This is a genomic window from Paenibacillus sp. PCH8, from assembly GCF_002968835.1.
Taxonomy (GTDB): Bacteria; Bacillota; Bacilli; order Paenibacillales; family Paenibacillaceae; genus Paenibacillus.
This window is the reverse complement of the sequence record NZ_PKQK01000003.1, coordinates 922,745-980,415: the sequence shown is the minus strand read 5'-3', so window position 1 is coordinate 980,415 and position 57,671 is coordinate 922,745. Positions and strand designations below refer to the sequence as shown.

At 45.1% G+C, this 57,671-nt stretch carries 39 protein-coding genes and 3 pseudogenes (2 of these 42 running past the window's edge); 32 read left to right on the top strand and 10 right to left on the bottom strand.

The window, feature by feature from the left end; all coding sequences use genetic code 11:
• From recG to glsA, 7 genes are all read left to right on the top strand, one after another.
• Positions 1–1,235, top strand: the 3' portion of a protein-coding gene (recG, locus tag C0Q44_RS21735) for an ATP-dependent DNA helicase RecG (RefSeq protein WP_105409288.1). 811 nt of this gene lie to the left of the window's left edge; 1,235 of the gene's 2,046 nt are visible here — the last part of the coding sequence; its start codon lies off the left edge, out of view; its stop codon occupies positions 1,233–1,235.
• A 114-nt stretch (positions 1,236–1,349) separates the two neighbouring features.
• Complete coding sequence (locus tag C0Q44_RS21730; protein ID WP_105409287.1) at positions 1,350–1,637, top strand: stage VI sporulation protein F; 288 nt, start codon at positions 1,350–1,352, stop codon at positions 1,635–1,637.
• A 995-nt stretch (positions 1,638–2,632) separates the two neighbouring features.
• Positions 2,633–4,300, top strand: coding sequence for a sensor histidine kinase (locus C0Q44_RS21725; RefSeq protein WP_105409339.1), 1,668 nt, complete (start codon positions 2,633–2,635; stop codon positions 4,298–4,300).
• Positions 4,297–5,112, top strand: a complete 816-nt coding sequence (locus C0Q44_RS21720) for a LytR/AlgR family response regulator transcription factor (RefSeq protein ID WP_105409286.1) — start codon at positions 4,297–4,299, stop codon at positions 5,110–5,112. The genes C0Q44_RS21725 and C0Q44_RS21720 overlap by 4 nt, the downstream gene beginning before the upstream one ends.
• Positions 5,113–5,292: 180 nt before the next feature.
• Positions 5,293–6,528, top strand: coding sequence for an L-lactate MFS transporter (locus C0Q44_RS21715; protein ID WP_105409338.1), 1,236 nt, complete (start codon positions 5,293–5,295; stop codon positions 6,526–6,528).
• A 315-nt stretch (positions 6,529–6,843) separates the two neighbouring features.
• Positions 6,844–7,326, top strand: a complete 483-nt coding sequence (locus C0Q44_RS21710) for a GNAT family N-acetyltransferase (protein ID WP_105409285.1) — start codon at positions 6,844–6,846, stop codon at positions 7,324–7,326.
• A gap of 135 nt (positions 7,327–7,461) precedes the next feature.
• Positions 7,462–8,403 carry a glutaminase A gene (gene glsA, locus C0Q44_RS21705; protein WP_105409284.1) on the top strand — a complete coding sequence of 314 codons (942 nt, stop codon included), beginning with the start codon at positions 7,462–7,464 and terminating at the stop codon, positions 8,401–8,403.
• Positions 8,404–8,645: 242 nt separating this feature from the next.
• Here the strand turns inward: glsA and C0Q44_RS21700 are convergent, their stop codons facing one another.
• Complete coding sequence (locus C0Q44_RS21700; RefSeq protein WP_105409283.1) at positions 8,646–8,987, bottom strand: YolD-like family protein; 342 nt, start codon at positions 8,985–8,987, stop codon at positions 8,646–8,648.
• Positions 8,984–10,228 carry a DNA polymerase IV gene (locus C0Q44_RS21695; protein ID WP_105409282.1) on the bottom strand — a complete coding sequence of 415 codons (1,245 nt, stop codon included), beginning with the start codon at positions 10,226–10,228 and terminating at the stop codon, positions 8,984–8,986. The genes C0Q44_RS21700 and C0Q44_RS21695 overlap by 4 nt, the downstream gene beginning before the upstream one ends.
• An 857-nt stretch (positions 10,229–11,085) precedes the next feature.
• On the opposite strand from C0Q44_RS21695, the gene C0Q44_RS21690 reads away from it, so the two are divergent.
• The 6 genes from C0Q44_RS21690 (at position 11,086) to C0Q44_RS21665 (ending at position 19,455) form a co-directional block, all read left to right on the top strand.
• A complete protein-coding gene (locus C0Q44_RS21690; protein ID WP_105409281.1) occupies positions 11,086–13,311 on the top strand; it encodes a hypothetical protein in 2,226 nt (741 codons plus the stop codon).
• 37 nt (positions 13,312–13,348) lie between these two features.
• The gene (locus tag C0Q44_RS21685; protein ID WP_105409280.1) at positions 13,349–14,557 is read left to right on the top strand and encodes a HEAT repeat domain-containing protein; all 1,209 of its coding nucleotides are present in this window, start codon (positions 13,349–13,351) and stop codon (positions 14,555–14,557) included.
• 22 nt (positions 14,558–14,579) lie between these two features.
• Entirely contained in the window at positions 14,580–15,980 is a 1,401-nt protein-coding gene (locus C0Q44_RS21680; RefSeq protein WP_181151110.1) for a glycosyltransferase family 2 protein, read from the top strand.
• Between the two features lie 290 nt (positions 15,981–16,270).
• Complete coding sequence (locus C0Q44_RS21675; protein ID WP_105409279.1) at positions 16,271–17,074, top strand: response regulator transcription factor; 804 nt, start codon at positions 16,271–16,273, stop codon at positions 17,072–17,074.
• 81 nt (positions 17,075–17,155) lie between these two features.
• Entirely contained in the window at positions 17,156–18,523 is a 1,368-nt protein-coding gene (locus C0Q44_RS21670) for a nucleotide sugar dehydrogenase (protein WP_105409278.1), read from the top strand.
• An 8-nt stretch (positions 18,524–18,531) separates the two neighbouring features.
• A complete protein-coding gene (locus C0Q44_RS21665) occupies positions 18,532–19,455 on the top strand; it encodes a hypothetical protein (protein WP_105409277.1) in 924 nt (307 codons plus the stop codon).
• A 261-nt stretch (positions 19,456–19,716) separates the two neighbouring features.
• Here the strand turns inward: C0Q44_RS21665 and C0Q44_RS21660 are convergent, their stop codons facing one another.
• The gene (locus C0Q44_RS21660; RefSeq protein ID WP_258166471.1) at positions 19,717–20,598 is read right to left on the bottom strand and encodes a helix-turn-helix transcriptional regulator; all 882 of its coding nucleotides are present in this window, start codon (positions 20,596–20,598) and stop codon (positions 19,717–19,719) included.
• 544 nt (positions 20,599–21,142) lie between these two features.
• On the opposite strand from C0Q44_RS21660, the gene C0Q44_RS21655 reads away from it, so the two are divergent.
• The 9 genes and pseudogenes from C0Q44_RS21655 (at position 21,143) to C0Q44_RS21620 (ending at position 31,288) form a co-directional block, all read left to right on the top strand.
• Positions 21,143–22,327, top strand: a complete 1,185-nt coding sequence (locus C0Q44_RS21655; RefSeq protein WP_105409336.1) for an LLM class flavin-dependent oxidoreductase — start codon at positions 21,143–21,145, stop codon at positions 22,325–22,327.
• A gap of 303 nt (positions 22,328–22,630) precedes the next feature.
• Positions 22,631–23,905, top strand: a complete 1,275-nt coding sequence (locus tag C0Q44_RS21650) for an ABC transporter substrate-binding protein (RefSeq protein ID WP_105409275.1) — start codon at positions 22,631–22,633, stop codon at positions 23,903–23,905.
• A 3-nt stretch (positions 23,906–23,908) separates the two neighbouring features.
• On the top strand, positions 23,909–24,781 hold the full coding sequence (locus C0Q44_RS21645) for a carbohydrate ABC transporter permease (protein WP_017687487.1): 873 nt from the start codon (positions 23,909–23,911) through the stop codon (positions 24,779–24,781).
• Positions 24,782–25,006: 225 nt separating this feature from the next.
• The gene (locus C0Q44_RS21640) at positions 25,007–25,822 is read left to right on the top strand and encodes a carbohydrate ABC transporter permease (RefSeq protein WP_105409274.1); all 816 of its coding nucleotides are present in this window, start codon (positions 25,007–25,009) and stop codon (positions 25,820–25,822) included.
• A 114-nt stretch (positions 25,823–25,936) separates the two neighbouring features.
• A complete protein-coding gene (locus C0Q44_RS21635) occupies positions 25,937–27,154 on the top strand; it encodes an MFS transporter (RefSeq protein WP_105409273.1) in 1,218 nt (405 codons plus the stop codon).
• Between the two features lie 672 nt (positions 27,155–27,826).
• Positions 27,827–28,453, top strand: a complete 627-nt coding sequence (locus C0Q44_RS31905; RefSeq protein WP_105409335.1) for a cell wall hydrolase — start codon at positions 27,827–27,829, stop codon at positions 28,451–28,453.
• 530 nt (positions 28,454–28,983) lie between these two features.
• A pseudogene (yaaA, locus tag C0Q44_RS31900) lies at positions 28,984–29,738 on the top strand (peroxide stress protein YaaA).
• A gap of 535 nt (positions 29,739–30,273) precedes the next feature.
• Positions 30,274–30,432 carry a hypothetical protein gene (locus C0Q44_RS30350; protein WP_181151109.1) on the top strand — a complete coding sequence of 53 codons (159 nt, stop codon included), beginning with the start codon at positions 30,274–30,276 and terminating at the stop codon, positions 30,430–30,432.
• Positions 30,410–31,288, top strand: coding sequence for a prohibitin family protein (locus C0Q44_RS21620; RefSeq protein WP_105409272.1), 879 nt, complete (start codon positions 30,410–30,412; stop codon positions 31,286–31,288). The genes C0Q44_RS30350 and C0Q44_RS21620 overlap by 23 nt, the downstream gene beginning before the upstream one ends.
• A gap of 350 nt (positions 31,289–31,638) precedes the next feature.
• Here the strand turns inward: C0Q44_RS21620 and C0Q44_RS21615 are convergent, their stop codons facing one another.
• Positions 31,639–32,025, bottom strand: a complete 387-nt coding sequence (locus C0Q44_RS21615) for a hypothetical protein (protein ID WP_105409271.1) — start codon at positions 32,023–32,025, stop codon at positions 31,639–31,641.
• A gap of 122 nt (positions 32,026–32,147) precedes the next feature.
• The gene (locus C0Q44_RS21610) at positions 32,148–32,711 is read right to left on the bottom strand and encodes a DUF4879 domain-containing protein (protein WP_105409270.1); all 564 of its coding nucleotides are present in this window, start codon (positions 32,709–32,711) and stop codon (positions 32,148–32,150) included.
• A gap of 1,586 nt (positions 32,712–34,297) precedes the next feature.
• Between C0Q44_RS21610 and C0Q44_RS21600 the strand changes: the two genes are divergently transcribed.
• From C0Q44_RS21600 to C0Q44_RS21565, 7 genes are all read left to right on the top strand, one after another.
• Positions 34,298–34,669 carry a hypothetical protein gene (locus C0Q44_RS21600; protein ID WP_105409268.1) on the top strand — a complete coding sequence of 124 codons (372 nt, stop codon included), beginning with the start codon at positions 34,298–34,300 and terminating at the stop codon, positions 34,667–34,669.
• A 498-nt stretch (positions 34,670–35,167) separates the two neighbouring features.
• On the top strand, positions 35,168–36,283 hold the full coding sequence (locus tag C0Q44_RS21595; RefSeq protein WP_105409267.1) for a WXG100 family type VII secretion target: 1,116 nt from the start codon (positions 35,168–35,170) through the stop codon (positions 36,281–36,283).
• Between the two features lie 21 nt (positions 36,284–36,304).
• On the top strand, positions 36,305–36,724 hold the full coding sequence (locus C0Q44_RS21590) for a hypothetical protein (protein ID WP_105409266.1): 420 nt from the start codon (positions 36,305–36,307) through the stop codon (positions 36,722–36,724).
• 1,267 nt (positions 36,725–37,991) lie between these two features.
• Complete coding sequence (locus tag C0Q44_RS21580) at positions 37,992–39,245, top strand: hypothetical protein (RefSeq protein ID WP_105409265.1); 1,254 nt, start codon at positions 37,992–37,994, stop codon at positions 39,243–39,245.
• Positions 39,242–39,817, top strand: coding sequence for a hypothetical protein (locus C0Q44_RS21575; RefSeq protein WP_105409264.1), 576 nt, complete (start codon positions 39,242–39,244; stop codon positions 39,815–39,817). The genes C0Q44_RS21580 and C0Q44_RS21575 overlap by 4 nt, the downstream gene beginning before the upstream one ends.
• 45 nt (positions 39,818–39,862) lie before the next feature.
• The gene (locus C0Q44_RS21570) at positions 39,863–42,742 is read left to right on the top strand and encodes an SMC family protein (protein WP_105409263.1); all 2,880 of its coding nucleotides are present in this window, start codon (positions 39,863–39,865) and stop codon (positions 42,740–42,742) included.
• Positions 42,743–42,744: 2 nt separating this feature from the next.
• The gene (locus tag C0Q44_RS21565; RefSeq protein WP_219845191.1) at positions 42,745–44,610 is read left to right on the top strand and encodes a serine/threonine-protein kinase; all 1,866 of its coding nucleotides are present in this window, start codon (positions 42,745–42,747) and stop codon (positions 44,608–44,610) included.
• A 277-nt stretch (positions 44,611–44,887) separates the two neighbouring features.
• On the opposite strand, the pseudogene C0Q44_RS32035 reads toward C0Q44_RS21565, so the two are convergent.
• Positions 44,888–45,792, bottom strand: a pseudogene (locus C0Q44_RS32035) (IS30 family transposase).
• A 267-nt stretch (positions 45,793–46,059) separates the two neighbouring features.
• On the opposite strand from C0Q44_RS32035, the gene C0Q44_RS21555 reads away from it, so the two are divergent.
• Entirely contained in the window at positions 46,060–46,344 is a 285-nt protein-coding gene (locus C0Q44_RS21555; RefSeq protein WP_258166467.1) for a DUF6809 family protein, read from the top strand.
• 138 nt (positions 46,345–46,482) lie between these two features.
• Here C0Q44_RS21555 and C0Q44_RS21550 read toward each other — a convergent pair whose 3' ends face one another.
• Both C0Q44_RS21550 and C0Q44_RS21545 read right to left on the bottom strand, forming a co-directional pair.
• Entirely contained in the window at positions 46,483–47,859 is a 1,377-nt protein-coding gene (locus C0Q44_RS21550; protein ID WP_105409262.1) for a right-handed parallel beta-helix repeat-containing protein, read from the bottom strand.
• A 652-nt stretch (positions 47,860–48,511) separates the two neighbouring features.
• Positions 48,512–50,102 (bottom strand): annotated as a pseudogene (locus tag C0Q44_RS21545) (catalase).
• Between the two features lie 256 nt (positions 50,103–50,358).
• Here C0Q44_RS21545 and C0Q44_RS21540 point away from each other — a divergent pair.
• Positions 50,359–52,323: an ATP-dependent DNA helicase gene (locus C0Q44_RS21540; protein ID WP_258166466.1), complete on the top strand. Its 1,965-nt coding sequence runs from the start codon at positions 50,359–50,361 to the stop codon at positions 52,321–52,323.
• A gap of 260 nt (positions 52,324–52,583) precedes the next feature.
• Here C0Q44_RS21540 and cysK read toward each other — a convergent pair whose 3' ends face one another.
• The gene (gene cysK / locus C0Q44_RS21535; RefSeq protein WP_105409332.1) at positions 52,584–53,549 is read right to left on the bottom strand and encodes a cysteine synthase A; all 966 of its coding nucleotides are present in this window, start codon (positions 53,547–53,549) and stop codon (positions 52,584–52,586) included.
• Positions 53,550–53,762: 213 nt separating this feature from the next.
• Entirely contained in the window at positions 53,763–54,149 is a 387-nt protein-coding gene (locus C0Q44_RS21530; RefSeq protein ID WP_105409260.1) for a YhjD family protein, read from the bottom strand.
• A gap of 458 nt (positions 54,150–54,607) precedes the next feature.
• Here C0Q44_RS21530 and C0Q44_RS21525 point away from each other — a divergent pair, with 458 nt between their 5' ends.
• Positions 54,608–57,671, top strand: partial view of an S-layer homology domain-containing protein gene (locus tag C0Q44_RS21525; RefSeq protein WP_181151108.1) — the 5' portion only. Its footprint extends 521 nt past the window's final position; only the first 3,064 of its 3,585 coding nucleotides appear in the window; it begins with the start codon at positions 54,608–54,610; the stop codon falls past the right edge of the window.

Genomic DNA, 57,671 nt, shown 5'->3' with positions numbered 1-57,671 from the left:
ATATGCGTTCGCCCTATGCAATGAACCGGTTATTGCAGGGCGATGTAGGCTCGGGTAAAACCGTTATTGCGGCGATTGCACTGTATACGACAGTTCGTTCCGGTTATCAGGGGGCTCTGATGGTGCCTACGGAGATTCTGGCGGAGCAGCATATGCGTTCACTGCAAAAGCTGTTTGAACCGTTTGGGGTAACCGTAGGGCTGTTAACGGGCAGTGTAAATGGCCGCAAACGCAAAGATCTGATTGCATCGCTGCAAATGGGCATGATTGATATTGTAGTAGGTACGCACGCTCTGATTCAGGAAGATGTATTTTTCCGTGATCTGGGTCTTGTGGTGACCGATGAGCAGCATCGATTTGGTGTGAACCAGCGCAGCGTTTTGCGTCGCAAAGGATATAATCCCGATGTATTAACCATGACAGCTACCCCCATTCCACGGACGCTTGCCATTACAGCATTTGGAGATATTGAGGTATCCACGATCTCGGAACGTCCGAAGGGTCGAATTCCTATCTCCACGTATTGGGTGAAGCACGATATGATGGAGCGGGTACTTGGTTTTATCTCCAGAGAAGTGGATCAGGGACGTCAGGCCTATCTGATCTGTCCGCTCATTGAAGAGTCGGAGAAGCTGGATGTCCAGAATGCCATTGATCTGCATGTGCAGATGCAACAGAACTTTCCGAAGTATCGTGTGGGTCTGTTACATGGACGGATGACAGCTGCTGAGAAAGAAGAGATGATGCGGGACTTCTACAGCAATGATATTCAGCTTCTCGTCTCCACCACCGTTGTGGAGGTTGGGGTCGATGTGCCGAATGCCACGTTAATGGTCATTATGGACGCAGATCGATTCGGTCTGTCCCAGCTACATCAGCTTCGTGGGCGTGTTGGTCGTGGGGCCCATGCGTCGTATTGTGTACTCATCGCTGATCCCAAGACTGAGGTTGGACAGGAGCGTATGAAGGTCATGACGGAAACCGAGGACGGATTCGAGGTATCCCGGCGAGATCTGGATCTGCGGGGACCGGGTGATTTCTTTGGTACCAAGCAGAGCGGATTACCGGAGTTCCGTCTTGCTGACATGGTTGCAGACTTTGCTGTGCTGGAACAGGCTAGAGATGACGTTTCCCATTTGATCGAGGACACGGATTTCTGGACATCTGTAGATTATGCACCTCTGCGTGATTTCTTACAGCAACAGCAAGTGTTCAAGGGTGATCTGATTGACTAAGGATGCCTCTGGCACCTGATTTTTCGATGGACCTTTGTAAAAAAAGACAAGTGTACAAGCCCTCCCAACATATGAATAAGAAGTGAGTTCATTACTTGGGAGGTGCTGTACGTTTTGGGTTACCAACAATATGGAATTAGTCCGCAGCTGGTGGAGCGGATCAAATTAAAGATGAAAAATCCCGCTGTCAAAGAGCGTGTCAAAAAGTTGATTGATGGAGTGACCAAGTCTGATCTGCAAGATAAGGCCAAGGTCAGAAGGTTGGTCAAGTCTTCGGCAGTCATTATGAATGAGAATTTCTCAACGGTGCAGGAGGAGCAGTTCGTTGCTTTTGTGCTTGCGCAGAAGATTGATCCGAACAATACGTTTCATCTGATTAAGCTGTGGGGCATGTTTAGGTAGGGTTTGGATGTAATGTTGGGTGGGCTAAAGAGGATTGTTTACACGGGGGCACTACGAGTGCAGTACCATCTTTCGATCGCTGTTATCCCCGGATTTTTTTTGATTCCCTTTTCTAAAGGGTAAAACCCGAGGATAGCGTATGCTTCCGATGTAGCTTTCTTCCAGAAAGCTTTCAGGCGAGTTTATGCTTACGAAGTAGCTTTCTTTCAGAAAGCTTTTAGCTTCGCTTCTTCAGATTGGTTCTGCCCTCTCCGTTATTGTGTAAACGAAAGTACTTTAGAAATGCCCAAATTACACTCAAGTTGGTGTGGTAATGTAAGAAGGGGTGTTCCATTAAGTCATGTAGATGACATGATGGAACACCCTTTTTTTGTGGTGAAAAGCAGCAGGGATGAAGAGGGTTTTAGTTGAGCTTTTTCATCTCTTTGTAATCTTGCTTTTATCCTGGAAAGAGCTGATGAATATTAAAGTTATGATTAAAACTACAATGATAATGCTATTGTAAGGGGATTCTTTCAGTATGTAGTCTTGCACAAGTAAGACCAGGATAGAAATAAATAAAATAATTTGCAGGACAATTGCCGATGAGCGATCGGGATGTTGACTTCGTCTGGAGACACAATAAATGGTAAGCCATATAAGACTAAAAAGAAATAATGAACCTAGGAGTAAAATTGCAAGCATTCATGAACACCTTTCTGTAATTAAACTCTGAATAATTGGAATAACATGACAACTAATTAATTATATCATAGGAATTTCTGGATTTGTTAATTTTATGGAAACATGAGGTGATCGTTGACCTTCACATATGCCCCTTTTTTGATTTTCACAAGATGTACTTTGCTTTCCTCAAGGGTGAGCGGTAAACTGTTGCATACGAGTCGTGTGAATCAGGCTTAATTTTATAGATGTTGTGGCGGGATGGCCTTACAATGAGACATGTTTTATTATTTTGGTCAGTTTAGGAGGAAGTAGGCTTGGAAATGTTTACGATGCTGCTGGGTTTATTTGAACGGGCGGCGCTGCTGATTATATTTTTATTCTTTCTGTCGCGGGTTCCACGGTTCAGACAGATTTTGCAAAAAGGAAAATTAAGATGGCAGGAGTACATGGCTGTGACCTTGTTATTCTGTGCTTTTGCGATCTTTGGCACATATACAGGCATTAACGTTGAAGGTTCGCTGGTGAATGTACGGATCATCGCAGTCCTGTCGGGCGGGATTTTGTTCGGAGCCCCTGTGGGCATTATTACGGGGATTGTCTCCGGGGTGCATCGGTACTTGATTGATATGGACGGTGTCACGGCAATTCCGTGTCTGATCACAAGTATTCTTGCAGGTCTGGTGTCAGGATATATACATAAGTATACGCCCAAGCCCAAGCGATGGATCATCGGTATCGGTGCCGGAATGATCATTGAAGCGCTCACGATGTTATTGATCCTGCTATTTTCCTATCCCGATCCACTGGGTGCCGATATTGTCTCGCAGATTGCGCTGCCCATGATTTTGGGTGAGGTCAATATTGGACTGATTGTGCTCTTGGTGCAGAGTGTTGAAGGGGAAAAGGAAATGATTGCAGCTCGTCAGGCGAAGCTGGCTCTGGAGATTGCGAACAAGACCTTGCCGTATTTCCGTTCCATCGATGAGGAGTCTCTGCGCAAGATCTGCCGGATTATTCAGGAGGATATTCAAGCCGATGCGGTTGCGATTACAGATACAAGGAATGTACTGGCCTATGTGGGATTTGGTGAGGAACGATATCATATTGGCAACGAGATTATTAGTGAGATGACGAAGAGCACGATATCCAGTGGGGAGATTACGATCAGTAATGATGTCATTGATGAAAAAACACCGGATATTCACTCGCTCTTAATTATTCCGCTCAAAGAACGAGGAGACATCACGGGTGCGCTCAAAATCTATTATCGCAAAGCGTACAAGATTACGTATCCATTGCAAACGATGGCCGTGGGTCTCTCGCAGATCATCTCCACCCAGATGGAGGTATCACGGGTAGAGGAGATTAAGGCTGCCGCCAATAAGGCAGAGCTGCGCGCATTACAGACGACGATCCATCCTCACTTTCTGTTCAACGCGTTGAATGCCATTGCGTCTTCGATCCGAACCAAGCCAGATCGTGCACGCGAGTTGATTGTGAATCTGTCCGGGTATATGCGATATAATCTGGAGCTATCGGATGAGTTAATTGATATTCACAAGGAGTTGGAGCAGGTCCGCAATTATGTGGAGATTGAGAAAGCCCGCTTCGGCAGCAGATTGAACGTGATCTATGAGATCGATGAGGTTGCTGTGCATATTCCAAGCCTGGTCATCCAGCCGCTCGTCGAAAATGCGATTATTCATGGCATTCTTAAAGTCAAAGGGCCAGGGACTATTCGAATTCGGGTACAGGATTACCCTGAATTTGTACGGATTCGTGTCAGTGATACTGGAGCAGGCATAGACGCAGACATTATCGAGAAGGTCTATCATGACCGTATGCCGGGCAACCAGATTGGGCTATATAATGTACACCGGCGGGTCAAGCTCATCTATGGACAAGGATTAACCATTACAAGAATGGAGCAAGGAACGGATATTTTATTTGATGTGCCCAAAGGAGAGGTCGTAACAAAGGTGATGAATAATCAATGAGAGCACTTATTGTAGAAGATGAGATTCTGGCAAGTGAGGAACTGAATTATTTAATTCAGGAACATAGTCAGATTGAAGTAGTGGATCGTCTCGAAGACGGACTGGATGTTCTGAAATTTTTGCAGGAACAGGAAGTTGACGTTATTTTTCTCGATATTAATATTCCTTCGCTGAACGGCATGATGCTGGCCCATCATATTGGAAAGTTTGCAAGTAAACCCTATATCGTATTTACGACTGCGTATAAGGAACATGCTGCGGAAGCTTTCGAACTGGAAGCGTTCGACTATATTCTGAAGCCATATGATGAGAAACGGATTGCTGCGATGCTTCATAAGCTGGAGATAACATTCATACGGGATCGTGAACAAGAGGAACTGGAACGTGGCAGTGATTATGGACAGGCACGATCTGCTACGCAGCAAGGAGGCAGTGAACGTTCGGCGTCTTCCATGCAGTCACACGAAGCGGACAATTTAACGAGCAAACGAATCAATTTGCTGCGCAATGACAATATTATCGTTACGGACACGGCAGATATCTACTATGCGGAGGCGCAAGAGAAAGTGACGAAGGTATACACCAAGAATGGTGAATTCACCATGCCGATAAGCATTTCGGATTTTCACAGCCGATTGCCACAGGATGCATTCTTTCGCTGTCACCGTTCGTATGTGGTCAATCTGTCGCAAATCCGTGAAATTGTACCTTGGTTCAACAATACGTACCTGCTTCGACTGCGTGATCTGGAGGCTGAAGTGCCAGTCAGTCGTGGTAAAGTCAAAGAATTCAGGCAGCTCATGCGCATCTAGAAGCATTTCATTCCACATCTGATGCAACTCATGCTCAAATCGGTGTAATGAATCCCCTTTCATGTATGATTAGCTTGTGAACGCATTCATGTATATGACATCGGCAAAGGGGAGATCACGATGAAAGCAGCTATTTCATCCGCTTCATCAGCACCTGCAACAGCATCTTCATCACTGAAAATGAATCGCTGGCTTATTGTACTTGGGACGATTATCGTACAAATGGGTCTTGGAACCATCTATACCTGGAGTTTATTTAACCAACCGCTCTCTGATCGTTTCGGATGGGACGTCAGTTCGGTTGCGATAACTTTTTCGATTACCAGTTTTGCATTGGCATTTGCTACATTGTTTGCAGGGCGGTTACAGGAACGTTGGGGTCTTCAGCGTCTGATCCGTGTAGCCGGGGTTGTGCTTGGGCTGGGACTTATTCTTAGTTCCCAAGTTTCATCGTTAACGCTGCTGTACATTTTGGCCGGATTCGTCGTTGGTTTTGCAGATGGTACGGCGTACATTACGTCGTTGTCCAATCTGATCAAATGGTTCCCGGAGCGTAAAGGCCTGATCTCAGGCATCTCGGTTGGTGCCTTCGGTACCGGAAGTCTATTGTTCAAATATGTGAACTCGGCCTTGATTGGTGCTGTTGGTCCTGCTCAGGCATTTATGTATTGGGGCATGATCGTTCTGGTTCTGGTCGTTGCAGGATCATTCCTGATCCGGGAAGCGGTTGTTCGTGAACAGGCTCCGGCAAGCAAAGAAGGAACAAAGCAAGCAGTAGTAAGTCAGGAGTATACGGTGAAAGAGATGCTGCGTACGAAAGAAGCCTACATGCTGTTCGTTATTTTCTTCACGGCGTGTATGAGCGGTTTGTATCTGATCGGTATTGTCAAAGATATCGGTGTACAGCTTGCAGGTCTTGATGTAGCTACAGCTGCGAACGCAGTCGCCATGGTGGCGATCTTTAACACAGCAGGACGTATCATTCTGGGTGCGCTGTCGGATAAAGTAGGACGGATGAAGGTCATTGCCGGAGCGTTGCTTGTTACGGCGGTAGCCATCATGACACTGAGCCTGGTTCCACTGACCTTCGGGATCTTCTTCGCCTGTGTGGCAGCGATTGCCTTCTGCTTCGGTGGTAACATTACCGTATTCCCGGCCATTGTAGCCGATTACTTCGGGCTCAAGAACCAGAGCAAAAACTATGGTGTCATCTATCAGGGATTTGGATTTGGTGCTTTGGCCGGAGCATTCATCAGCGCCCTGCTGGGCGGATTCCATCTTACCTTTATTGTAATTGCTGTACTCTGTGCGGTCTCTCTGTTGCTGGCTCTGATTATTACACCTCCGGGTCAAGGTCGTCATGCACGTTCGGCCGACAAACAGATGAATCTTAACCCTTCATCCCGGACAAGCTAAGCGAGTGCAACAACCGGTCATAGGCAATAACAACAATGTAATATTAGAATAACGAGCATGGATGTAAAGCACGGATCAAGGAATTTCTTTCAAACTAATTCTTCATATTAGATAAGGTAAAATCAAGCGGTCTCCAAATGAGGCCGTTTTTTGGTATCTATTAAGAGTGCCATATGGTTGGCCTGTAGGAAAATTCTACTATCAGGCTGCCAGCAAGCATGGCTCGCTTATGTGCATTCCATCATTCGCTTCTGTTATACTCTAGGTGAATCCAAGAAGGTCAAGACCAAGTGATGTATCCAGAGGAGGAAGTTCATGAACTTTGTTAAATACACAGAACCTGATTTTGAGCATTATTATTCGCTGGTTTCCAATATGGAAGTGATGAAACAAATTACGGAACGTGAAATTCCCGAGCAGGAGGCGAGAACCCAATTCGAATCCATGCTGGATTATAATATGAACTCCGCTTGTGGGCATTATCGGGTATCTAGCGAGGGTCATGCCGGTGTGGCATACGCCAAGTTGGTCCCAGATGAGGCTGATCCGACTCGGGCTGAAATAGGTTACATGATCTTGCCTGAACATTGGGGCAAAGGTCAGGGCACATCGATCGCGTCTCGTTTAATTATACAGGCTCAAGCGGCAGGGATTGGAGTACTCTACGCTGTCATTGATCCATCCAACGCAGCTTCTCGTCAAATATTGCTCAGACAGAACTTTGAATCCACCTGGACAGGCGATTACGATGGCCTGCCCGGCGAGATTTTGGAGTTAAATCTCCAAAGGAAGCGGTAAAAGGGAGTTCCAAGGGTAATCAGATGTATAGGGCATCTTGTATGATGCAGGTGGAGCTCATGAACTATCCTGATACATGAGTTTCTCATCTGCATCTGATGCAAGATGCTTATATAGAGAGTGGAGGAGATGCATATGAGCAATTCAACCATGGAACGTCTGACTGCATTACTGCCGGAGTGGCTGGAGACCAGTCGTCTGCACACGGGGCAAGGTAAAGTGGCTTCTTATATCCCGGAGCTTGTCAAAGCCTCTCAGGATGAACTGGGTATACATATCATGGACGCTGAAGGCAATTACGTGTCCGCAGGGGATTGTGGTGTCCCGTTTACAATGCAAAGTATTTCCAAAGTATTCACCCTTATTCTGGCGTTGATGGATCATGGGGAAGAAGCAGTCTTCTTTAATGTAGGAAAAGAACCTACAGGCGACGATTACGACTCAATGATCAAGCTTGAACTGGTTGAACCCGGAATTCCGTTCAATCCGTTGATCAATGCCGGTGCGATTACGGTGTCCTCCCTGGTGGGAGGAGATTGCAAAGAAGAGAAATCACGGCGCATTCTGGAGTTCTTCCGTAAGCTCGCGAATAATGATCAGTTGGGCTATAACGAAGAGGTATTCCAGTCCGAATCCGAGAGCGGCCACCTGAATCGTTCACTTGCTTATTTTTTGAAGCATAATGGCGTGATCAAGGATGACGTGGAAGATGTACTTGCCGTGTATTTCCGTCATTGTTCCATTGAAGTCACTTGTGCGGACTTGGCACGGATGTCACTGGTGCTGGCTTACGATGGAACCGATCCGATTACGGGTGAAGAACTTATCCCTCGCCGTTATGTACAGATTGCCAAAACCTTCATGACCACCTGTGGGATGTATAATGCGTCAGGTGAATTTGCCATCGAAGTTGGCTTGCCCGCCAAGAGTGGGGTATCCGGTGGAATTCTGACCCTGGTACCGGGACAATTCGGCATTGGGGTGATCGGACCGGCTCTGAATCGCAAAGGTAACAGTCTTGCCGGAGTACATCTGCTCGAGCGCCTTTCCAAGGAGTTTGATTGGAGCTTTTTCTAAAAAAAGAATCACAATCCCTTATATGTAGCCGATGAATCACGGATCCGAACTTTTGCTTCTTTCGAACGAAGTAAAGGTTCAGATCCGTTTTGTCGGCTGTTTCTGGTATTCTTCAGGCAGTGTAGGAAGACAGTCCTGCATGGCAAGGGAAATGTTTCATCTATCATAGAGCTTCCACAACTCCAAGTATGTCTCCGCTCATGTGCAACTTCACTCATTCACGGAACCCTTTATTTATCTACTTATTCGCTGGCTAGCACCACACCTGTAATAAGGTTCATCTGAATGTCCTGGGACCCGTCCTCCATTAGCAGTCTGAGGGTGCGGGCAGGGCGATCCAACCGAAGCACTTGCCCGGTATAACGAATATCCTCATACTCGTGAAACATAGTGATGGTGATCATATCACCAAGCATCATGGAGTTACTAAGCAAACGTGACATTTCCTCCGCGGCCTGGGCGTCTAGCGATGGGCGGGTGCGGGGAGCCAGTTGTTCCTGATGAAGAATGTAGGCTTCCCGGTGTTCGGGGAGCATCATACGTGAGGACTCAAAGATTCCGTTTTGTTGCAATTTTTTACTCATTTATAATGACCTCCAATTTTATGTGAACGTTCCTGTGCCTGCGCAGACGAGCAGAGGGAGGAGGCCCGCATGATGGCGGTGTCTCCGAACTTGCGCTTAATATCATCCGTGGCACGTTCCAGTTCTCGTTTGCGTTCACGGTCATCGAACCAGGACAGCTGCACCTCGGAATCAGGCACAAGTCCGGTCAGTGACACGCTGATGCGGCGGATGGGTAATCCGTCCCAATGACGCAGGAACAGAGCCGCGGCTGCATCATATACTTCATCCGTGATATTGGTGGGTTCATTCACCTTCATCTGGCGGGAGAACCCGGTTGGCCGATCATAATCCTGTCCACGACATCCAACGGAGACGACATGGCCCATGAGTGATTTGTCCCGGGAACGCCGGCTGACGAGTTCCGCCAGTTCAAGTAACACCACCTTAATATCTTCCCAGGTGTCATAGTCCCGGGGCAACGTCATCTGATGGCCAATCCCCTGTTGCTGATGCGTATATGTCCCGGGTTTGACCGGGGAATCATCGATACCGCGAGCGATGCGCCATAGGACCTCCCCGTTCACCCCCCAGCGCTCTCTCAGCCGGGACAGTGGAGTCTGGGCCAGATCACCGATGGTGTGAACTCCCATCTTGTAGAGATGCTGTGCCATTCGGGAACCGACCATGAACATGTCTCTTACAGGCTTCTGCCAGATGGTGGACGGCAGGTCCTTACGAGGCAGTGTACAGATACCTCCGGGTACTTTTTTGGCGTATAGATCACAGGCCATCTTGCTGACCACTTTGGTATCGCTGATGCCGATCCGCATGTACACACCCGTCTCATCCATGACCCGGGATTGAATGCTGCGTGCAATCGTCTCGGGACTGCCGAACAGGTCCAGGCTTCCGGTGACATCGAGGAATTGTTCATCAATACTGTAGGGCTCCACCAGATCGGTGTAAGACTGAAGGATGCGTGTAATATGAAGGGACACCCGAATGTATTCGGCCATCCGTGGGCGAACGACCACAACATCTGGACATTTGGCGAGAGCTTCGCCCAGTCGTTCTGCTGTCGTAATTCCATAGGACTTGGCGAGTGGACAGGCCGCAAGAATAATACCCGAACGGCGCGCAGGATCTCCCGCGACAACGAGGGGGCGGTCCTTGTATTCGGGATGTGCAGACTTCTCCACACTGGCATAGAATGACTGGCAGTCGGCCAGCATGATGACACGTCTGTCTTGGCGGGGCATAAGACTTCTCTCCTTATCCGTGATGCTGTGCTCTTCTGTTAAGCATCAATTATCTTCATCTGAACATGGATACTTAACAGTTTATTTACAGTATGGAACAAGTGTTCTTGTTTTATAAGCATATCCGACAATTCGAAATGCAGCAACCGGAATTATTTTGCAAATTGGACACAATTCCTGGATAGCTTATTAGAGTCAGAAATTAGGAAATAAGACGTACTTTTTTACATTAAATGTGAGAGATCTGTGACCTCTGGGTGATGACCGGGAGTTCATTTAGCTTTTTGTAAAAGGTTTATAAATGGGCACAGTCCTACAGAGGGGGACTGATGTCCTTTTTTGGTTTTCTGCACTTTTTAGAAAACCTTGATAGGACGCGGATTTTCGCTGATACGTTATCGGACTATAGTATCAATTTTGTAATCTTTATGGTTAATACTGTAAAAAGGTCCGCAACTTTAAAAAATGACTCGCGTTTAATGGGGTAAGTGTTCAAACAGCTAACGATGTCTGTACCCGCGTTGCACATAACAATAAAGGTTCCAGAAGTGCAAGATCAGCAGGGCATCCAGTCAATGTAATTACAGCACATATTGGTGTGAAGTCATGGCGAGCACTGCAGGGGCTTTGGAGTGCTGGTTGATGGCGCTTTTTATGAATTATGGGCAGAATGTTCCATTTCATGTTTGCTTCCAACAGCCTAGATACAAATGCAGAGTCTTAGCGCTATAGTGAGAACTACACCGCTGACATCTCTACCCAAGCGGACATCCGAAGCGGAATAATTTCGTTGCTTCATGTCTTTACTATCGACATTGAAGCAGGATGCATACTAGAGAGGTGAGCAATCAAAAGACATGAGCAGACAAAGACGAAGACGCTGGTTATTAACGGTATTGACAGGCGCAGTGGTGGTGACCGGCGGGATATTTGCCGGATGGCACTACATGCAACCGAAACTCGTTACGTACACAGCGGAGAACGGCACAGAGATGAAATTCAAGACCGATGGAGACCGGTTTATGGAGTATGGGCCGGATGGAACCTGGCGGGAGATGTTCGTCAAAGGTGTGAACCTGGGCGCAACTTCACCGGGTCACTACCCGGGAGAATTCCCGCTGACCAAAGAGGATTACTTGCGGTGGTTCCAGCAGATCGAGGATCTGGGAGCCAATGTCATCCGGGTATACACGGTTCACGAACCGATTTTTTACTCTGCATTGGTCGAATATAATCGTGGCCGGGAGCAACCGTTATATTTTATACAGGGCATATGGTCACCTGAAGAAGAGTTGATTGAGAAGCAGGATGCTTATGCTGCCCATATTGAGCAGACGTTCAAGCAGGAGATTGAAAAGGCAGTATCTGCTGTCTATGGCGATGCGGACATTCCTGCCAAGCAGGGAGAGTCCAGCGGCAAATACAAGACGAATGCAGGCAAATACCTGATGGCCTGGCATGTGGGTACGGAATGGGACCCGGCGATGGTGGACAACACCAATAAGGTGCACTCGGACGTACCGCAGTACAAGGGTGTTCATTTCTCCGCAAGTCCCGAAGCATCACCGTTCGAGAACTGGCTGGCAGAGCTGCTGGACCATACCGCGGTCATGGAGAAGAAGTACGGATGGGAGCATCCGATGACCTTTACCAACTGGGTAACCACCGACGTGCTGGATCATCCCGGTGAGCCGCTGTATGAAGAGGATCTCGTCCGTGTGGATGCCCGTCATATTCAGCCGAAAGAATGGCAGGGTGGATATTTTGCAGCGTACCATGTGTACCCGTATTATCCAGATCTGTTCCATATCGATACAGCGCTCCAAACGATCAAGGATGAGAACGGTGAGTACAACACGTACAAAAGTTATCTACGCAAACTCAAAGCCGAGTTTTCCAATATGCCTGTAATGATTACAGAGTATGGCGTACCCTCTTCTCTTGGTATTTCCCATCTGGGTATGGGAGGCCGGAATCAGGGTGGACATAACGAGGTGCAGCAGGGAGATATTGATGCGTCCCTGACGCAGGATATCTATGATGAAGGATACTCGGGAGCGATTCTGTTCATGTGGCAGGATGAGTGGTTCAAAAAAACATGGAACACGATGCCACTGGAAATCCCCGCGGATCGCCGGGCCTACTGGCTGAACGTGTTGACGAATGAGAAGATGTTTGGTCTGCTTGCCATGGACCCGGGTAAACAGCAACAATTGACCATCGATGGATCACTGGATGACTGGGATGATCTGAAGGATGACGAAGTCACCACCTGGCAGGGTAAGGTAGACGGCATTCAGGAAATGAAGATGACCCATGATGAAGCCTATATGTATATTGGGCTGACCTTGGATCAGCCTTTTGACCCGGATCAGACGGTGCTACGGATTGGAACAGATACACTTGCCGGAGGTAGCCAGCCTGATAAGTTACTCCCCGGCCGTACGCTCAGTGATGGTCTTGAGACCGTGATTACACTGGGACAGGATAAGGAATCACAGGTGGAGATCGCCAAGGATTATGATTTTAATCAGCGTCTGTATGGCAAGGAAGGTTACGGGATGCTGCCCGAAGAGCAAGGGAATGCGGCAGATCCGTTCCATCCATGGAATCTGGCGGTCAGCTTGAGGATGACACCGCCGGATACCCGATCTGCCCATCCATTCATGAATGAAATGGTTGGCACATTGAAGCGGGGAACAACGGCTCCTGGTCAGCCTGATACAGATTCGTTAACGGCGTGGCAGTATAATGGCAATCAGGTGGAGATGCGAATTCCCTGGATGCTGCTCGGGTTCGGTGATCCGAGTTCCCTGCAAGCGATCGACTATGGACCGCTCCAGGATGGACGTCAGTTCTCCACAGTTGGCGTAGAAGGCGTTACCCTGATTCCATGGTTAATGGATCGTACTACGAACAAGGTATCCTGGCCTGGGGGTGAACAGACAACCCTGGATCTGAAGACATTGCCGGTGTATAGCTGGCAGCCTTGGGAGCAGGTGCAGTATAGTGAACGGCTGAAGTTAAGCTACGAGAAAATGCAGCAGAGCTATGAGAAAATGCCTAGTTTTCGGATCGATTAAATACAGTATAAATGAGCATAAAGGAGGACCTTTTCACATGTTTCCAAGTTTGGCTTTGGCCTATCTGTTTTTATACATCTGTATTGCACTGGTCGTTGTAGGCGTCATCGTATTGTTTGCCATGAAAATGTCCCACAACGGCAAACGACGCAAGATTGCATTCTATGAATTGAAACAGCGTGACTACTTCACCTATCTGCAAACGGCCTTGACCGAGAATAGTCCGCTCAGACTGCCACCAGGCAAGCTGGCTCCACTGGAACGCCGGGTCATTCAGGATAGGCTTATCGAATGGATTGACCAGTTCAAAGGGGAGTATCGCGACAAACTAATCGCCTTGTGCCGTGAAGCAGGATTCGTGGAGCATGACCTGAAGGAATTAGGACGTCTGCGTTACGGTCGTCAGATCGATGCGGCTTATCGATTGGGTGGCATGCGTTGTCCTGAAGCTGTTCCGGGCTTGATGGAGTTGCTGAAGGATGAGAAGCCGGGTCCCATGGCCATTATGATTGGTCGTTCCATCGCTAGATGTACAACCCGACAAGGTGAACTGAAAGACATGCTGGCATTGCTGTTAACGAAAGGCAAGTCGATTCACCATCTGGCAGCAGACATCCTGCTTGAAACAAGTCTGGATACGAGCCGAATTCTAATCGAATTGCTGGAAGACCGGAACCCTGATTTTGTCAAAGTGGGACTTGTTGCGATGTGGGGACAGGCTGTACCTGAAGTGATGCCTGCACTCGACAGACTTGTAGGCGCCGAGCATCAGGATGTACGTGCCGAGGCGGTGAAGCTGTATCTTAGCGCAAGTCCGGCACTCCGGGATGAGACGATTCTGAAGCTGATCAAGGACCTTGATCCGGAAGTTCGCGCCGAAGTGGTACAAGCGCTTGGTTCGAAGCATGCATCTGGAAGCATTCCATTGCTGCGCAAAGCGCTGCGGGATGAGGACTGGAGAGTTCGCTATAACAGTGCGGAAAGTCTGAGCAAGCTCGGCGAACCGGGATTCGAAGCACTGTGTCAGGCTGCGGTGCAAGGTACAGGTGCTGAACGCGAGATTGCGATGCAGCAGATTGAGAGCACCATGCAGCACACGAGAACCGATGACAGAGCTGTAGAGCAGATGATTGCACATAACAAAAAAAGACTGCTGTACGATCGCTATTTTGGCCCTGTACGAGAGAACAGAACGAGCAAGAAGCGCACAGGTGTCGCTACGGTAGGAGGGGATTACACTGCTTAGGGATCTACTATTAATCTACGGCATGGTCGCAATCTACTATGTTGTTTTTGTAAATACGCTCTACTTTTCCATTCTGGCCTTATCGTTCCGTAACATCTGGACGATCTTCCGGCGGTCGCATTATTCCAAATACAATACATTGTCAGGCTCGGAACTGGTACCTTCCGTTTCTCTGCTGGTACCGGCATACAACGAGGAACTGACGATTATTGAAAATGTGAACTGCCTGATGACGCTGAATTATCCAACGTATGAAGTCATTGTTGTGAATGATGGCTCCAGTGATGCCACGCTGAAGATCCTGTTGGAGGAATATCGTCTGAAGCCGGTACCCAACACGAAGATTCGGGGCAAGATCGCCTGTCAGAAAATTCGTGGGATCTATCATAACCCGGAATTCCCGGATCTGTATGTCATTGACAAGGAAAACGGCGGTAAGGCCGATTCCCTCAATGCCGGGATCAACCTGTCCCATTATCCGCTGATCTCTTCCATCGATGCTGATTCCTTGCTGGAGAAGGATGCCCTAATCCGCATGGCACGCATGTATATGGAGAATCCGGAAGAGACAGTAGCCATCGGTGGAGATGTAAGGATCGCCAATGGCTGCAAAATTGAAAACGGGGCAGTGCAAGATGTATCGCTGCCACGAAAAATCTGGCCCATGTTCCAGTCGATTGAATATCTCAAAGCCTTCCTGGGCGGACGGATTGGCTGGAGTCACATGAACGGGCTGATCATTGTCTCCGGTGCCTTCGGTATGTTCCGTAAGGACGCTGTAATCGCCGTAGGCGGATACCGGGATGGTTATCCTGGGGAAGACATGAACATTATCATCAAACTTCACCGTTACATGCTTGAAAACAAATTGAAGTACCGCGTTGCCTTCTGTCCTGAGGCCGTATGTTGGACACAGGCACCGGATTCCTACCGGATCTTGTCCAGTCAGCGCAAGCGCTGGGGCCGCGGAAATCTGAAGAATATGATTGAGAATCGTGGCATGTTGTTCAATCCGAAATATAAGGTTATGGGTATGGTGACCATGCCATATAACGTCCTTTTTGAAGCGCTGAACCCGTATTTCCGGATTACCGGACTTCTGGCTCTCGCCGGATATGTACTTCTGGATATGACGCAGTGGCCGATCCTGGTGCTGTTCGGATTGCTGAACTTCGTGAGTGGTTATCTGCTGAGTGTAGGCGCACTTGTTCTTGAGGAGATTGCTTTCAAGCGGTACAACAAGCTCTCCGATCTGGTCAAAATGCTGGTCTACTCCGCACTGAAATTCGTCGGTTATCATCAGCTTGGTGTGTTGTGGAGATTGCAGGGACATGTGCAGTTCATGCAAAACAACAACTCATGGGGTGCCATGACACGACAAAGCTGGTCCGAGGATGAGAAGAAAACAAGCGAAGCCGCTTGAGAATGAAGACTATAGCAATACAGTAACAACAATATAGATGTTCAACTTAACATTTACATGATAACGGAGAGGACAGAAATAACCTGAAGAAGCGGAGCTAAGAGCTTTCTGAAAGAAAGCTGCATCGGAAGCATAAACTTCGCCTTTATCCCCGGATTTCCCCTTTTCAAAAGGAATCAAAAAAATCTGGGGATAACAGCGATCGGAAGGTTGTTCTGTCATCGGAGTGTCAGTGTAAATAACATTAATTGGACTTGTATAGATAACCGAGGAGAAGGGTGGAAAAGAACATGCCAAATACGGCGACATTGCAGCGTGAGGCTGCCGTTAATGTGTACCGCAGTGTAGAACAGGGATTGAAGGAAACGAGTGCCGAAACATGCGGCTTAATGTTCATCCATTGTGCAGGGCCGTCTCAACCTGAGCAGCAGGTCAGGACACATCTGGAACAGACGAGTGAGTCAGCTTTCCAGGTGTGGAAGGATGGGGCTACTCAAGCGATTGCTGTCCTGCTGCCAGGCTTATCGCTGGATGAGGTTCATTATGAAGGACTTCGGATCAAGCATGAGCTGCAAGAGAGCATCCCAGGTGCCGATCCACAGATCACGCTGGCCAGTTTCCCGGAGGGGGAGCGTCCTTCGAAGGCAACCATTCAACATATGGCTGAATCGTCGAAGCTCGTAGATTCGTCGGAGATTCATATCTATACGCTGGACAATACGGCGGACGAGCCGGAACGAATTTTGATTGTGGACAACGATCCAACCGTACGCGAATTCCTGCAGCTGCGTCTGAGGATGCAAGGATACGAAACCTATGAAGCTGTGGATGGACTAGCAGCACTGGATCTGATTGAGAAACTGACACCAGATCTGGTGTTGACCGAGCTGAATCTGTATGGTATCGATGGTCTGCCATTCATTCATCATATCCAGAAGCTGGAGATGGATCAGCCACCCAAAATCGTTGTGTTGACGGAGCAACGTGTTGAACAGACGATCAGTCAATGTTTCCGCAGCGGGGTCGATGATTATATGACTAAGCCCTTCTCTCCTGTGGAGTTGGACGCCCGAATCAGACGTTGTTTGCATTAGAAGATAAAAAAAAGAGTAACAGACAACCATCTATTTACCGTAGTTTGCGCACCACCAAATAAACTGCCCGGAGGGAATATCATGGAGAATCAACAATTCCACACCTTACTGAATGCGATTGAAAATAAAGAAGCTGTACTCGGCGTCGTCGGGCTCGGTTACGTCGGACTTCCACTTGCCGTGGAAATGGTCAATCAAGGTTTCACGGTCATCGGAATTGATCTGGATGCGTCCAAAGTAGAAAGTATCTATCAAGGCGATTCCTATATTCACGATATTTCATCCGATGAGTTGAAAAAAGTAATGCAAAGCGGTCGTTTCCAGCCAACGACAGATTACAGCATGTTGCGCGTGATCGACGCGCTCAGTATCTGCGTTCCAACACCGCTCAGCGAAAATCAGGACCCGGATACGTCTTACATCGAAACAGTAGTGGATCAGATCAAACTGCATATGAAACCAGGTATGCTGATTACGCTGGAGAGCACGACCTATCCAGGTACAACCGAAGAACTGATCCAACAGCAGCTGGACAAGATCGGACAGGAAGCCGGCAAAGATTACTTCCTGTGCTTCTCGCCTGAACGTGTGGACCCGTCCAACGGACGCTTCACAACGTTTAATACACCAAAAGTCATTGGGGGCACAACAGAAGCCTGCCTGAAACTTGGAACAGCGCTGTATGGCAAATACGTTGAAACCGTAGTTCCGGTATCTTCACCAAAAGTGGCTGAAATGTCCAAACTGCTGGAAAATACATTCCGTAGCGTAAATATTGCCTTTGTGAATGAAATGGCGATGATGTGCGACCGCATGGGGATCGATATCTGGGAAGTCATTGATGCAGCGGCAACGAAGCCATTTGGTTTCATGCCATTCTATCCAGGCCCAGGCATCGGTGGACATTGCATCCCGCTTGATCCGATGTACCTGTCCTGGAAAGCCAAAGGCTTCCGTTTCTACAGTAAATTCATTGAGCTTGCGCAATCCACCAATGACAACATGCCATATTATGTGTTGAACAAGACGTCAACGATTCTGAACGAATACGCGAAATCCATACGGAAATCCAATATCCTGCTGCTCGGCATGTCGTACAAACCGAATATTGCCGACCTGCGTGAATCACCGGGACTGGAAGTGTATGAACTGTTTAAGGAAAGTGGAGCTAACGTTAGCTATTACGACCCGCATGCAGATTCCTTCCAGGACAAACATGGCGAGACCGTACACAGCGAAGTGTTCAATCTGGAACGGTTCAAAACGTACGATTGCATCGTACTGATCACCAACCACAGCGATCTGCCTTACTTTGATATTGCCGAGATGGGTGTACCGATTCTGGATACACGTAATGCATTCCGTTCGTACACACATCCGCACATCTACAAGATTGGTCACTCGGTACAGCATCCTGTGCTTGAGCCAAGTGAAGCGTTACTCGTCTGAGGAAATACATGAGTCGACAGGGCAAGCTGGCAGGTAAGGCGAAATGGGGCATTCTAGCTGTGGTGCTGTGCCTGTTGCTTCTGTCCTGGATGTTCAAATGGTTCTCCACCGAGGAACACAAAGCGACCTGGCTGTGGGACGCGTCTATTATTGCAGAGCAGACACCCGAGATTGTTGCTTTCTCCAAAGAGCAGGGGGTGGATACCATCTTCCTGCAAATCCAGGATGAGGTACCAGACGTGACATACCGCAAGTTTATCGCGGCTGCTCGTCAGGCCGAGATCGAAGTGCATGCCCTGAATGGACATGCGGACTGGGCCTATAAGGAGAAGCAGGAAGAGGGACTTGCTTTTATTGAGCGAGTACGAGCATACAATACAGCTTCTTCCAAGAACGAACGCTTTGAAGGCGTTCAACTGGATGTGGAGCCGTATCAGCTGAAACGCTGGGAGAACGAGGAGAACAGCGTCATTGCGGAGTGGAGTGACAACATGAAGGCCTGGACGAAAGCAGGAGATGCTGCGGGGCTGTACATGAGTGCTGCCATTCCGTTCTGGCTGGATGCCCGTCAGTCGGCTGAAGGGGACGGTACATTCAGCCGATGGGTCATTGACCACTTTGATGCGGTGGCAATCATGGCTTACCGGGACAGTGGGCAGCAGATGTATGATCTGTCCAAGGAAGAGCTGGACGAAGCGGATGAGCTTGGCAAGAAAGTATGGATCGGAGCGGAACTCGCGGATACACACGAGGGGGATCACCTGACCTTTTTCCGTAAACCGGTTAGCAATATGAATGAAGAAATGGCGAAGGTGTTCGATCTGGGTTCTTCTCATTCTTCTTTTGCAGGTGTGGCTGTGCATCATTATGAAGCGTGGTATGCAAAGGAGAACAGTATTCCGCTTGCACGTAAGGATGAGAAGAAGGAATAGCGTTAGTTTAACGTAAAACAACTTCGTAATAACGTAAATTAAGATCATATTAAGTATAGAAAGAAGGCAAGCTCCGGGTTAAAGGGGCTTGCCTTTTTTTGCGGGTGCATTCAGGGATGAATTTTGTAGGGTTGTGTATGCAAGTCCATCGCAATCCGTTAAACTTCGCACAGTGCCGGAGCCGAGATCACGGGGAGAGATAACGCAAAGGGGCGGGTGGAGGAGACTATTTGCTTCTGTTTGCACAGGCGAAACGGCCCTTCATCCTTTGCTGCTTTCCGCTGTCCGGTAGCGGTTGGGAGGTAGCCCGACTTGCTTTTTGAACGCTTTGGAGAAGGAGAACAAGTCCGGGTAACCCACGGAATGTGCTACTTCCGTTAAGCTTAGCGAAGTCTGCACAAGTAGACGCTTGGCCTGATTCATTTTGAGCTGCTGAATATATTGAACAGGAGACAGATCATAGGCTTTGCGGAACTGTTTGGCAAAATGGGTCCGGTCCACGCCCGCATGAGCGGACACACCTTCCACCGTAATGCCGCCGGCAAAATGAAGTTCCATGTATTCTTTGCCTTTCTGAAGCCAAGGTACGGTTGAATCCGGTTGGAGTCCCTTGGTGGCTGGAGAACGGGCAATTCGGTCGAAGAGCCCGAGGAACCGGATGAGTCGTCCCAAGTCGCTGGCTCCGCCTTGAGGGGTACGAACTTCCTCCATGAATGAGCGCATGCTACTTGCCGTCTCCGCGATCAACACCCCTGAACGGTGTGGAGATTCAGGCGTCAGTCCAATTCGTGAGAGCAGTTCGGCAGCATGTGTGCCGTCAAATGCAATAAATATTTTTTGCAAAGGCGCCTCCGAGTCAGTCCAGTACTCATGGGTAACATGCGGAAATAAACAGAACGCATCCTTGGCCCGAAGGGCATGACGCTGTCCGTTCTGTATGAATGTACCTTCCCCCTCCAGCACAAACAGCAAATAATGATAAGGTGTGGTACGAGGGCCAATATGATAGTTGCTCTTGGCTATATTACGGCCGATTCGGATAGGCCAGGCGCCACCGGCTTTCTCGAATTCAGACGGAGTGAAAAAAATGATGTCCAGAAACTCGTGGTGGTCCTCCTTCATGCTCTCGGTCAACAGGAACACCTCTTTAGATAAGTATAGTAATGACAGCCTGTAATAATCATTTATAACCTATTATACAGGTGGGTTTTGTACATATTCAAGATCAGGAAGACCTAATTCTGAGAAAAGACCACAAAATGACAAAAACAAATTGCCGCGAAATGACATTGCTCACAGACAAATCAATTGATATGATGTCCATACCTATTAAACCAAGTTAATTAATCGGCATTTGGATATGTACTTTGAAAATGAATTTAGAAATTAGGCACACTTTAAAAATAAGTTTTAAACGAGTGCGAACGTAGTGGAGGGAACGAAATCGATTCTGAAGAAGCGAAGCGTTCGCCTGAAAGCTTTCTGAAAGAAAGCTACATCGGAAGCATAAGCTATCCGCCGGATTTACCCTTTGGAAAAGGAAAATCAAAAAATCCGAGGATAACAGCGATCGGAAGAACGATTCGTAACCGGAACGGCCAAGTTGCAGAACAGTGATCTTATTTTTAACAATGGGACTTTATTTATGTCATAGAAGGGATTGACTTTGGTGAACGAACAGGAAGAAATGAAGTTTGGATGGTTTTTGCCTACAGCAGGGGATGGTAAGTATGTAGGTGTTACCCCGGAGAGGGAGCCGAGTCTGGATTATCTGGTTGATGTGGCACAGACGGCGGAGAAGGCAGGATTCGAATTTGTACTGATTCCGACAGGGGGAGCTTGTCTGGATGCGTGGGTGGTCGGCTCGGCGGTGATGAGTCACACGAAGACACTGCGTCCCCTTGTTGCGATTCGTCCCGGTCTGGTTACACCCGTTCTCGCGGCTCGCATGGGTGCGGCACTGGATCAGCTCTCTGGTGGTCGCGCCATGATCAATGTGGTGACAGGCAGTTCCGTTCGAGATCTGGAGGAACTTGGCGATCCACTGGCACATGCGCATGATGAACGGTATGTACGCGCAAGTGAGTATATGGAAGTCATGAAGCGTTCATGGACCCAATCGACGGGACTGAATCTGACGGAGTTTGCCAAAAGTGACACACAATCTAGCGCAGACACATCGGGCGATCTCAATCCTGAATTCAACGGCCAGTATTACAACTTCAAAGGACCGGTGGGCATACCGGAGACGGTGCAAAATCCGCATCCACCATTCTATCTGGGAGGAAGTTCTCCGATTGCCAAGAAGGTTGCTGTTGAACATGCGGATACGTTCCTGATGTGGGGCGAGCCCCATGACTGGATTCAAGAGCAGATCGAAGAGATTGAGGTCATTCGTCAGCAGGTGAAAGAGGAAACGGGGCGAGATCGTCAGTTACGTTACGGCATGCGTGCTCAGGTACTCATTCGGGATACCGAAGAAGAAGCATGGGCAGCGGCTTGGGAGATTATTAGCAAAGTACCACCCGAAGCAATTGAGAAGGCGAAAGCCGCCTTTGCCGAGACAGATGCAACGAATCAGCGCAGACAGAACGAATTGCGGGAGTTGTCCGAGAAACAGCAATTCGTCGTAGGTCCGAACCTATGGACAGGCTTGTCCGTTGTGCGTTCCGGCGGTGCGATTCTCATAGTAGGTACAGCCGAACAAGTCGCAGAACGCTTGATGGAATATGGAGATCTGGGCGTTACGACCTTCATTCTATCCGGTTATCCGCATCTGGAAGAAGCCGAAATCTTCGGACGCACCGTGATGCCGATCATTCGCGAGAAATGGAAAACAAGACAGAAGCAACATTCCGTTACTACTAACTAAGTTACTACCAATCTAAGTAAGTGCCCTTTTTTTTACACTTTAACGGAGAGGGCAGAACCGATCTGAAGAAGCGGAGCTCAAAGCTTTCTGAAAGAAAGCTGCTTCGTAAGCATCATCTCGCCTGAAAGCTTTCTGGAAGAAAGCTACATCGGAAGCATACGCGATCCCCGGATTTTTCCTTTTATAAAAGGGAATCAAATAAATCTGGGGATAACAGCGATCGGAAGGTTATTCTGTCATCGGAGTGCTCAGTATAAACATTCTTTAGTTAACATATCAATCATCCTCAGGAGGTCGTCTTTCATGAAAAAAAATAAAAAATTTATCCTGCCACTCGTCAGTATGTTGGTGATGTCCATCCTGCTGTCGGCTTGCGGCGGTGGGGATAACGCGTCATCTGGAGAGAACGGCTCCTCAGGTTCAGGCAAGGTTACGATCAGCTTCATGCATTGGCGTGGAGAGGATTCCGAAGCACTCAACAAGACCATTGACGCATTTGAAAAAGAAAACCCGAACATCAACGTGGAGATGCAGACACTGCCCTCCGATCAATACCAGTCCACCGTACAATCCAAAATCAGTGACGGTTCGGTCGGGGATGTCTTTGCTTCCTTCCCGGGTGCACAGTTCGAAGCTTTCACCAAAGCCGGATTGTTCACCGATCTGACCGGATCATCGTTCCTGTCATCCTACAATCCAAAGCTGATTGAATCAGGACAGCACGATGGCAAGCAATATGCGATTCCGTATCAACTCGTATATAACGATCCAATCTACAATGTAAAATTGTTTGAACAATACGGGCTGACGCCACCAACGGATTGGGAAGGTTTCCTCGCCTTGTGCCAGAAGCTGAAAGACAATGGCATCATCCCGATTGCCTTTGCAGGAGCGGACATTGGTCCGGGCCAATTCATGAATACGATGGTGATGAACAATGCACCAAGTGACGACATTTTTACCAAAGTAGAAGCGGGTGAAGCCAAACTCACAGATGAGTTCTGGGTGAAAACATTGACGCAGATCAAGGAACTGAACGATAAAGGTTACTTCCAGCAGGATGCACTGGGTACGAAAGACCCTGCAGCAGGCGCACTGTTCATTCAAGAAAAAGCAGCCATGCTGGCAAGTGGATCATATCAACTCGCTCAGAACAAACAGCAAAACCCAAATCTGGAGCAAAAATTGCTCGCACCAATCACGGTAAATGCCGATCAAGCGAAGTATGAAGGGGTGCATACGACCACATTCATGCTCGCGGTGAACAGCAAGTCGAAACATCCGGAAGAAGCCAAGAAGTTCATCGAATTCCTGAGCAATCCGAAAGTGGCGAGCGACTACGCTAACCAGACGGGACAGAATGTAACGGTGAATGATGTGAAGTACGATACGCCTGAGCTTCAGGTAGCCGGAGAATGGGCGAGCAAAAAGACCGTGTTCCAGCCACGGTTCACCATCCTGAACGGAGATAACCAGAAGGCAGTAACCAACTCCATTCAGGCTGTGTTGAGCGGTACTTCTCCAGAAGAAGCAGCACAGCAGGCACAAGCGATCATTGATCAGCATATCGGGAAATAAACGATGAAAAACCGTCTTCAGCTATCCCTGTTTCTGATCCCCGGGTTGCTGCTGTACGTTGGATTGTTCGTATTTCCTACATTGACGGGGCTGTTCTATTCCTTTACGGATTGGGATGGGGTATCCCCGTCGTATGCATTTGTAGGGCTGGATAATTACAAGGACAGTCTCAGCAGCATCGTATTCCGCAAAGCCTTTGGCAATAATGTGGAGTTCATGTTAACGGTTGTTATCGCACAAACCTTTATTTCACTTGTCCTGGCTCTGCTCCTGGTACGTAATACCAAGACACGCATTGTGCTTAGGGCATTGTATTTCCTGCCTGCGATTCTGTCCTCCGTATCGGTTGGACTGATCTGGGCATTTATGTATGATCCATCCATTGGATTGATCAACTATGGACTGAATGAAGCGGGGATGAGCAGCATCGCCCGCAACTGGATTGGTGATCCCAAGATTGCCATCTATTCTATCGCTGCGGTACAGGTCTGGGCCCATGCCGGACAGATGATGATCGTATTCATCGCAGGTTTGCAAGGCATTCCGGCCGAACTATATGAAGCGGCTCGCATGGACGGCGGCAGCAAGTGGCAGGTTTTCCGTACCGTGACCTGGCCGCTGCTGGCACCTTCGGCAACGATTGTTGTGGCCTATACGACTATTCAGTCGTTCAAGGCATTTGACCTCATTTTCACGATGACGGACGGAGGCCCGAACTACGCAACTGAAATTTTGACAACCTATATCTATCACACTGCCTTTGGCAGCTATTCCTTTGGTCTGGCTTCTGCCGGTTCCATGATCTTCCTGGTGTTGCTCGCGTTGCTGACGCTTTTGCAGTTCAAGGCACTCCGTGCCGACCGTGTAAGCTATTAAAGATTGGACGGATGTTCGTGAGTATGAGAGTCGTGAGTGCATGAGATGTAGAACAAGTTGTTGATTTTATCGTGTCGTAGTGAATTGAGGTGCTGCGGAAGTGTGGTTTAGGAGACGGTTGTGACTGGGCGGGGATAGCGATGGAGAAGTATTTGTCGTTTCAGCCGAGTCCGAACGGTGATCTTGAACAGCGCCCGAGCAGGCCCAAGGAAGAAGGGAGTTCATATGGTTTTAAAATGGTTCAATCGACTGATCCTGTTGGTGTACGCGTTGCTGATCCTTGTGCCGCTATACTTTGTATTCGTATCTTCGTTCAAAACAAGTAGCAACTTCTTCACCAGCCCATTCAGCTGGCCTGACCCGTTTACGTGGGATAACGTCACCGGCATGTTCCGCAACCAGCCGATGTGGCAATACTTCGGGAACAGTCTGGTCGTGACGCTGGGTACGGTTGCCATTGAATTATTGCTAAGTAGCATGATTGCTTACGCCATTGTTCGCTGGGGCGGCAGAATAGGCAAAATTGTGTTTGCCCTGTTCGTAGCGGGGCTAATTGTTCCTTCTCAGGTAAGCATGCTGCCAATCTATTCCCTCACGCGTACACTCGGGTGGTCGGACAGTCTGACAGGCCTGATCGTGGTATCTGCTGCGATGCTGATGCCAGTCTCGGTATTCATGCTGACAGGCTTCATGCGCATGCTTAATTCGGAAATTCTGGAAGCAGGCAGTATGGACGGTGCGAGCGAGTGGAGGCTTTATACCCGGATTGCGCTACCACTTGCAGCTCCTTCGCTGGCGGCTACAGCGACGTTCCTGCTCGTGATGGTCTGGAATGACTTGCTCATTCCAATGCTCATGCTCAGCAGTAAGTCCAAACTGACGTTACCACTCGCACTGATGCAATTCCGTGGGGAATACGTGACCAACTATCCGATGATGCTCACGGGTGTTCTCGTCACAGCCATTCCGATGATTGTGCTGTTCCTGTTGCTCCAGCGTTATTTTGTTGCAGGACTGACAGCAGGTTCACTCAAAGGGTGAGGATTGGAAAGAAGATTGGCGGAACTGCGTATTTTGCATTGATTTCTGTATCATTCTGCATAATAATGGTTTAGTGTCAGAATGACTACATAGAGATCAAGGGAGCTATAATTGATGAGCAAACTGGAAGTATTGCGGAATCCCAAGCAGCGCAAGCTGCTGTTCAGTGCCGGCATGAGCTGGCTGTTTGATGCAATGGAAGTTGGTATGATCTCCTTCATCGTGGCTGCACTCGCCAAGGAATGGAGTCTCAGTCCCGGACAAGTCGGGGTGCTGACAAGTATTAACTCGATCGGTATGGCGTTGGGTGCTTTGCTTGCGGGTGCACTTGCGGACCGTTTTGGACGCAAAGCCATTCTGATGTGGACCTTGTTAATCTTCACGATTGCAAGCGGTCTGTCTGCACTAGCTACCGGATTTGCTGTATTGTGTGCACTGCGTCTAGTTGCAGGGATCGGACTCGGCGGTGAGCTGCCGGTGGCATCTACGCTGGTATCGGAGTCGATGCCTACAGCGGAACGTGGACGTGCCGTGGTGTTATTGGAAAGTTTCTGGGCTGGGGGCTGGATTGTATCGGCACTCATTGCCAACTTTGTCATTCCAGAGTATGGATGGAGAATTGCGTTTGCCATTGGAGCGCTTCCGGCGTTCTACGCACTGTATCTGCGCCGTGCCATTCAGGACCCACCGCGCTACAAGAACCATACCAAGCTTCATAAAATGACGTTCCGCGAGAAAGTGGCTACCGTCTGGTCCGTACCACATCGCCGTACAACGTTGATGCTCTGGATTTTGTGGTTTACCGTCATCTTCTCTTATTATGGAATGTTCCTCTGGTTGCCTTCGGTTGTGATGGCGAAAGGCTTCACAATGGTCAAAAGCTTCCAATACGTGCTGATCATGACGATCGCACAGCTACCAGGATACTTTACTGCGGCGTATTTCATTGAACGTTATGGTCGGAAATTCGTACTTGTTGTGTATCTTACCCTGACCGCATTCAGTGCGATTGCGTTCGGACTAGCAACCACGGAAGCAACGATTCTGGCCGCGGGGATCTGCCTCTCGTTCTTCAACTTGGGCGCCTGGGGTGGATTGTACGCGTACAGCCCGGAATTGTATCCAACTTCCGTTCGTTCGACGGGTGTTGGTCTGGCTACATCGGTAGGCCGGATCGGTGGCGTAATTGCGCCATTAATGGTCGGTATGCTGGTTCAGCGTGAAGTGGCGATCAGCCTGATCTTCACCATTTTCTTCGTGACGATCCTGATTGGTGCAGCCGCTGTGCTGTTCTGGGGCCGGGAAACGAAGGGGCAAGAACTCGCTGAGTAATTGTCATTATATTCAAGCGCAACTTTTGTACGGGTCTGCCTGCCTACGGAATTGGAGGATGGACAAGCGATATAAGGTTGATACAAGAAGAGGTGTGACCCTGATATGACCATGGGCTCATGCCTCTTTTTGTTATGTTCAAGACTCATTTTTTCCTGCTCCATCGGTCCGATAGACGCCACTTTTTCTATATCCTATAATGACACTCGGGATGTAGGGCCGTGAGGATTCAGGGGGAGGAAGTGGATCTGGATTCAGAAAATGGAGGGTAACGAAAAGATGAAGAAGTATAAGCAGATGGCACCAATGAATGAAACGAATCGTGTGAATAGCATGAATGGAAGCCATAACGTGATTGACATGGTGAATGCATATATGAGTAATGACATACATGTAACGTACAGCAATGGACGGAGTGAGATGAACGGAATGTATGATGTGTATGTTGTGGACGAAAGTAAACCAATGAAAGAGATGGAGGAAACTAATAGCATGACTATTACGAAAAGTGTGAAGTACACGGGGAGCGATGATGAACTGATTAGAGCCGATAGCATGAATGAGCGATCTGATCTGGGGACGAGTACTGACATCATGGAGCCTATCACTAGCAGCCGGAAAGTAACCCATGGGAGAGGGAGAAGGGCTGGCAAAAGAGCAGGGCGGGTCAGCATGCTCCTCGGTGCCTGCGCGATGACTCTGGGGTTGACCGTGGCAGCTCCTTCTGCGGGAGCACAGAAGCTGGAACAGGGCGTTCGCAGTGAGCATGTGCTGCAATTGCAGGAGCAGTTAAGCGATCTGGGGTACTTTGACGCCGGATTGACCGGATATTACGGTAGGATTACCAAAGGCGCTGTCCGTAAGTTCCAACAGGCGCAGGGACTGAGTGCAGATGGTGTCGCAGGTCCTGCAACACTGAACAGGCTGAACAAAAAGGCCAAAGCCGAAGGCGAGACGCTGCGTCAGCTGGCGAAACTGATCCATGGCGAAGCGCGCGGAGAATCGTTGGAAGGTCAGGTCGCTGTAGGAGCGGTTGTTATGAACCGGGTGCATTCGAATGCATTCCCATCATCGATCTCGAAGGTCATTTTCCAGAAAGGGCAATTCACGGCGGTAGACGATGGACAGTTCAATACCAAGCCAACCCAGACCTCTTACAGGGCTGCTCGTAAGGCATTGAACGGTGCTGACCCGACGAATGGAGCGCTGTATTATTACAATCCTAAGATTGCCACTTCGGTATGGAGCAAGAGCAGGCCGACGTTGCTGACGATTGGGCAGCATGATTTTACGAGATGAGTATAAGTAGAGATAGGTAGTGTAACATTTGAAATGATAATGATGAACCTCGGCTGTACGCTGCTGATGCAGACGTGCTACCGGGGTTTATTGTATATTTTGGTTATGCAGGCGAGGAGTGCGGGGATTTCTTCCGAATCTTCCGAACCTTCTAAACCGACTTTCGGAAGAGATTCCGATTCTGTGCTGCCATAACAGGATGAATACTTGAAAAGATGAGGGCTACTGCAAAAATCGGGACTGTAATCTTCTTGAAATTCATAATAATCCTCAGGAATATGTCTATACCTATAGAAAAGAGAAATGAATACAGCTTACTCCTGATCCAGATTCAAGAATCAATTTAATTTCCTGAATGGAAGCTTTCGAGTTGTAATGAAACAAGCCAGTCTATTGGTGGGCTAGCTTGTTCTCTTTGAGTCTTTCAAATACACCACGATATTTATGAACACGCTTGACATTGGAATCATCGAACCAATCCTGTACAATGAATAACGACAAAAACAACGGAAGATTAAGGATGGATCAGTATGATACGAATTATGATTTCACCTGCCAAAAAGATGAAGATCGATACCGATCATATGGCTTGTGCGCAGATACCACATTATATAAACGAGTCAGAACAGCTACTTCGTTTGCTGCAAAAGTTATCCTATGACGAACTCAAAGCGTTGTGGAAGTGCAACGATGCTATTGCTGAACTTAATGTGGAGCGGATTCGGAGTATGAATCTGAAGGACAATCTTACCCCAGCCATCTATGCCTATGAGGGCATTCAGTATCAATATATGGCGCCCAGTGTTTTTCAAAAGGAAGAACTGGCCTATCTGCAGGAGCATTTACGCATATTATCCGGGTTTTATGGCATCTTACGGCCTTTGGACGGGGTTACCCCTTATCGGTTGGAGATGCAGGGCAAGTTGCAAGGGCCGGGTTTCAAGTCCCTCTATCAGTTCTGGGTAGCAAATTGGCGGATCAGCTTCAATCGGAAAGCAACTGCATTCTGAATTTGGCTTCCAAAGAGTATAGCAAGAACATCACTCCTTTTCTGAAGGAGGAAACCCGGTTTATCACTTGTGTCTTCGGACAAATGGTCGATGGGAAGCTGGTGGAGAAGGCAACCCGCGCCAAGATGGCCAGAGGTGAGATGGTGCGGTATATGGCAGAGCGGAAGATTACAGATGTGAGGGATATCAGAAATTTTGATCGGTTAGGTTTTGCTGTCTCAGAAGAGAAGTCGGATGAGAGTACTTATGTATTTATATATTCAGAGGAGAAATAGGCTACTGCCGACGACGGGTTTCATGTACATATTGTGAGGATTCTATTGTCACGTTTGGATGGAATTTGGACATGAATTGGAAGATTGTAACTCATAAGAAGTAAACTGTGATATAATTTATCGTATTAATTAATTTTGGTTCGTATAAGTTACGCGTTCGAAGATGCCATCAAAACATTTGATGGCTCTTTTTTGTGTGACAGTATGGCAGCATCGGCCACACGTACGCCACTTTCTGGATAGGAATAACCAGCTACTGAACGTCGCTCACTCACCATTTTCTTCGCTACTTTACCTCATAGTAGTTCGATCTTGGGATGCTTACAAGCCGTAAAACAAGCCGGATCACATATCCCTTTTCAATGTAGAAATTCTAGGGCAACAAGAAGCGGCGCTGAATATCATTGAAACCGAATCGAATTTATAAAGTATATATAAAGAAGGATATAAATTATTAGTTATAATTTGGATGAATGGAGAAGTAAACTTTAAACAGATGAGATGAAGTCACAGCATTTTAAGAAGGAGGACGAATATGCCATTTATTGGGGGAATCATTTTAATCTTTATCGTAGCTTTTATTCTATGGTCATTAATGTTCCCGCTATTCAATAAAATAGGTAGTAGAATTTTGAGAAAATACAATAAATTCAAACAAGAGGAGAATGGTGATGAAAAATTCAAAGACGTTTAGAGTAGGGGCAATTGCGGTTGCATTCGTTATTATTGTGGGAGTGTTAATGGTGACCTTCTTTTTAACACGAATTCCTAATGGATATGTCGGCGTTGTATATTCACCCAATGGAGGCGTAAAAGATAGTACACTGAGTCAAGGATGGAAACTCGTTGGAGCGTTTGATAAAGTGACGAAATATCCGATCCGCATTCAAACGGTTGAATACAGAGACATTCAGATTGCGACTTCTGACGGAAAGAACATCACAATCGATTTTGCTTACAACTACCAAGTAGAACCAAGTCAGGTATCTTCTATCTTTAATACATTTGGGCCAATTAGCATTCAAGAAATTGAGGATACATATCTCAAAACACGTTTCCGTGATGCAGCTCGTAAAGGGATTTCCAAGTTTACAGTAATTGATGTTTATGGCGAAAAGTCATCCGAAGCAGGCGTAGACGTCCAACAACGTTTTTCTGATGATGTTAAAGAGTTAGGCTTTATTGTATCAAACGTTACCGTAGGTGTTCCTCAACCTGACGCCAAGACTCAGGAAGCAATCGATAAGCGTGTCGAAGCCTCTCAAGAGCTGGAACGTAAAACGACTGAGCTTGAGATCGCCAAAAAAGAAGCAGATCGTAAACGCGTGGAAGCACAAGGTAATGCAGACAAACTATTGATCGAAGCAGAAGGTCAAGCTAAAGCAAATAAAGCGCTTCAACAATCCCTATCAAGCCAACTTGTTCAATATGAGACCATCAAGAAATGGGATGGGGCACTTCCGTATGTAAGTGGATCAAACACTCCAATGATTCAATTGCCGACTACAAAAGTAGAGCAAAATAGCGGCGCGGGGAGCGTATCTCCCTAATAGAGGATTGAACACCGTGCTTTCCCACCAATTGAATTTTTTGAATTGTAATGAACAAGTCGGTCCAATAGTGGGCTGACTTGTTCACTTTTGAGTCTTTGCAAAGGCACGACGAGGGGAATCATAAGCTTTGAAATTGGATTCACCTATCCAATCCTGAAAGTCTGATTCAACCAAGCGCGGAAATGGAAAGGGGTGTGGCGGGGCAACTCTAGGCTTGTCGTGGCATGATACTTCGGCAATGCCCTTGCAATGTTGCTCTACTGTTGCTCTTAGGAGCAACGTCACAATGAGAAAAGACGCAGGGGATATATATCCCTACGCCTGATCAAGAATCAAATCCGTGTCCATCAATCCAGATGCGATAAAAAAGACTCTAAAAAATGCTTTTCTAATTCAAGCTGGGCAGAGTCTTTAGCGCTTGTTAACGGATGATTAGCTCGTTCCAAAGCCGCACGGATTAGAGACTTGGCGGAATCTTTGTCTGCAAACACATTGTCCATACGTATACGGGCTTCCTTAGCACCATAACGAAGCATCAGGTTGTATTCCATCTCCATATGTCGCGCGAGCAAGGAGGAACCTGCAATTTTACCATCAGCATCGGTTAAGGGATTGAAGCCACTGCTTTGTTCCTCTGCTTTGTTCCACGCATTATGGACTTCTTGAGATGCATTCTTCAAGGCAGCCTGAGCAAATGTATTAACACAATTGTTAGCAGAAGAGTGAGCTGTCACATCAAATTTAGGTACGATTGAATTCGTATCCGGGCTGATGAGCTTTTGGGCTTCATTCCCGTATTCCTCATGATAGAACCAGGATAGCCAATTCCTCCAATATTCATATTACATCCTTCCTGTTAACGAACATTAATCCAAGCGGTCCACTTTGTTGCAATATTAATGGAATAGACCGTACCTACAAATTGTCCGCCTGTACTAGAACCTTCATAAACCCAAGAATGGGCCCAAGCATCTATGGTACGATCACCATCCAAATCAATAGCTTCAGACCAGTTGTTAGTCATAGTACTGCCGGCGAGTGTGCCGTAGTGACTGCTGTCATAACCGATCTGGAACGTAATACACTGAACCCAAGCCCCACCGTGATCATTGGTCGTGGAGAGCGGGTTATTATTGAAGCCGTAAATTTCTTGACCGCCATTAGGAGATACGACACCGTATACATTAATGTGAGATACCTTTGGGGCAGGCGCAAACAGAACCGGACCACCCTTATCATTAGCCTTCTGTGATTCAAATTCAGCTTTAGCTGCTTTCACAGCTTCACGGAATTCTTTGGAATTAATAATTTCTTCCTTTGTCAAAGGTTTGGCTTGAGTCACATCACCGTCTGCATAGGCAGCTACATTAAACGAAAGCACTAGAACAAGTATAAGAGCTAAACTAACCAATTTTCTCATAGCAATAAATTCCACCTTTCTTATTAGGGGTATCCTCTTACAAAACTGCGGTTACGACAAATAGACCTGCTTGCAGATTAAAGCCCCTTGCCCTCCTCTCTTATGAAAATGGTTCTTCCTCTTTTTTCTTTACTGAAACAGAAATAAAGGAGGTAGAACTCTACAGGCTAGAAAACTCTATGAAGTAGGAATGTATATGTAAAATGAATGCCTGCCAATGGTTATGTGTTGCAGACAAAATGTAAAACTCATTTAAACGCATTGATATCTTAGCTAGTGGTATACTGATTTCAAAATAAATATTTATATTGTAATATATTCCATTTATACAAACATATAGTACACCTGATCATTGGTATAAGTCAAGTTTATTCATACACAAACGATCTTTGGCGACTACCGGGCGAAAGTTCGCTCCGAGCAAAAGAGTCCTTGCCATCGCTAACTTATTCCTGATCCATAATACCCAGAAGAATTGATGATTCTTCAAGGTTGTGTTAATCAGGAAGCCAGTCCATTGTAGGGATAAAAGATTGCTCCTATTTTAACTGAGGAGAATTTACACACAATTTTGGACTTAAACCAGACCAATGTTGCTGACGATTGGGCAGCATGATTGTACGCGTTGAGAATAGTAGAAGAGTATAACATTCAATATTAAAAATACCCTTGGTTACACTCTGTTGAATGCAGATGTGTTACCAGGGTTATTGATTTTTGGCGAAGTGTATGATCCCAACTGGTAGGAATGTGTGATTTTTTTGTAGAAAAAGGAAATGTCTCAAAATTATAAAAAACAAAATCATTTGTGTTAAAATATGTATTAATTATGGAAAAAGGAGGGTCTAAATGGAAATACATAATAAGTTGAAGAGAATTAGAATTGAAAATAAATCAACCACTAAACAAAAAGCTCTTTCGATTGTGAACGTTATAGTTATTGGGGGATTTTGGGTGTAGCGGCAAAACTCGTAGATACCCAGGGGATTAACCCCATATTTGATGACATCGGTGGACGTCTAGGTATTTGGATTTTTGTTGCAACCCTTATATCGGTTTTTAGTTATTCTCCTAAATTAGCAGCAGTTAAGATATGCTTCTTTTTCTCGTCATTGCTAACTGTTTACTATCTCTATACGGTATTTTTGTTGTATTTCTTTCCAATTAAAGAAATTGTGTTTTGGGGGATCTGCGCATTAGTATCTCCGGTGTGTGCTTATGTAATGTGGTATGCGCGGGGTAATGGAGTCGTATCGAGTATAATTTTATCCCTTCCGATTACTGTTTTAATGTCCGAAGGGTATCAATTACGAAACGCGTACTTGCCCGAACACGAGCATTATTATTTGATTCCAGTACTTATGGGAATATATCTAATCATGATCACTACTTTACTATTTATTGTTCCTAAGAGAAAACTAAACCTTTTGATTGTACTCTCAATATCTCTAACATTGTCTTTCATCATGATATATTTTAATATCTTAGAGTGGATTTTTGGTGGATTGAACGCAGTGTTGTGAAGAATAATTTCTTTTTTACCTACTAGAGATGGAAGTGAGATACAAAATATTCGACAGTCCACATTGGCAGTCGTAAAAGAAAGTAACAATAGAGACATATTATTAGAAATAGTGAACTATATTTTGAGTGAGGAATATACTTTGAAGATGCTAGAATCGAGAGGAGACTATAATAACTTCAGTAACTATCCGCTCTCATACCCAACCTTTTACAATGAAAAAACAGTTTCTATCTTAAACCGGATGTATAACGGAAACTTTGATGCATCAATGATTTATAAAGTACAAGATGGGTCTGCTGTAGAGACATATCCTATTCCAGATGGATACAATAATTTTGATATGTCTGTTAATGAGGCTCTTACTGATGTTTACAATAATGAAAAAACAATAGAAGAATCCTATCAATATATTTTTGAGCTGTTTGAAGAATAGTTTGGCTTAGCATAATAACCAATGGTGACTCATAGACTTGTAGCCAAACCAATCAATCCTCATCCCTATATTATGAAAGAGTACCTATTGCAATATGATCCTGCATGGTTATAAGGGGGCAAAACATTATTAGCATCACCGCTCGTCGCAGTAAAATGAAACAGTATCCTGTAGTCGTCAAATTAAAGGACAACCCCCAGGAGGAATATGTATATGGCTACAGGGAAGAGCAATGGGTGGAGCTTACTCCTGATTCATATACCCTTGATGATCCTTCAAAAGTGTAGTGGTAACCAATGAGCCAGTCCATAGATGGACTGGCTTTATCGTTTTAAGTCTCAATAGTTGGGATCTGAAAGTAAGTTAGGACTGTAGCATGGATATAAATCATTCTGAGCGTGGATTCATGCAGTGAAATCAGGAGGTTAGCCGGATGTAATTGCCATTAAACTTCTGCTAACATAGTTGTATCATATATTAGATGAGCGGTGAAAATGGATGAATACCATTAAAGTTACCCCTGAACAGTTACATCACGTATCGAATCAGGTGGATCAGGCGAGGCAACAGTTGGAGCATATACGGGAGAATCTCACAAGACAGATCATGTTCCTTCAGCAGATGTGGCTGGGTGTGACGCAGGAGCGATTTTATGATGAGTTTGCGCGGTCACGTCCTGTATTGCAGAAGACGCTGGAAAGTATGGTGAACATCTCTAAGGAACTGAAGGATATTGCCACGCGATTTGAGAATGTCGATGCTCAGAAGGTGAGTCTGGGTAGTGCTGTTGGTGCTGTTGGCGCGGTAGCGATGAAGAAGACCTCGAGATATTATGCCGGTTCAGATGATAAGGGCTATCGGATGGCACAAGTCAATGTGTATGGGAAGTTGATGTGGATGCCTGTGAACGAGAATGGTGTTACGGATCAGGCAGCCCTTCAGGCATATAAGAAGGATCAGGGGCATTTGGATATCAATCGGATGCAAGCTACGGATGCTGAAGCGCCAGGAGAAGATATTTATGCGATGCAGATCAAAGCCTTTGAAAATGGAATTCATCCCTTCACAGGCGAGCCCGTATCCGATAAGTATGCTCAGATGATGTTGACTTCTCTGAAGTTCAGTCAGCTGTTTATGGCATTTCAGATGGTTCGCGGAAGTATGCCGGGTGGCAAAGGGCCGTTTCGCTTACCTTCTTCTCATCCAGCTGTGGCGAAGATTAAAAAGAATTTGGAAGAGGCTGAAGCGAAGAAAGCGAATCAAGATTCAGGTGTGATGGGTGAAGTTAAACTACAACCAAGTGGAACTAAAGGTGAAGGTGACGCTCTAAAACGCACATTCCAAGTAGAAGGAACCAAAGTGGAAATAAACAGTGGACATGGTTATCGTGGAAGTGGGCATAGAACAGGCAATGCTCAAGATATTGGCACCATGGATCAGATTGAATCCGTTATACTTAAAGATATGCAGTTAGCCAATAAGGCTAACATTGATTTCCCCAGCCCCCCTAAAACCATTGAACGAACGATCCAAGTGAATGATAAACCGATGGGCTATACCGTAACACAAACGCCAGATGGAACTTTAAGGGTTTCTACCTATTATCCCAAATAAAATATGAAGGGAACATAAATCTTGACTATACAAAAGAGAGTAGAACAGCTGCATCAGTTGATTGACCAGGATTGGTCGAAATTTGATCAGCCAGAATTAAAAACAACGAGAGAGACCGTAGACTCTCTGTCCTATCAACTCATATCCGAGATAGATCATACAAACGATTCTGATCATTTACTAGAAGCGATTAATTATGAGATTACACATTTCTTTCTGCCGATTCCTTGTGTGATGAAGATGTATCAAAGATTGATCCTGTTGAATCCAACCAACCCGTCCTACTATGAATGGTTCACGGATTATCTTTTACAGTTTGGTCCCGATTGGCAGGAAGAGGCGAATACTTTAACTGAACTTTACACAAAAGAAGACTTTCAACATGCTTGTGATTTTGCTCAAAAGATTGAGCATGTTAAAGATTTTGGAAATATAGGATAACGTCAGGGTGAATAGAGATGAATTTTCTAAAGGATCATTGATTTAATCACATTAGTAGTCATAGTTTCTGTCACATGGTATGGCGCACATAAAAAGGATATGAAAAACCTTGAAGAGGGATTAAAAACGTAATTAAACCGTTGAAAAGGGTATGAATGAAACCGATATTATTAGCATTACTGCTCGTCGAAGTAAAATGCCACAGTATCCTCTATTAGTCAAATTTAAGGACAATCCTAGGAAATGTTACACTTCAGAGGAAAAAAATGGGGTTTAACTTATTCCTGATCCGTATTTAAAAATCAATTCATCTTTCGATTTGTAACGAACAAGCCATGCCATTAGTGGGCGGGTTTGTTCGTTTTTTAGTTCTTTTCAAAGGTACCACGATGTGAATGAATGTGCTCTGACATTGGATTCAAGTAACCATTCTTATAAAAGGAATAATGACAAAACTACTGTGGATTAAGGATGAATCAGCATGATACGGATTATTAATTCACCTGCTAAAAAGATGAAAGATCGACACGGATAGTATTGCTTGCGAGCAGATTCCGCACTTTATGACCGGGTCAGAACAACTACTGAGTTTGCTACAAAAGTTAACCTATGACGAACTCAAAGCGTTGTGGAATTGTATGCGATCGCTGAATTGAATATGGGACAGATTCGAAATATGAATCTAAAGGACAATCTTACACCAAGGAATTTACGCCTATGAGGGCATTCAGTATCAATATATGGCGCCTGGTGTTGTGGCTTCAAAAGAGTAAAGCAAAAACATCATCCTTTTCTGAGTTAAGAGATTCGGTTTATCACTTGTGTGTTTGGACAGATGATCGAGGGGAAGATCATTGAAAAGGCAACCCGGGCCAAGATGGCCAGAGGAGAATGGTACGTTATATGGCAGAGCATAAGATTGCAGATGTAAAGGACCTCGGAAGCTTTGATCCGCTAAATTTTGGTTTTTCAGAAGAACCATCTGACGGTACGTATGTTTTCATTCAACCATAGGAAGAGTAGTCTGCTGCGTCAAGTACAAACGAGATGTTTGATGAGGCGCTGGAATTAATAATATAGTTAATTATTTAGTGAGTTAAATACGGAAATATAGATATGGAAGAATTGTTGGATGATGAAATTTAATTTTTTAGGAGGTTAGAAGGGAATTATGTCGAATTTAGTATTTTGAAGATTGTTCTAGAAACAGAAAATTTTTCGAGATATTAAAACTATATAAATTATTCTATTAACAGGGAGAATCAGCATGGACGGGGTAACTTCTTCGGATTCAGAGAAAGACTATAACCTACCTCATACGGATATCATTAAAGCAAAAGAAATAGAAAAATATTATGAATTATTTCGTATATTCACGACACGTGATAAAGAAAAAATAACATTGTGTTTATCTTCTATACGGACTTTAGCTCGAGAAACAGATGGAATATTTTCTAAAGAAGAAATGGATCAAGCATTGAGTTATTTAAATATTGATACTCGAAATCAGGTCATAAAAACAATTGTCAAATACGGATGGATTATTAGCAATGGGGTGAGATATCAATTTCCTGAAAGAATGCGCCATATGTTAATGTTTTTATTCAACGTGTTTGTTGGAGAAATGGACAGTTTTAATCGGGAAATTGCTCTTTCTTTAGCAGTAAGCGATTTGGATGAGATTGCAGGAGTTGATGAAGAAACATCAACAGAAAGCTTACAAATAGCTTTTGGAACATTGAGAAGAATTAAAACTGAATTTATAAATTGTTTGGAACAAAGGTCACCAGTGGAAGGGAGAAATTTACTTATCAAAGGTAAAGACTTCCATGAAACTATTGGGAAGATCGAGGATAGATTAAAAAAAATAAATAAGAGCTCATACCATTATACTCAAACTACAGAAGTAAGAGGACTTTTGGCAGAGATAATGAAATTGAGCCAAGAGTTACATGAATTCATTCAGCAAGACATACAGGCCAACGCTCGGTCTTTTGGCCAATATTTAACGCCTGAGCAGGTAGAAGAATTTCTACATGAAGCACCTTTAGATTTATTAGCGGGTTTAATTCAAAAAAACTTTTCTTCACCACGTAAGCCTAGTTTCTTAAGCCGTGAGGAATTGAACAGAAAGGCTATTAACTACTTGGAGAATAAACCTGAAACACAGGAGCTATCTCCACCGCCTCCTATTACTGAAATTGTAGAAAGGCGTTATGAAGTTTCGAATTATGAAGGTGCCAGTAATTTGTTTCATAAAGAAATAATGTCGAAGTTAATGTTTAATTCCCCATTTCCATTACAAGATATCTTGATTAAAAATAATTATGGTGAAACTGTATTTCGTACAGGACTATTAACTACTTTGAAATACGACTTGGATGATATTAGTGAAAACTCATTTGATATAAATTTGAAAGATAACGTTCTTGAATTTGAAGAAGGCTTTATACAAAGTATAACTGAGGGGGAAATTTCAATAATAATTAAAGACATAGATGAGAGAGGAAAATGTGAATGACTATCATTGATATTGAAGATGAAGCCAAGGCAATTTGTACACGTTTATATTACGGTTGGGTAGATAAACAGGAACTGCCAATCTTGGCAAACGATTCTTTATTGTATAGAACAGTTCAGGATAAACTTGCTTGGGTAGGATTTGATCTTATTGATCGCCCAGAATGCCCTTGGTATGTAATAAGAGTTAAACAGGAATATGATAGTTTTTCAGCATTTAGAAAAAGAAATCAATCTTTAAAAGGAGCTCACTTAGCTTTAATTCTTATATTATACGCTAAATTACTTCTTCCAAAAAGAGTCGGACAGGTAAATTTCAATCAAACACTTGCTATATCATTTGAAGAAATATATGAGAAGTTTGGGTACAAGTTTGCGCGTTCCCCTAAAATTCCAACTTCTAAACAAAGGATGGAGACTATTCTTAGTGTACTAACAAATCATGGGTATTTGATAAAGAAGAGGGCTGAAAATGTTTACTTAGCTGGGCCATCAATGTTTATGTTACATGAAGATTTATTATCAGACCTAGCCAAGGCTAGTTTAGAAACCTTGTTCGGATTTCACGACTAGTAAGATAAAACATAGAATAAAATTCGAATTATTGGAGGTGCTTCTTTGATTACAATTAAAGAATTTAATACAGCATACTGGGGTCGTATTGGCACGGTTGCTACTCCATATCAATTTCATAATAAAGTAAATGCTTTTGTTGGTGCATCAGGTAGTGGTAAAACGACTTTGATGGATGCGCTTCGAATTGCATTAGGCGATGCCAAGTTTGAGTATAATCGTGCTATGGACCATTACATAAATAAAATTTCTAATTGGTCTGTCGTTCAAGTTTCATTTTGGAATAGTGAGATCCAAGATAGACCATTTTTAACTTTAGGATTTAAAGAAACAATAGTTACAGTTTGTGTAAGACTTGATCGTTCTTCTGGGGAATGTAAACGCCAGTATTATATGTTTGATGGTGCTTTTTATGACATTACTAATTTAGGGCAAAATCCCAAAGCTTATCAGTTAAATAAAGTTAAATACGGAGAATATCTACAAAAATTAGAGGCAGTAGGATTAACTTTCGCGTTTAGAAAATTAATGTTAATGAAACCGGAAGATGTGCAAAATGTAGTTGGAATGGACTCGAATCGTTTATTTCAACTTATTTTTGATATTAAAGGACAAAAGAGTATACAGGCAGATCACGATCGCACTTCTGAAAAGTTAAAAGAAGTGAAAAATTTAGAACTTCAAAGTTCTGAGGATTTAATTAACGCCAAGAAAACTCTTGTAGAATATGAAAGCCAAAAATTACAATTCGAAGAGAATGAAAAGCTTAAAATTAAACTTAAAAAAATGAATTTATTATTTCATAAAAAAAAATATTGGAATAATAAAAATGAGCTAGAGCGACAACAAAAATTAGTAATAGAAGAAGAACTTAAACTAAAAAATTTAGAAACATATAAAGTCGATTTAGCTGAAGGGTTCCACCTTGTAGAAATAGAGTTATCACAAGAAAAACAAAAAGAAAAAGAATTAAAAGAAGAGATAAACTTTGCATATGAAGATGTAAGAGTCAAACAAAGTAATTACGAAAAAGTAGCTCAGTCAGTTCAAAAACTTGCTGCTGAAATTAAGCGGATAGAGTGCATAGAAAGGGAGGATATAGTTTTATTGAAAAATAAGTTGGGAGAGGTTGAAAATATTCTTCATGAAGTGAATTTCGATTGTAAAACAATGGGAAATAGCAAAGGGGATTTAATGAATGCGCTCAAACTACTAAAAAAAGGTGAGGGCACGTTCCCTACTTGGGTTATGCAATTTAAGGATGCATTAGAAAGTGAAAAAGTGCCCTACTTAATTTTAGCGGATAATATTTCAATTAAACCCGAGTACGAGAAATGGATTTCTGCTATAGAAGCCTATTTAGGGCGTGAAAGATATAGAATAGTTACTGCAGTAGAGTTCCATCTCCAAGCTAAAAAAATTCAAGAAATCTGTGAATATGGCGCACGTGTCTCAAAAAGCCGAGCAAGTGAAAAACCTATAAAAACCAAAAAAATATACGGGAATTTTATAGCTCTGAGAAATGCAATTGAAATTACCAACGAGAATGAGATTGGTGGATATTTAGATTTTTTAAATAATATTTATTTGGTTGAAAGTGTGGAAGAAGGACATCGACTTTTACAGGACGGTTATAAAAGTCTGACTCAAAAAGGATTGCTTCAGGATCAAGATGGTGGTCTGTTTCTGAAAGTAAGAGAAATGGTATGTGGACATTTTGCTAGAGAGAAGTATAAAGAGCAGATTGAAAAAGAGCTCGAGCTCTTATTAATTAAGTTGAATTCAATACAAAATAAAAAAACAAATATAGAGAAAATGATTAGTGATTATTCTAAACGGATTGATAATCAGGTACATTTACTTAATTCACGTCATTTGATGAACGAGAATAAAAAGCTAGAAAAAGAACTTGCTCAAACAAAAATGGAAATGGAGGAAGCTGATAATAATTATCAAGTTGCAAATGAGCTTCGAGATAAGTTTTTTGATTTGATTACTGGATTAGAAAAAGAACTCGTTCAAAAAAATGCAGAGATGATAGCTCTAAAAAAAGAGATAGATGATGTAGGCGGAACAATAAATGGATATAGAGGAAGTATCGGGAGTTGTAAAATTGTTTTAAGTAAATCAATTACTGAGTTGCAAAGTATGGGCTTTGATGAACATGCAATAGCTTTCATTGAGGTAGAAATATGCGAAGAAAATATTTTTTTGCGAGATGATGGGATAGAATGGAGTGTAGAAGAATTAGAGAATACAGTAAAGAACATCACTGAAAATATAGAGTACTTTGAAAAAAACAATAAAATCGATCAAGGCATTATTGCAATGGTAGAGCCACAAAAAAGGAGAGTGGACTCTTTAATTAAAACTTATGATTTGGCAAAAGAAGATCGAGAAAATTGGGAGACACAACTAGCATTAGCAGAGATAGCTTTAAAAAATCATGTTCAAGAAACAATGTCGCAATATATAGATGAGTTTAAGTCTATGGCTGAATTATTAGGGGCAAAAGCCGAAGGGAAATTTCAACAAGAGGGGCCGAGTTATTTAAACTGGAAAATCCAAATGAAGATAGGATTTGATGGAAAAGAGTTAGTGCATTATGATGACCCTGAGTTTTCTTCTGGTCAACGTGCAGCAATAAGCATTATGTTACTTCTTGCAGCAGTTAGTAACCAAAAAGAAGGAACTCAAAATAGTCTCATGTTTTTGGATGAGCCTACTTCACGTGTTGATGATGCTCGAGCAAATGAAATCGGCACAATACTGCAAAAATCAAATATTCAGTATTTCATAACTCATCAAGTATCAGAAAGTTTAAAATCAATTGACTGGATTAACCATGCATTTATTACTTCAAAACTTCGACTTGGACAGAAATTTGCTGATAATCCTATCTTCGAATCCAGAAGGGAGAGTTAGTGGTGAATATAAGCAATTTCAATCTTAATTTCACAATTGATGAAAATCATCCCGGTATTCAATTGGAAAAAATTTATAAAGGTTATCTTTTCCCTGTCAAAATGATAGCACTTGGTCGGTTTTTTAGTGGGATAGATGCCTCTCTTAACAAGCCGCATGGGAAAAAGGTTGTCATGGAATACATAGTGAATACTCTTTCTAAAGGCCAGAAACAATATAAACCTTTTGTTGATAATGGTATAAGAAAATTCACGTGGCCTGAATTGAGTGATGCTTTAGAGATTCTTTTAGTGGACGGTATTATACAAGTTACTTTCAGGAACCAGCGGCCTCGAAAAGGCAACGATTGGTTACCTTCATTTGTTCTTCTTGACCCTAGAGCAGTAGATTTCTTTTCAAAAAAGAAGCCCGATATTGCATTGGAGCTTGATTTGATAAGGAGTTTAGTAAACCAGTTATTATCTAATTCAACTGCTATAAGATTAAAACTCATTGATTTTCTTGATAATGGAGCTATCACAGATGAGTTAGGCACACAGATCGTCGATCACACATCTCTAGAGAAATTCAAATCAATTATTCTTGGAATTTCACATTACTTTAATCTAAAAGAGCAGGGTAGGACAGTTCCAATTCGTCATTTATCGAATCAAATGTGGGGTCAGTCTAAGATATTAGCAAAGTATAAAAAAGAAATTGCACTTTTATCATTAACTACGATAGAAAAGCTAGATACGGTTCTTCTTCCAGACATCAACAGTAGTTTAGATTATTCTTTAGTAGCTATCTCTTCAATAGAAGAATTACATCAACAGTTTGTTCATTTATCTAACTTTTTAAAGTCTGATGACCAAGCAGATTTAGCATTAGAACTTGTAGGAGATATTCGAAGCAGTATCATTTCACTTAAGGTACAAGTTCAGGATTATCATAATAACCATGATCTATTGCAAGAATTCGTAATGTTGTATGATACTTTGATAAAGGAGCTTGAAGAAGGTGAATTTATTAATGCAAAGCTATATACCTTGAAAAAAATTAAACAATTGCTTATTACTATAAAAAATCAATTATTAAAAGCAGATAATATAAAGCTTAAATTTGAGTTGATTGTTTTGGATCAAATAGGTAAGGGTGCATTTGCAAGAGTTTATAAAGTATTTGATCCAGAAGTAAATGAGTTTCTCGCATGTAAAGTACTCTTCCCAAAAAGCTACTTTATTCAGAGACATGGTAATGACGGAGAGGAATGTATACTGCGATTTAAAAGAGAAGTTAGATTACTAACCAAACAATTGCAGCATGATAATATAGTAAAAGTAGAGAAAATTCACATGGAGAGTTCTCCTTTCTGGTTTACTATGCCATTGGCTACTTGTTCTTTGCATGATTGGTTAAAAAATAATCGTGATGCATCTGAGGAGATGAGGATTGAAATATTTAAACAAATTGTATCTGGAGTAAAGTATATGCATGGAAAAGGGAAATTCCATCGGGATTTAGCTCCCAAGAACATATTGCTTTATCAGACAGAGGACGATTTGAATGTGAGAATCGCTGATTTCGGATTAGCAAAAGATCCTGAATCTCTTTCACTGTTTACTGGTAAATCAAAGCGTGATTATGGACATGAAGATTACACTGATCCTGAACAATTAAATAGCTTGGCTGATTCATCGAACTTATCAGATATTTATTCACTTGGAGCGTTACTATATAACGTGCTAAGTAATAAGCCCCCGAAAAAGAGAAAGTATGTAAAAGTGAGATGCCAAAAAGTAATAACGAAGGCAATGGATATACGGAAAAATCGTTATCAAACGGTATCAGAGTTTGAAGAGGATCTGGCTGAATTCTATACTTATTGAAGTGATATTCACGAAATACCCAACAGATAGCCAAAGAAAAGTTGCTGTACTTGCAATAGCTTGTTGTTGATCTACAGTACAAGTCATTGATAGATGTGGATTACTTGGTTTCGCAATAAGCTTTAGGAATCAGAAACACAGCCTTGGACTGTGTTTTGAAAATTAAAAGCTCAATTGAAAAGGTAATCCGTACCCGTATGATTATAAATAGATATTTTAATGACAGTTTGCAAATTAAGTGCGACAGTTCATCTGTGAAAGATTCGTGAGCGGTTCTCTAACCCAAGAATTTTAGTGGTCTGTGATTAAATCAATTCTAGTGAACAGAGGAGTTCTTCATCCTTCACTTGAGCGAAATCGGTGACTTAATAAAAAACTGTCGAAGCAAACCATTCGCATTTTCATTGGAACCGCGCTGCCAAGACGAATACGATTAGCAAAATAAACGTGTAGGTTAGGACTTGTATCCAGATTGGCATAGCATGTAAACTCCTTTCCCCGATCAGCCGTGGCGGTGAGGAAGGTAGCTGTGGGATACTGTGAGATGGCCACACCGAGCGCAATCTCCATGGACAAAGCGGTACGATAAGGCATGAGAATGGTGGTATACAGATGTTTTTTATGTTCAATCAACATCGCTACGCCCCCCTACTTTTCCGACGACCCGAACCGACAGTATCCCGTTTCCAGTGGCCAAACGTTTTCACGAGAACGAACCTCTTTGGGGCGACCCGAAATCGATTTACCGATGGCGAATGTACCGCTGGTTTCTGCGGGTTTCAGACGCTTCCCTTTTGCCGGAGAACCTGTAAAGTACCTTGAATTGGGCGTCTGGCGTAGAATCAGCCATACAAGGTTTTAAAGAGACCAAAGGTAGTCCTTGGATACGGAAACGTTCCGTGATTTGCTCCAGAGACCACGTCGCCTGGGGCTTTTCCTCTAAGGAAACAGCTATTTTGTTTGACCATTTACCGGGAGAGAAAGAAGCTTTAGGGCGCTCCCCATAAGCATCTTGAGCTTCTTCGTCCTGATAGGGAAGCGATAAAACGTTTCACTCCAATTCACAGCAAATCGTTGACGGATGCCTTCCCAGTTCTTTTGCGATGGCTCGTGAACTTTGGCCTTGCCTGTGTAGGATTTTTGGCTTGTGCGATCAATTTTGCTAGGATGTCTGTAGCTCATGGTGGATTCTCCTTGTGTGAATGTGGCGTAGGACCCTTCATTCTACGAATCCGGCCATGGGACAATCCGTCTAATAAAAAAGTTTTAACTGTCCCACCATACACATTCGACTTCACCTGCACTTGGTAGCTATTTGTGTTTAAAACATGCCTTTGTCCTATAGAAGTATTAATGTTATTGCACCAAAAACAATCACTTATAGCGCATTTCCCGCTAAATCCCCATCTCACCTCATCCCTTGATGTAAAATCTTCATGAGGTGACCTTATGATGAAGGATAACATGTCAAACCTGATCGAGGATTTGTTTCACGGGAACTTGCGGTTGGACGAGTCGATTTATCCTGAGCAAGCCGAGTATCAAGAGATCAATCGTCAGATATCGGATCTAATGCAGGACTACAAAACACAGCTTACCGAGAACGAATACGATGCTTTGGAACAACTGATTGACTTGATCGGACAGTCCACTTCCATGTATGTGGAAGCAGCGTTTGAGCAGGGTTTTCGCACTGGCGGCAGACTGATGATTGAGGTTTTAGCCAGAACGTAAGTATTTATCTATCTGCCTTATAAGCCAGCAGAGAATACAAAGCAATTCAAAAATCCCCTTCTCTATTACCACCAATTAGACTGGCATGGGGGAGGGGATTTTGCTTTTAAATGATTCCTTTATCTCAATAACTACAACTTACCGCGCACCAATATTCGTACCCGATGGCGTACCTGATCCAACCATATCACTGCCACCCGCAAGCTTCAGGAAATTGCCCAAGACAGGCGTTCCATCCGCGCTACGTGTTACCGAAGGCACGAGGGAGACAAAGTCGGCTGCGCTGGCGAGCAGGCCTTTGTCGTTGACACTCTTTTTGTTTTTCCACCAGACGTTGGTGCTGCTGACGTCGGTTCCGCTTGTTTTGTCACTGGCGCCGCCTTGGAAGGACAGGTTGTTGGTGAAGATATGGGTGCCTACATCAAAGGCAAAGTTGCTTTGCCCGTTGTTCCAGGAGGTGTTATTTTTCATCTGGATCGAACCGGGATTGCTGTTGTAGGTGAAGCCATGCTTTTTGTTATTAAACGCAATGTTGTTCTCCACAATATGGTTCACGGCAATCTTCTCACCACCGAGCTTAAAGCCGTTACCATCGCTGTTGGAGGTAGAAGTACCGTCTGATGTTGCACCGTTACCGTAGGCGATGCTGTTACGGATCGTGACCGCGCCGATGGCGCCTGTATCTGTTTTGCTATAGAGATCCCAGCCATCGTCCACGTTATAGGCCGCAGTACAACCGTCGAAGACATTACCCGGCCCTACCGTCAATTTCGCGGCAAAACCGTCTGCATCCTCGCCATCATCCGGGTCATAGTTGTTGTGGGAGTAGGAACGAATCACTTCATTATACGCAGGCCATTCACTCTTGGCGGATGTGGAAGCATAACGTCCCATTTGAATGCCCGTATCCCGGTTGTGATGAGCCTCAATCTGCTCCAGGCGATTGTAGCTGCCTCCGATGAAGATGCCGTTATCGCCTGCACCCTTCACCTCAAGCCCTTTGACGAACCAGTAGTCTCCGAACATTTGCAAACCCCGATTGGTGGAAGCGAAGGCTTGGGCCGAGAAATCAAAGACCGGTTTTTCCGATCCATACGCCACCAGGTTTTTACGTTGTCCCGATGTGCCGCTGTTACCACGTTCAATGGTAATGGTCTGGGAGAAGCTGTAGTTGCCACCGCGTAGATAGATGGTTTTGCCTGGGGCGATCTGGGTCAATGCGTTAGCGAGTGACGTAGGGCTGTTGAGTGTTCCCGGATTGCTGGCTGAGCCGTTAGGCGCGACATATAGATCACCCGCAGCAAGTGCCACATTGGAGGCAGCCACGGCTTCGGATTGATTTTGCAAACTACTCTCGATCAGTTCCGCCGCACCAACCGATCCACCGCCAATCAATAATAGAGGGAACGCGGCACTCAAACAGAGCAGGGTCATTTTCGATTTGAGGGAACGTTCTTTCAGGGAGTGCTTGGATCGTGTGGATACATGAGTTGATGTGGATGGGAATAATTTCATTACGTAGACCTCCTTGGTTAATTGGGAATAGAATGAGTGAGCTGTGCGTCAGATAGGTGGATGAGCGGGATAAGCACTCTGGGATGGAACCCATCTGTACGGCACAGCTTAATGGTAAATGTTGTAAACGTTATCATCAATAATCATTTGATCAGATGGGGCTACATGCAGGCCTGTCAGGTGTGGCCGCTTCCTAAGCCTATTATTCACAGGTTACATGTAATCCTACCGTTGGCTAATAGCCCTGATTTAACGATGAATCATCTGAAATGAACGTAGAGCAGCCCCTTTTGGCAACGTCCAAGGCATGATACTCACCCCTAATCCACCCAAATGAACTTCCGCATATTCAAAAAAATGAGCAAAACGCATCCAATGAGGCAGTATGATCCATCCATTCAACGAAAAAACCATCAAACAAGGAAAAGCCCCATAGCGGCTGCCAGAGACAACCAGACTAATGGGGCGATGTTCAATACGAAATTCTCTGATCCATGGGAGAACGGTCCTTCATTACAAGACAGATCAATTCAACAACGTGGTCAATTCAACAACGGTCCTCAATTAAACTGACACCGGACTTATCGATCCAAACACGGTCCTCTATTAAACCAACGTCAAGACTCAGCGATCCAAACGCTGTCCGTCCACCTTAATAACCATCCGTCTCACGACTACGTTTCTTCGCTTGCTCCACGCTTGGTTCATGCTTGGGTTGGACTGTCGTACTATCATCGGTTGGCACAGAAGCTAGTCCTTCAGAGACACGCCGACCGTAATCTGCATCCGCTTGGGTGAAATAAGAGATCATACGCTCCCGGATATCCGGTTTGCATTGTGCCAACGCGCCGACCATGTTGCTGATCAGCTCATCTCGCTCCCAATCCTCGAACGCCCGGTACGTAGTACCCGCTTGTCCAAAGTCATTGGTACGCTCAATCTTCTCGCGGACAAGTCGGCCTTCCACCAGTGGTTCATGATCCTTGCCACGAGGGGTTGCTTCTTTTAACCCACCGAGCGACGAAGGCTCGTAGTTCACATGCGGATTCTGACCGGGGCACGATCCACTTCATATTGCATCTGTCCACCAGTCTGATTGGTCGCAACACGGGTTTTTGCTGCATTGACAGGTAGTTGCAGGTAGTTTGCACCCACCCGGTGACGCTGGGTATCCGAGTAGGAGAAGGTACGCCCTTGCAGCAGTTTGTCATCTGAGAAATCCAGCCCATCCACCAGGACACCTGTACCAAACGCCGCTTGCTCCACTTCATTGAAATAATCCTCGGGATTACGGTTCAACGTCATTTTGCCCACGGGTAGAAAAGGAAACTGATCCTGTGGCCACAACTTGGTTGGGTCGAGCGGGTCGAAGTCCAGTTCTGGATGCTCGCCATCTTCCATCACCTGAACGCACAGCTCCCATTCGGGATAGTTTCCTTGTTCAATGGCGTGATACAGATCCAATGTCGCATGGTTGAAATTCTGGCCCTGAATCTCGCTGGCATCTTTTTGTAGCAGGTTACGTATGCCTTGATTGAGCGGTTCCCAGTGATATTTAATGAGTACGCCCTTGCCTTCCTGGTTGACCCATTTATATGTATTGACACCCGAGCCTTGCATCTGCCGATAATTGGCAGGAATTCCCCATGGAGAGAAGAGGAATGTGACCATATGTGTAGCTTCAGGACTGAGTGAGACAAAATCGAAAAATCGTTCCATATCCTGTGCATTGGTTAGCGGGTCGGGCTTAAAGGCATGTACCATGTCCGGGAATTTAAGCGGGTCGCGAATGAAAAAGATTTTCAGATTGTTGCCTACCAGATCCCAGTTGCCATCTTCCGTATAGAATTTAACCGCAAATCCGCGCGGGTCCCGCAGCGTCTCCGGGAATGACCACCATGAATAACGGTCGAGAAGCGAACGAACACGGGCGTTTCTTTGCCTTTTTCCTGAAACAGACGTGCACGTGTGTATTTCGATACCGGTTCATCCCCGGCCGTTCCATACGCTTCAAATACGCCATGAGCGCCAGCGCCGCGGGCATGAACGACCCGTTCTGGAATCCGTTCGCGGTCAAAATGAGTGATCTTTTCGAGAAAGTGATAGTTCTCCAGCGTAGTCGGTCCCCGACTGCCAACCGTTCGTACATTCTGATTGTCCGTGATGGGATGACCCTGTCGATCCGTTAATGTCTCGCTAGAGGGGTCTGGGGAATGCTCAGATGGTGAAGAATGTTTATCCATAGAGTGGAGCACCGCCTTTCCTTATAGTGGATTCTTGTATATATTTTCCCTGTGGGCAGGTTCTATACATGGTGGCAACCAACGAACATCCAAGCTACCTTTTGAAAAACCTATCCAAGCGCCCCTTAAATTTCCTCGCAAAAAAAGCTTGTCACCCGCCTCACCGCGTGCGATAATTAACTTTTGCCCAGCGGCCTTTTTGGAACGGAAAATTGAAATCGGACCGCTTTGTCTAAGAATGGAGGCTGACCTAGGATTGTCTACACAACGTTATCCTTTTGCATATGATCCGGCTGAACCTTTTGTATCCCGTCTTGGGGAATGGGTAGCCGATGTTTTTTACGATATTTTGCCAGAGTCCGGCTTTGAGGTACGGGATGAACAGATTTTTATGGCGTACCAGCTCGAACGGGCCTATGGAGATAAAAAGACCATTATGGCGGAGGCTGGTGTCGGAACAGGCAAGACGTTAGTCTATCTGCTCTACGCGGTCTGTTATGCACGATATACGGGCAAACCGGCGGTGATCGCCTGTGCCGATGAGTCCTTGATTGAACAGCTTGTGAAGCCCGGCGGAGATATTGCGAAGCTGGCTGCACATCTGGATCTGGAAGTGGACGCACGTTTGGGTAAATCACCGGACCAATACGTCTGTCTGAACAAACTAAGTGCGATGCGATTTGCGGATGAGGATGCGCCTGTTATTGAAGAAGTGCATGAGAGTCTGCCAGACTTCGTGAATACGCCGGGAACGCTTCAAGCTTTCCATCCATATGGTGACCGCAAACAGTATCCGCATCTGAACGATCGTCAGTGGAACAAAATCAACTGGGACCCGTTCCAGGATTGTTTTGTTTGTCCCAAAAGACAACGCTGCGGCCTGACGCTGTCGCGTGACCATTACCGTCGTTCCAAAGACATCATTATCTGTTCCCATGATTACTACATGGAGCATGTCTGGACCTACGATGCGCGCAAACGCGAGGGACAACTGCCCCTGTTGCCAGACCACAGCTCGGTTGTATTTGATGAAGGACATTTGCTGGAAGAAGCAGCCTTGAACGCACTGAGCTACAAACTGAAACACCGCATCTTCGAGGAACTCGTAACCCGCCTGTTAGAAGGTGAGATTCGTGAATCTCTTGCGGAGTGTGTAGATGAAGCGATTGAGAGCAGTGAGCGACTGTTTGCACTGCTGGATACGTATACGGTGGCGATTCCGGGATCGGAACGGAAGGAAGTTCGCATAGAGGAACCACTGTTACGTGAGATTGAACGGCTGACCAACGTATTGGATGCGATCGGCGAAGAATTGGTATTTGAGAGTGGATTATTCTCGCTGGATGGTTATCAGATGCGTGTTGTGGAAGAGCACTTGGACATGATCCAGACTGCACTCGCGCTGTTCCGTAAGGAAGATGGTTACATCTGTTGGGCGGAAGAGAGCGAAGAAGAAACAACCTTATCGATCATGCCGCGTACCGTGAAGGAAATGCTAAACGAGCGTGTGTTCAATACCGGTATTCCAATTGTATTCTCCTCCGCAACGTTATCTGTAGATAGCTCATTCCGTTATGTGGCGGATAGCCTGGGCATTGACGATTTTGTATCGTTCTCGGTGGCTTCCCCCTATGATTATGCGGACAAAATGAAGATGAGAATTACAGATGAAGCCATACCAGGTCACCCGGAGAACGAAAATCGGTTGCGTGACGCGGTGTCTATGCTTCAGGAGAGTGGGGGACGTGCGCTCATCCTGTTCCGTACGATGGAAGAATTGATCGCGTTCAAGCAGGATATCGTTCAGGTTCCTGAAGCAGAAGGTTTGCGCTTTATGTATGAGGGCGACCGGGAGATCAGTGACCTGATCGCCGCGTTCCAAGAGGATGAGGAAAGTGTGTTGTGCTCCGTCAATCTGTGGGAAGGACTAGATGTTCCCGGACCGTCATTATCCAATGTCATGATCTGGTCACTTCCATATCCACCACAGGACCCTGTCTTCAATGCAAAACGCAGTGCGTCGGCAGCACCTTACGAAGAGATCGATCTTCCGTATATGCTCCTGCGAGTGAAGCAAGGTCTCGGACGTCTGATTCGGACAAGCACGGATTCCGGTTCTGCGGTCATTCTGGATGAATCGCTGTATACCAAAAAGGAAGCCAAAGACCGCATTGCGGCTCTGCTTCCCGAAGGTGTGGAATGGACAACCCTGACACACTAGTTCGTTTATGTTACATGTTACAAAGGATATACTTCTTGAGTTTTCACACTTCTCTCAAAATAATATATTTGTCCTTAATAAGTCTTTGTTCTCTGCGGATTCAACATCTGTTGGGGAGCAAGGGCTTATTTTGCGTTGTTCAGGCTTTGTTGGTCTGGTGTCGAGTCCGAGAGATGGGTTTTCGATCCTAGTAATGCTTCTTTTCTGACGTTTGTTTTCTGACGTTGGTATGCCCTGTTTCTCTTACTCGTTTCGTTTTGTTAAATTCCTGGTGCCTCTTTGTTAAAAAATATCCATGCTCTCAGATACCGTTCCCCGGTATCCGGCGCAATGCAGAGCACCCGGTGTCCCGGCCCCAGTTCCTTCGCGATGCGAAGGGCGGCCCACACCGAAGCGCCAGAGGAAGGGCCGAGCAACAGCCCTTCCCGGGCAGCAAGCTGCCGCATCGTATCCAGTGCGTCCTCATCGGACACTTGGATAATGGCATCCCATACGTCGGTATTCAGAATGTCCGGAATGAACCCCGGACTTGTACCGACGAGCTTGTGTGGTCCGGGCTCGCCACCGGACAACACCGGAGAACCTTTCGGCTCCACCGCATATATACGGATATCAGGCAACTGCTTGCGCAGTTCTTCTCCCGTTCCGGTAATGGTGCCGCCGGTTCCCGCCGTGGCGATAAAAGCATCCAGTTTGCCATCCATCTGCTGCATAATCTCAGGAGCCGTCGTGATCCGGTGAATATCCGGGTTCGCCTGATTCTCGAACTGCTGCGGAATGAAGCTGCCCGGAATGTCTGCCTGAAGCTCTTTCGCTTTGCGGATCGCACCTGGCATCCGCTCCGCAGCAGGGGTGAGCACGACATCTGCACCATAAGCTTTCAGGATATTGATGCGTTCCTTGGACATGTTGTCCGGCATGATCATAATGGCTTTATATCCTTTGGCAGCGGCGTTCATGGCCAGACCGATGCCCGTATTGCCACTGGTCGGTTCGATAATAGTTGCCCCGGGAAGCAACAGTCCTGCCCGTTCAGCCTGAACGATCAGGTTGTAGGCGGCACGGTCTTTGACGCTGCCACTTGGGTTGAAGTATTCCAGTTTTACGTATACGTCAGCGGATTCGCTGTCTGTAAGTCTGTTCAGTCGGACGGCAGGTGTCTGGCCGATCAGTTCGGTAACATTCGCTGCTACGAGAGGATGTTGCTTTGTATTATTTTGTGACATCGATAAAGAATTCGAATTGGGTTCCATAAAGTACAGCTCCTTGATTGATAAGACATTGAGAACATATCCTTTTCCCGGATTGGAATGGTTGGATATGTCTTCTCCATCTTAATGAACACAGCATGCCATGGTCAACCCGTTCAACCCTTTTGTACGGAGAAAGTCTGAACGGTTTTTCGCGGCAGGATCAGGACGCAAGCTAAATCATGTTCATCACGTTTGCGTCAGATCCATCTGCAGATGGCGACTCAGCTCTTTTTTGACCTCATTGCGTGCAAATGTCCAAAGCATATAGAACTGTTGCATGTATCCCCTGCACAAATAAACGGTTTCAATGCCATCCTTTCCCCGCGTTTCCTCCAGAACTTTTACTCCACGGGTTCTCATCTGTTTGCGCAGTCCCAGCATCTCCTTAATTACTTCATTCTGAATGCAAGTGAGCGACAGAATATAGACCTCGGGCATTTTCAGAAGCAGCGTATCCAGAGTTCGAATATCCCGTTCCAGTACATCCAGCAAAAGCGTACGCACAACCATACCTTTGATCAGACGATGATCTTCATCCACAGGAGTTGGAGCTGAAGTGGAAGAGGAGGCCATATGTTCACTTCCTTAGCCATAAATATATCGTTCTAATTAAGGAACAAATGTTCCTGTTTATATTATAGTCAGCATAATCCTGAGTCATGCAGGTTTCAACCTGAAAATATTTACATTCTTTCTTAAAGCAGTTTAAATCACTTGAAACCCTTATGGGATAAGGGATATACGCAATTCCATATTGTAGAAGTACAGAACATGAAAGGAGAATTTACTCACCATGTTTAGAAGTTGTTTAGAGTTTGTTTATAGTAAATCGTTATAATATCTGTAAAATTTCAAAACACATCGAAAGGAGTACTAATATTTAAAAATACATATTCAACAAGTGTGCGTTGGATGAAAATACGACCAACGTAGTGGAGTAGCTCTCAAGTAGATGTGCAGGTTGAGACGGGGATCGAGCTGGATGAAACAGAGTATCGCATTTAAATAGGACGAACGGAAGGATGATGGTGATGAATAAACGATTACTGCGATTAAGAAAAGTGATAACGATGCTAATCGTGACTGCTTTAACTTTTGGAGGATTTCCAGGATTTCAGACGTTGGGCGTAGATCGTGCTTATGCGGCAAGTGGAACATGGGTAGACGTGGGCGGAGCCGGATTTACATCAGGGCAGACGGAGAATATTACGTTGGTTTTTGATCGGGAAGGTACACCGTACACCGTATTTAAGGATGGAAACAATGGCGGAAAAGCAACGGTTCTAAAATACGTTTCTGGAGCATGGCAATCCGTGGGGCCTGCCGGTTTCTCTACTGGCGTGATACATAACAGATCATCGCTCGCATTTGATTCCCATAATACTCCATACGTGGCTTATCAGGATGGTGATAATGGAAGTAAGGCAACAGTTATGAAATTTAACGGAGAACAATGGGAGATTGTAGGTAGTGCTGGTTTTTCAGCTGCGGCAGCGGTTTATGTATCAATTGCACTTAGTCCTGATAATATTCCTTATGTCGGGTACCGTGATCAATCTGTGAGTAATAAGATTACAGTGAAAAGATTGAATGGAAATCAGTGGGAAAATGTTGGCCCAGTCGGATTTACAACAAATAATGCTTCTGGATTATCTCCAATAGTGTTTGATAATGCGGGAATTCTTCATCTCGCATATACAGATTCAACGAGTAGAAAAGCAACTGTAATGAAGTTTGCAGATGGTTCATGGAAAAATGTAGGGAATGCAGCATTTACAGCAGACTCGGCATCTTATCTTTCACTTGCATTTGGTCCGAATAATGTGCCTTATGTTGCTTTTGAAGATGGTTCGAAAGTTTTTAAAGCAACCGTAATGAAATTGAATGGCAGCCAGTGGAAAGTGGTAGGGAATGAGGGATTCTCATCAGGAAGGCTAAATAGTATGTCACTTGCTTTTGACCCTCAAGGTATTCCGTATACAGCTTTTAAAAATCTTGTTAATTTTAGTATGGAACCGCAGGGTGTAATGATGAAGCTTGACGGAAGTCAATGGACTGTGGTTGGTGGTAAACCGTTCTCTGCAGGTCAAATAAACGACACTTCGCTTGCTTTTGGTCCAAACGGAAATCCCTACGTTGCTTATGCGGACGGAAATAAAAATTACAAGCTGACTGTCATGACACTCTCTACAGAACATTCAGTGACTTACAACGCCAATGGCGGGAACACAGGAATTGTTCCCATCGACAACAACAAGTATCAAAAAGATACAACAGTAACTGTGCTAGACAACACTGGAGAACTGGAATGGGAAGATCATCAGTTCACGGGATGGAATACAGCAGCAGATGGCAGCGGAACCAGCTACAGCGCAGCAGATACATTCTCCATGAACGATAGTGATGTTACGCTCTATGCACAGTGGCAACCACTGTATGTAAATATTAGTTTTGAATCGAATGGCGGAACCGAGATTGACAATCAAAAGGTGAACTACAATAGCTCGGCAGTGAATCCTGACGCTCCGGAGAAAGCAGGTTACACATTCTCGGGCTGGTATCAGGATAGCCAACTGCTGCAAGCTTTTGACTTCAATACGAGTCTGACGCAGAATATTACGCTTTATGCGAAATGGAAGTCATCGACAGCAACACTCTCCACACTTACGGTAAGTTCAGGACAGCTGACACCGGATTTCTCTGTAGATGAGCTTGATTATCGCGTTGATGTTGAATCTGACGTGACAAGTGTAGACTTCTCTCTAGGTAAAGCAAATGAAGGACAAGTTGTACACGTAACAGGTGCTACAGGTGAAACCGTGACGGATGGTATATACACTTACACAGTTACGGATCTAGTATACGGCTCAAACCTGGTAAACATTAATGTTCAGGCGGAAGACGGCACTAGTAACGACTATAAACTTAATATCAATCGAATTGACATCACCAATGCCAAGTTGAGTGAAATAGCTCTACCTTCGATCACATTATCTCCGACATTCAATCCAGATGTAGAGATCTATGAAGCAACGGTCAGTAGCTCCGTTAGCACGACTGAAATTAGCGTTAAACCGGATCAAACTGGAACCACAGTGAAAATTAATGGTGTGAATGGTAATAGTACAGTCGTGCAGTTAGTCAGTGGTATGAATACAATTACGATTGAAGTGACTGCATTGGATGGAGTAAGCAAAAAAACATATACGCTCAACATCAAGCGCAATAGTGATAGTTCAGGCGGATCGGGTGGCAATGGAAACTCCGGTGGAGGATCTGGCAACTCTGGGGGTTCCAGTTCTGGTGGAAGTAGTGCAGTTACACCAGTGACTACTCCCGTCTTAACTCCGCCAACTACAGGTGCTCAGGTACTCGTGAACGGTAAAGCTGAGAACGCTGGAAGCTTAACTACTACTGAAGTGAACGGGCGAAAAGTTGTAACGCTTACAGTAGACGCAGCTCTCATTGCACAGAAACTTCAAACCGAGGGGAACAACGCCATTGTCACGATTCCCGTGAAAGGCAACAGCCCAGGAGATCAGATCGTAGGTGAACTGACGGGGCAGACCGTCAAACTCATGGCTGATAAACAAGCCGTACTAGTGCTTCAAACGGATATTGCCTCTTACACGTTGCCTGCACAACAGGTTAATATTGAGCAGCTCGCGCAGCAACTGGGTATGAATTCTGACAATTCCTTGGAGAACATCAAACTGCAAATTGAAATTTCACAGCCGACAGAAGCAGTGATACAGACAGCACAGTCAGCAGCTCAGCAAAATGGATATACTCTTCTGGGAGCACCAGTTGATTTTAAAGTAACAGCCACCTTCAATGGCAAATCCGTGAGCGTGGATAAGTTCAATAGCTATGTATCACGTACAATTGCATTACCAGCTAACGTTGATCCTAACCAGATCACCACAGGTGTTGTCGTGGATGCAGAAGGAATTGTACGACATGTACCTACAAAAATTACACAGGTCAATGGGGTATATCAGGCACAGATTAACAGCTTGACCAACAGTGTGTATGCCGTTATCTGGCACCCGCATACGTTCACCGATGTTGCCCAACACTGGGCCGAGACAGAAG

Bases quoted from the DNA above. Each gene is read 5' to 3' on its own strand.
- C0Q44_RS21725 (WP_105409339.1), top strand. From the start codon at position 2,633: ATGCTGCTGGGTTTATTTGAACGGGCGGCGCTGCTGATTATATTTTTA.
- C0Q44_RS21720 (WP_105409286.1), top strand. From the start codon at position 4,297: ATGAGAGCACTTATTGTAGAAGATGAGATTCTGGCAAGTGAGGAACTG.
- C0Q44_RS21715 (WP_105409338.1), top strand. From the start codon at position 5,293: ATGAATCGCTGGCTTATTGTACTTGGGACGATTATCGTACAAATGGGT.
- C0Q44_RS21710 (WP_105409285.1), top strand. From the start codon at position 6,844: ATGAACTTTGTTAAATACACAGAACCTGATTTTGAGCATTATTATTCG.
- glsA (WP_105409284.1), top strand. From the start codon at position 7,462: ATGAGCAATTCAACCATGGAACGTCTGACTGCATTACTGCCGGAGTGG.
- C0Q44_RS21700 (WP_105409283.1), bottom strand. From the start codon at position 8,987: ATGAGTAAAAAATTGCAACAAAACGGAATCTTTGAGTCCTCACGTATG.
- C0Q44_RS21695 (WP_105409282.1), bottom strand. From the start codon at position 10,228: ATGCCCCGCCAAGACAGACGTGTCATCATGCTGGCCGACTGCCAGTCA.
- C0Q44_RS21690 (WP_105409281.1), top strand. From the start codon at position 11,086: ATGAGCAGACAAAGACGAAGACGCTGGTTATTAACGGTATTGACAGGC.
- C0Q44_RS21685 (WP_105409280.1), top strand. From the start codon at position 13,349: ATGTTTCCAAGTTTGGCTTTGGCCTATCTGTTTTTATACATCTGTATT.
- C0Q44_RS21680 (WP_181151110.1), top strand. From the start codon at position 14,580: ATGGTCGCAATCTACTATGTTGTTTTTGTAAATACGCTCTACTTTTCC.
- C0Q44_RS21675 (WP_105409279.1), top strand. From the start codon at position 16,271: ATGCCAAATACGGCGACATTGCAGCGTGAGGCTGCCGTTAATGTGTAC.
- C0Q44_RS21670 (WP_105409278.1), top strand. From the start codon at position 17,156: ATGGAGAATCAACAATTCCACACCTTACTGAATGCGATTGAAAATAAA.
- C0Q44_RS21665 (WP_105409277.1), top strand. From the start codon at position 18,532: ATGAGTCGACAGGGCAAGCTGGCAGGTAAGGCGAAATGGGGCATTCTA.
- C0Q44_RS21655 (WP_105409336.1), top strand. From the start codon at position 21,143: ATGAAGTTTGGATGGTTTTTGCCTACAGCAGGGGATGGTAAGTATGTA.
- C0Q44_RS21650 (WP_105409275.1), top strand. From the start codon at position 22,631: ATGAAAAAAAATAAAAAATTTATCCTGCCACTCGTCAGTATGTTGGTG.
- C0Q44_RS21645 (WP_017687487.1), top strand. From the start codon at position 23,909: ATGAAAAACCGTCTTCAGCTATCCCTGTTTCTGATCCCCGGGTTGCTG.
- C0Q44_RS21640 (WP_105409274.1), top strand. From the start codon at position 25,007: ATGGTTTTAAAATGGTTCAATCGACTGATCCTGTTGGTGTACGCGTTG.
- C0Q44_RS21635 (WP_105409273.1), top strand. From the start codon at position 25,937: ATGAGCAAACTGGAAGTATTGCGGAATCCCAAGCAGCGCAAGCTGCTG.
- C0Q44_RS31905 (WP_105409335.1), top strand. From the start codon at position 27,827: ATGCTCCTCGGTGCCTGCGCGATGACTCTGGGGTTGACCGTGGCAGCT.
- C0Q44_RS30350 (WP_181151109.1), top strand. From the start codon at position 30,274: ATGCCATTTATTGGGGGAATCATTTTAATCTTTATCGTAGCTTTTATT.
- C0Q44_RS21620 (WP_105409272.1), top strand. From the start codon at position 30,410: ATGAAAAATTCAAAGACGTTTAGAGTAGGGGCAATTGCGGTTGCATTC.
- C0Q44_RS21610 (WP_105409270.1), bottom strand. From the start codon at position 32,711: ATGAGAAAATTGGTTAGTTTAGCTCTTATACTTGTTCTAGTGCTTTCG.
- C0Q44_RS21595 (WP_105409267.1), top strand. From the start codon at position 35,168: ATGAATACCATTAAAGTTACCCCTGAACAGTTACATCACGTATCGAAT.
- C0Q44_RS21580 (WP_105409265.1), top strand. From the start codon at position 37,992: ATGGACGGGGTAACTTCTTCGGATTCAGAGAAAGACTATAACCTACCT.
- C0Q44_RS21575 (WP_105409264.1), top strand. From the start codon at position 39,242: ATGACTATCATTGATATTGAAGATGAAGCCAAGGCAATTTGTACACGT.
- C0Q44_RS21555 (WP_258166467.1), top strand. From the start codon at position 46,060: ATGATGAAGGATAACATGTCAAACCTGATCGAGGATTTGTTTCACGGG.
- C0Q44_RS21550 (WP_105409262.1), bottom strand. From the start codon at position 47,859: ATGAAATTATTCCCATCCACATCAACTCATGTATCCACACGATCCAAG.
- cysK (WP_105409332.1), bottom strand. From the start codon at position 53,549: ATGTCACAAAATAATACAAAGCAACATCCTCTCGTAGCAGCGAATGTT.
- C0Q44_RS21530 (WP_105409260.1), bottom strand. From the start codon at position 54,149: ATGGCCTCCTCTTCCACTTCAGCTCCAACTCCTGTGGATGAAGATCAT.